63 protein-coding genes, 2 pseudogenes and 2 riboswitches (1 of these 67 running past the window's edge) are annotated in these 57,671 nt (G+C 35.0%); of the genes and pseudogenes, 17 read left to right on the top strand and 48 right to left on the bottom strand.

Annotated elements, in window-relative coordinates:
* The 8 genes from H9636_RS04720 to H9636_RS04685 all read right to left on the bottom strand — a co-directional run.
* A protein-coding gene (locus H9636_RS04720) for an amino acid ABC transporter ATP-binding protein (RefSeq protein WP_191706475.1) crosses the window boundary here: on the bottom strand, nucleotides 1-574 show its 5' portion. Its footprint begins 173 nt before the window's first position; the window shows 574 of its 747 coding nt (coding positions 1-574); it begins with the start codon at nucleotides 572-574; its stop codon lies beyond the left edge, outside the window.
* Between the two features lie 14 nt (nucleotides 575-588).
* On the bottom strand, nucleotides 589-1,230 hold the full coding sequence (locus tag H9636_RS04715) for an amino acid ABC transporter permease (protein ID WP_191706474.1): 642 nt from the start codon (nucleotides 1,228-1,230) through the stop codon (nucleotides 589-591).
* Between the two features lie 17 nt (nucleotides 1,231-1,247).
* A complete protein-coding gene (locus H9636_RS04710) occupies nucleotides 1,248-2,069 on the bottom strand; it encodes a substrate-binding periplasmic protein (RefSeq protein ID WP_191706473.1) in 822 nt (273 codons plus the stop codon).
* Between the two features lie 17 nt (nucleotides 2,070-2,086).
* Nucleotides 2,087-2,710, bottom strand: coding sequence for a TetR/AcrR family transcriptional regulator (locus H9636_RS04705; RefSeq protein ID WP_318240993.1), 624 nt, complete (start codon nucleotides 2,708-2,710; stop codon nucleotides 2,087-2,089).
* Nucleotides 2,711-3,078: 368 nt separating this feature from the next.
* Nucleotides 3,079-3,498: a DUF4367 domain-containing protein gene (locus H9636_RS04700; RefSeq protein WP_225230078.1), complete on the bottom strand. Its 420-nt coding sequence runs from the start codon at nucleotides 3,496-3,498 to the stop codon at nucleotides 3,079-3,081.
* A gap of 221 nt (nucleotides 3,499-3,719) precedes the next feature.
* Complete coding sequence (locus H9636_RS04695; protein WP_225230077.1) at nucleotides 3,720-4,226, bottom strand: hypothetical protein; 507 nt, start codon at nucleotides 4,224-4,226, stop codon at nucleotides 3,720-3,722.
* Nucleotides 4,227-4,521: 295 nt separating this feature from the next.
* On the bottom strand, nucleotides 4,522-5,019 hold the full coding sequence (locus H9636_RS04690) for a DUF402 domain-containing protein (protein ID WP_191706471.1): 498 nt from the start codon (nucleotides 5,017-5,019) through the stop codon (nucleotides 4,522-4,524).
* A gap of 230 nt (nucleotides 5,020-5,249) precedes the next feature.
* Nucleotides 5,250-5,792 (bottom strand): hypothetical protein, encoded by a 543-nt coding sequence (locus H9636_RS04685; protein ID WP_191706470.1) that lies wholly within the window; start codon nucleotides 5,790-5,792, stop codon nucleotides 5,250-5,252.
* Between the two features lie 145 nt (nucleotides 5,793-5,937).
* On the opposite strand from H9636_RS04685, the gene H9636_RS04680 reads away from it, so the two are divergent.
* From H9636_RS04680 to H9636_RS04665, 4 genes and pseudogenes are all read left to right on the top strand, one after another.
* Nucleotides 5,938-6,498 carry a helix-turn-helix domain-containing protein gene (locus H9636_RS04680; protein ID WP_191706469.1) on the top strand — a complete coding sequence of 187 codons (561 nt, stop codon included), beginning with the start codon at nucleotides 5,938-5,940 and terminating at the stop codon, nucleotides 6,496-6,498.
* Nucleotides 6,462-7,325, top strand: coding sequence for an IS3 family transposase (locus tag H9636_RS04675; protein WP_318240996.1), 864 nt, complete (start codon nucleotides 6,462-6,464; stop codon nucleotides 7,323-7,325). The genes H9636_RS04680 and H9636_RS04675 overlap by 37 nt, the downstream gene beginning before the upstream one ends.
* A 174-nt stretch (nucleotides 7,326-7,499) precedes the next feature.
* Nucleotides 7,500-7,820: a general stress protein gene (locus H9636_RS04670; RefSeq protein ID WP_191706468.1), complete on the top strand. Its 321-nt coding sequence runs from the start codon at nucleotides 7,500-7,502 to the stop codon at nucleotides 7,818-7,820.
* Nucleotides 7,821-8,231: 411 nt separating this feature from the next.
* Nucleotides 8,232-8,648: pseudogene (locus H9636_RS04665) on the top strand (DUF3888 domain-containing protein).
* Nucleotides 8,649-8,729: 81 nt separating this feature from the next.
* Here H9636_RS04665 and H9636_RS04660 read toward each other — a convergent pair.
* The 5 genes from H9636_RS04660 to blaOXA form a co-directional block, all read right to left on the bottom strand.
* On the bottom strand, nucleotides 8,730-9,167 hold the full coding sequence (locus H9636_RS04660; protein ID WP_191706467.1) for an NUDIX hydrolase: 438 nt from the start codon (nucleotides 9,165-9,167) through the stop codon (nucleotides 8,730-8,732).
* Between the two features lie 321 nt (nucleotides 9,168-9,488).
* Nucleotides 9,489-11,717, bottom strand: coding sequence for an MMPL family transporter (locus H9636_RS04655; RefSeq protein ID WP_191706466.1), 2,229 nt, complete (start codon nucleotides 11,715-11,717; stop codon nucleotides 9,489-9,491).
* A gap of 110 nt (nucleotides 11,718-11,827) precedes the next feature.
* Entirely contained in the window at nucleotides 11,828-12,481 is a 654-nt protein-coding gene (locus H9636_RS04650; protein WP_191706465.1) for a response regulator, read from the bottom strand.
* A gap of 3 nt (nucleotides 12,482-12,484) precedes the next feature.
* Nucleotides 12,485-13,693 (bottom strand): sensor histidine kinase, encoded by a 1,209-nt coding sequence (locus H9636_RS04645; RefSeq protein WP_191706464.1) that lies wholly within the window; start codon nucleotides 13,691-13,693, stop codon nucleotides 12,485-12,487.
* A 458-nt stretch (nucleotides 13,694-14,151) separates the two neighbouring features.
* Nucleotides 14,152-14,958, bottom strand: a complete 807-nt coding sequence (gene blaOXA / locus H9636_RS04640; protein ID WP_191706576.1) for a class D beta-lactamase — start codon at nucleotides 14,956-14,958, stop codon at nucleotides 14,152-14,154.
* Between the two features lie 152 nt (nucleotides 14,959-15,110).
* On the opposite strand from blaOXA, the gene H9636_RS04635 reads away from it, so the two are divergent.
* From H9636_RS04635 to H9636_RS04610, 6 genes are all read left to right on the top strand, one after another.
* On the top strand, nucleotides 15,111-16,478 hold the full coding sequence (locus H9636_RS04635) for an aminotransferase-like domain-containing protein (RefSeq protein ID WP_191706463.1): 1,368 nt from the start codon (nucleotides 15,111-15,113) through the stop codon (nucleotides 16,476-16,478).
* A gap of 553 nt (nucleotides 16,479-17,031) precedes the next feature.
* Entirely contained in the window at nucleotides 17,032-17,244 is a 213-nt protein-coding gene (locus tag H9636_RS04630) for a hypothetical protein (protein WP_122972998.1), read from the top strand.
* Nucleotides 17,245-17,335: 91 nt separating this feature from the next.
* On the top strand, nucleotides 17,336-17,545 hold the full coding sequence (locus H9636_RS04625) for a hypothetical protein (protein WP_191706462.1): 210 nt from the start codon (nucleotides 17,336-17,338) through the stop codon (nucleotides 17,543-17,545).
* Nucleotides 17,514-17,840 carry a hypothetical protein gene (locus H9636_RS04620; RefSeq protein ID WP_191706461.1) on the top strand — a complete coding sequence of 109 codons (327 nt, stop codon included), beginning with the start codon at nucleotides 17,514-17,516 and terminating at the stop codon, nucleotides 17,838-17,840. The genes H9636_RS04625 and H9636_RS04620 overlap by 32 nt, the downstream gene beginning before the upstream one ends.
* 808 nt (nucleotides 17,841-18,648) lie before the next feature.
* A complete protein-coding gene (locus H9636_RS04615; protein WP_404817738.1) occupies nucleotides 18,649-18,852 on the top strand; it encodes a hypothetical protein in 204 nt (67 codons plus the stop codon).
* A gap of 19 nt (nucleotides 18,853-18,871) precedes the next feature.
* A complete protein-coding gene (locus H9636_RS04610) occupies nucleotides 18,872-19,351 on the top strand; it encodes a DinB family protein (RefSeq protein ID WP_191706459.1) in 480 nt (159 codons plus the stop codon).
* Between the two features lie 34 nt (nucleotides 19,352-19,385).
* On the opposite strand, the gene H9636_RS04605 is transcribed toward H9636_RS04610, so the two are convergent.
* Entirely contained in the window at nucleotides 19,386-19,682 is a 297-nt protein-coding gene (locus tag H9636_RS04605) for a DUF5316 domain-containing protein (RefSeq protein ID WP_191706458.1), read from the bottom strand.
* A 147-nt stretch (nucleotides 19,683-19,829) separates the two neighbouring features.
* Between H9636_RS04605 and H9636_RS04600 the strand changes: the two genes are divergently transcribed.
* Entirely contained in the window at nucleotides 19,830-20,234 is a 405-nt protein-coding gene (locus H9636_RS04600) for a GNAT family N-acetyltransferase (RefSeq protein ID WP_225230074.1), read from the top strand.
* Nucleotides 20,235-20,313: 79 nt separating this feature from the next.
* Here the strand turns inward: H9636_RS04600 and H9636_RS04595 are convergent, their stop codons facing one another.
* The 19 genes from H9636_RS04595 to H9636_RS04505 all read right to left on the bottom strand — a co-directional run bounded on the left by H9636_RS04595 (nucleotide 20,314) and on the right by H9636_RS04505 (nucleotide 35,453).
* Nucleotides 20,314-20,892, bottom strand: coding sequence for a hypothetical protein (locus tag H9636_RS04595; RefSeq protein ID WP_191706457.1), 579 nt, complete (start codon nucleotides 20,890-20,892; stop codon nucleotides 20,314-20,316).
* A gap of 392 nt (nucleotides 20,893-21,284) precedes the next feature.
* Nucleotides 21,285-21,797 (bottom strand): cysteine hydrolase family protein, encoded by a 513-nt coding sequence (locus H9636_RS04590; protein ID WP_191706456.1) that lies wholly within the window; start codon nucleotides 21,795-21,797, stop codon nucleotides 21,285-21,287.
* Nucleotides 21,798-21,994: 197 nt separating this feature from the next.
* Nucleotides 21,995-22,549, bottom strand: coding sequence for a GNAT family N-acetyltransferase (locus H9636_RS04585; RefSeq protein WP_191706455.1), 555 nt, complete (start codon nucleotides 22,547-22,549; stop codon nucleotides 21,995-21,997).
* A 232-nt stretch (nucleotides 22,550-22,781) separates the two neighbouring features.
* Nucleotides 22,782-23,003, bottom strand: coding sequence for a hypothetical protein (locus H9636_RS04580; RefSeq protein ID WP_191706454.1), 222 nt, complete (start codon nucleotides 23,001-23,003; stop codon nucleotides 22,782-22,784).
* Between the two features lie 150 nt (nucleotides 23,004-23,153).
* Nucleotides 23,154-24,338, bottom strand: a complete 1,185-nt coding sequence (locus H9636_RS04575) for an MFS transporter (protein WP_191706453.1) — start codon at nucleotides 24,336-24,338, stop codon at nucleotides 23,154-23,156.
* Nucleotides 24,328-24,744, bottom strand: coding sequence for a MarR family winged helix-turn-helix transcriptional regulator (locus H9636_RS04570; protein ID WP_191706452.1), 417 nt, complete (start codon nucleotides 24,742-24,744; stop codon nucleotides 24,328-24,330). Before H9636_RS04570 ends, H9636_RS04575 begins: the two co-directional genes overlap by 11 nt.
* A 129-nt stretch (nucleotides 24,745-24,873) precedes the next feature.
* The gene (locus tag H9636_RS04565) at nucleotides 24,874-25,335 is read right to left on the bottom strand and encodes a GNAT family N-acetyltransferase (protein ID WP_191706451.1); all 462 of its coding nucleotides are present in this window, start codon (nucleotides 25,333-25,335) and stop codon (nucleotides 24,874-24,876) included.
* A gap of 94 nt (nucleotides 25,336-25,429) precedes the next feature.
* Nucleotides 25,430-25,888 (bottom strand): helix-hairpin-helix domain-containing protein, encoded by a 459-nt coding sequence (locus tag H9636_RS04560; RefSeq protein WP_191706450.1) that lies wholly within the window; start codon nucleotides 25,886-25,888, stop codon nucleotides 25,430-25,432.
* A 114-nt stretch (nucleotides 25,889-26,002) separates the two neighbouring features.
* Nucleotides 26,003-26,413 (bottom strand): hypothetical protein, encoded by a 411-nt coding sequence (locus H9636_RS04555; RefSeq protein ID WP_318240992.1) that lies wholly within the window; start codon nucleotides 26,411-26,413, stop codon nucleotides 26,003-26,005.
* Between the two features lie 5 nt (nucleotides 26,414-26,418).
* Nucleotides 26,419-26,625 carry a helix-turn-helix transcriptional regulator gene (locus H9636_RS04550; RefSeq protein ID WP_191706449.1) on the bottom strand — a complete coding sequence of 69 codons (207 nt, stop codon included), beginning with the start codon at nucleotides 26,623-26,625 and terminating at the stop codon, nucleotides 26,419-26,421.
* Between the two features lie 151 nt (nucleotides 26,626-26,776).
* Complete coding sequence (locus H9636_RS04545) at nucleotides 26,777-27,310, bottom strand: VUT family protein (RefSeq protein WP_191706448.1); 534 nt, start codon at nucleotides 27,308-27,310, stop codon at nucleotides 26,777-26,779.
* Between the two features lie 38 nt (nucleotides 27,311-27,348).
* Nucleotides 27,349-28,008: a 7-cyano-7-deazaguanine synthase QueC gene (gene queC, locus H9636_RS04540; protein ID WP_191706447.1), complete on the bottom strand. Its 660-nt coding sequence runs from the start codon at nucleotides 28,006-28,008 to the stop codon at nucleotides 27,349-27,351.
* 53 nt (nucleotides 28,009-28,061) lie between these two features.
* Nucleotides 28,062-28,105, bottom strand: a riboswitch (PreQ1 riboswitch).
* 11 nt (nucleotides 28,106-28,116) lie between these two features.
* Entirely contained in the window at nucleotides 28,117-28,617 is a 501-nt protein-coding gene (gene queF / locus H9636_RS04535) for a preQ(1) synthase (protein WP_191706446.1), read from the bottom strand.
* Nucleotides 28,618-28,734: 117 nt separating this feature from the next.
* Nucleotides 28,735-28,781: riboswitch (PreQ1 riboswitch) on the bottom strand.
* 54 nt (nucleotides 28,782-28,835) lie between these two features.
* Complete coding sequence (locus tag H9636_RS04530; protein WP_191706445.1) at nucleotides 28,836-29,801, bottom strand: nucleoside hydrolase; 966 nt, start codon at nucleotides 29,799-29,801, stop codon at nucleotides 28,836-28,838.
* A gap of 112 nt (nucleotides 29,802-29,913) precedes the next feature.
* A complete protein-coding gene (locus H9636_RS04525; RefSeq protein WP_191706444.1) occupies nucleotides 29,914-30,078 on the bottom strand; it encodes a hypothetical protein in 165 nt (54 codons plus the stop codon).
* A gap of 586 nt (nucleotides 30,079-30,664) precedes the next feature.
* The gene (locus H9636_RS04520; protein ID WP_191706443.1) at nucleotides 30,665-32,464 is read right to left on the bottom strand and encodes a PDDEXK-like family protein; all 1,800 of its coding nucleotides are present in this window, start codon (nucleotides 32,462-32,464) and stop codon (nucleotides 30,665-30,667) included.
* Between the two features lie 293 nt (nucleotides 32,465-32,757).
* Complete coding sequence (locus tag H9636_RS04515; protein WP_191706442.1) at nucleotides 32,758-34,074, bottom strand: ATP-binding protein; 1,317 nt, start codon at nucleotides 34,072-34,074, stop codon at nucleotides 32,758-32,760.
* 179 nt (nucleotides 34,075-34,253) lie between these two features.
* Nucleotides 34,254-34,472, bottom strand: coding sequence for a hypothetical protein (locus tag H9636_RS04510; protein ID WP_122973458.1), 219 nt, complete (start codon nucleotides 34,470-34,472; stop codon nucleotides 34,254-34,256).
* A 132-nt stretch (nucleotides 34,473-34,604) separates the two neighbouring features.
* Nucleotides 34,605-35,453 (bottom strand): ParA family protein, encoded by an 849-nt coding sequence (locus H9636_RS04505; protein WP_191706441.1) that lies wholly within the window; start codon nucleotides 35,451-35,453, stop codon nucleotides 34,605-34,607.
* Nucleotides 35,454-35,939: 486 nt separating this feature from the next.
* Between H9636_RS04505 and H9636_RS04500 the strand changes: the two genes are divergently transcribed.
* On the top strand, nucleotides 35,940-37,118 hold the full coding sequence (locus tag H9636_RS04500) for an FtsW/RodA/SpoVE family cell cycle protein (protein ID WP_122973460.1): 1,179 nt from the start codon (nucleotides 35,940-35,942) through the stop codon (nucleotides 37,116-37,118).
* 60 nt (nucleotides 37,119-37,178) lie between these two features.
* Here the strand turns inward: H9636_RS04500 and H9636_RS04495 are convergent, their stop codons facing one another.
* From H9636_RS04495 to H9636_RS04465, 7 genes are all read right to left on the bottom strand, one after another.
* On the bottom strand, nucleotides 37,179-37,736 hold the full coding sequence (locus H9636_RS04495) for an NUDIX hydrolase (protein ID WP_191706440.1): 558 nt from the start codon (nucleotides 37,734-37,736) through the stop codon (nucleotides 37,179-37,181).
* Between the two features lie 144 nt (nucleotides 37,737-37,880).
* Nucleotides 37,881-38,819: an ATP-grasp domain-containing protein gene (locus H9636_RS04490; protein WP_191706439.1), complete on the bottom strand. Its 939-nt coding sequence runs from the start codon at nucleotides 38,817-38,819 to the stop codon at nucleotides 37,881-37,883.
* 119 nt (nucleotides 38,820-38,938) lie between these two features.
* Entirely contained in the window at nucleotides 38,939-39,271 is a 333-nt protein-coding gene (locus H9636_RS04485; RefSeq protein ID WP_191706438.1) for a YrdB family protein, read from the bottom strand.
* 346 nt (nucleotides 39,272-39,617) lie between these two features.
* Nucleotides 39,618-40,973, bottom strand: coding sequence for an aspartate aminotransferase family protein (locus H9636_RS04480; protein WP_191706437.1), 1,356 nt, complete (start codon nucleotides 40,971-40,973; stop codon nucleotides 39,618-39,620).
* A 156-nt stretch (nucleotides 40,974-41,129) separates the two neighbouring features.
* Nucleotides 41,130-42,689, bottom strand: coding sequence for a PucR family transcriptional regulator (locus H9636_RS04475; protein WP_191706436.1), 1,560 nt, complete (start codon nucleotides 42,687-42,689; stop codon nucleotides 41,130-41,132).
* Between the two features lie 132 nt (nucleotides 42,690-42,821).
* A complete protein-coding gene (locus tag H9636_RS04470; RefSeq protein WP_191706435.1) occupies nucleotides 42,822-44,345 on the bottom strand; it encodes a CoA-acylating methylmalonate-semialdehyde dehydrogenase in 1,524 nt (507 codons plus the stop codon).
* Nucleotides 44,346-44,507: 162 nt separating this feature from the next.
* On the bottom strand, nucleotides 44,508-46,718 hold the full coding sequence (locus H9636_RS04465; RefSeq protein WP_191706434.1) for an MMPL family transporter: 2,211 nt from the start codon (nucleotides 46,716-46,718) through the stop codon (nucleotides 44,508-44,510).
* A gap of 351 nt (nucleotides 46,719-47,069) precedes the next feature.
* Here H9636_RS04465 and H9636_RS04460 point away from each other — a divergent pair, with 351 nt between their 5' ends.
* Both H9636_RS04460 and H9636_RS04455 read left to right on the top strand, forming a co-directional pair.
* Nucleotides 47,070-47,270, top strand: coding sequence for a helix-turn-helix transcriptional regulator (locus H9636_RS04460; protein WP_191706433.1), 201 nt, complete (start codon nucleotides 47,070-47,072; stop codon nucleotides 47,268-47,270).
* Entirely contained in the window at nucleotides 47,267-47,722 is a 456-nt protein-coding gene (locus H9636_RS04455; RefSeq protein WP_191706432.1) for a DUF3278 domain-containing protein, read from the top strand. Before H9636_RS04460 ends, H9636_RS04455 begins: the two co-directional genes overlap by 4 nt.
* A gap of 92 nt (nucleotides 47,723-47,814) precedes the next feature.
* Here H9636_RS04455 and H9636_RS04450 read toward each other — a convergent pair whose 3' ends face one another.
* Nucleotides 47,815-48,399: a nitroreductase family protein gene (locus H9636_RS04450; RefSeq protein ID WP_191706431.1), complete on the bottom strand. Its 585-nt coding sequence runs from the start codon at nucleotides 48,397-48,399 to the stop codon at nucleotides 47,815-47,817.
* 139 nt (nucleotides 48,400-48,538) lie between these two features.
* Nucleotides 48,539-49,066 carry an amidase domain-containing protein gene (locus H9636_RS04445; RefSeq protein ID WP_318240995.1) on the bottom strand — a complete coding sequence of 176 codons (528 nt, stop codon included), beginning with the start codon at nucleotides 49,064-49,066 and terminating at the stop codon, nucleotides 48,539-48,541.
* Nucleotides 49,067-49,361: 295 nt separating this feature from the next.
* Here H9636_RS04445 and H9636_RS04440 point away from each other — a divergent pair, with 295 nt between their 5' ends.
* Nucleotides 49,362-50,390 (top strand): DUF2804 domain-containing protein, encoded by a 1,029-nt coding sequence (locus tag H9636_RS04440; protein WP_191706430.1) that lies wholly within the window; start codon nucleotides 49,362-49,364, stop codon nucleotides 50,388-50,390.
* Nucleotides 50,391-50,452: 62 nt separating this feature from the next.
* Here H9636_RS04440 and H9636_RS04435 read toward each other — a convergent pair whose 3' ends face one another.
* Genes H9636_RS04435 through H9636_RS04410 form a run of 6 tightly spaced genes read right to left on the bottom strand, consistent with a single transcriptional unit; the run spans nucleotide 50,453 to nucleotide 56,523 of the window.
* The gene (locus H9636_RS04435; protein WP_191706429.1) at nucleotides 50,453-51,082 is read right to left on the bottom strand and encodes a malonate decarboxylase holo-ACP synthase; all 630 of its coding nucleotides are present in this window, start codon (nucleotides 51,080-51,082) and stop codon (nucleotides 50,453-50,455) included.
* Nucleotides 51,073-52,758, bottom strand: a complete 1,686-nt coding sequence (locus H9636_RS04430; RefSeq protein WP_191706428.1) for a biotin-independent malonate decarboxylase subunit beta — start codon at nucleotides 52,756-52,758, stop codon at nucleotides 51,073-51,075. Before H9636_RS04430 ends, H9636_RS04435 begins: the two co-directional genes overlap by 10 nt.
* Nucleotides 52,739-53,047 (bottom strand): malonate decarboxylase subunit delta, encoded by a 309-nt coding sequence (locus H9636_RS04425; RefSeq protein ID WP_191706427.1) that lies wholly within the window; start codon nucleotides 53,045-53,047, stop codon nucleotides 52,739-52,741. The genes H9636_RS04430 and H9636_RS04425 overlap by 20 nt, the downstream gene beginning before the upstream one ends.
* Nucleotides 53,048-53,063: 16 nt before the next feature.
* Nucleotides 53,064-53,909 carry a triphosphoribosyl-dephospho-CoA synthase gene (locus H9636_RS04420; RefSeq protein ID WP_191706426.1) on the bottom strand — a complete coding sequence of 282 codons (846 nt, stop codon included), beginning with the start codon at nucleotides 53,907-53,909 and terminating at the stop codon, nucleotides 53,064-53,066.
* Nucleotides 53,910-53,929: 20 nt separating this feature from the next.
* Nucleotides 53,930-55,588: a malonate decarboxylase subunit alpha gene (gene mdcA, locus H9636_RS04415; protein WP_191706425.1), complete on the bottom strand. Its 1,659-nt coding sequence runs from the start codon at nucleotides 55,586-55,588 to the stop codon at nucleotides 53,930-53,932.
* A 17-nt stretch (nucleotides 55,589-55,605) separates the two neighbouring features.
* Nucleotides 55,606-56,523 (bottom strand): ACP S-malonyltransferase, encoded by a 918-nt coding sequence (locus H9636_RS04410; RefSeq protein ID WP_191706424.1) that lies wholly within the window; start codon nucleotides 56,521-56,523, stop codon nucleotides 55,606-55,608.
* 292 nt (nucleotides 56,524-56,815) lie between these two features.
* On the opposite strand from H9636_RS04410, the gene madL reads away from it, so the two are divergent.
* Together madL and H9636_RS04400 are read left to right on the top strand one after the other, a co-directional pair.
* Nucleotides 56,816-57,217, top strand: a complete 402-nt coding sequence (gene madL / locus H9636_RS04405; RefSeq protein WP_191706423.1) for a malonate transporter subunit MadL — start codon at nucleotides 56,816-56,818, stop codon at nucleotides 57,215-57,217.
* Nucleotides 57,210-57,524: pseudogene (locus H9636_RS04400) on the top strand (malonate transporter subunit MadM); the annotation flags it as partial. The gene madL and the pseudogene H9636_RS04400, both read left to right, overlap by 8 nt.
* Nucleotides 57,525-57,671: the final 147 nt, after the last annotated feature.

The following is a 57,671-nucleotide window of genomic DNA, read 5'->3' as shown; positions in this document are numbered from 1 at the left end:
CATCTTCCGCCAAATCTCTCATAACTTTTAAAACTTCCCCAACTAGCTCTGGATCTAACGCCGATGTCGGTTCATCAAATAACATTAATTTTGGCTCCATAGCAAGGGCTCTTGCGATCGCAACCCGTTGTTGTTGACCACCTGAAAGCTGAGAAGGATAGGATTCCTCTTTCTCGGCAAGACCGACTTTTAATAATAAGTCGGAAGCAATGACATAGGCTTGCTCTTTATTCATTTTTTTCACAACGAGAAGTGCTTCCATGACATTTTCCACAACGGTTTTATGTGGGTATAAGTTAAATTGTTGAAATACCATCCCTGTTTCTTGGCGGATGGCGTGTATTTCTTTTTGTAAAACTTTTCTTTGGGCTTGTGGGTCAATGACATGTCCATTCACTTTGACTGTGCCGCCCGTTATCGCCTCTAAACCATTTATACATCTTAAAAACGTACTTTTTCCAGAACCACTAGGACCAATAACTGCTACGACTTGTTGTGATGGAATCGTTAAAGAAATGTCCTTTAGTACTTCGTTTTCTCCGAAGTTTTTTTGTAGATGTTTAATCTCAATCATGCGATGCGCCCCCTTTAGTAAACAGACAACCGTTTTTCAATTTTATGCAGTATAAATGTGAAGAACGTACTCATTATCCAATACATGACAGCAATTGCTAAATAAAATGGCATATACACATAATATTGAGATACTAACAGTTGGGCAGAACGCATTAATTCTGTCACTGCAATGCTTGAAACGAGTGATGTTTCTTTTAACATCCCGACAAAAGTGTTTCCTAATGGGGGAATTGCATATCGTACAGCTTGTGGAATCACGATACGGCGCATTGCTTGACGGTCAGTCATCCCCGTTGCAATCGCTGCTTCTATTTGCCCCTTTGGTACGGATTCAATCGCACCACGGAAAGCTTCTGAAACATAAGCACCAATATTTATACTTAACGCGATACATGCAGCTGTTAATGGTCCAAATTCAATACCGTAGTCTACTAAACCGTAGTAAACAATGAAAATTTGAACTAGTGGCGGTGTTCCACGGATAATTGAAACGTATACTCTTGCAATCATACGTAGAAAGCGATTGCCCTTCAGTCGGGCAACCGCGGTAATTAAACCAATTATTAAACCAAAGAACATTGACACCACTGTGATAAGTAAAGTATAGTATGCCCCTTTTAATAAAAAGGGGATATTTTCAATAACCAAATCCATTGTAGTGACCTACTTTCTTATTCTGCTGGAGGTGCTTCTTCAAACCATTTCATGAAAATTTCTTCGTACGTACCATCTTGTTTCATTTCTTCTAATGCTTTATTTAATGCTTCAACAAGTTCTGTATTTCCTTTTTTCACCGCAACAGCAGCTTGATCCGATTTAATCGGTTCCCCTACAGCTTTAATTGCATATCCGTTTTCTTCAATGACAGGTTTTAAAGCATAGACGTTGTTAATTGTTGCATCAATACGACCTGCATCTAAATCTTTTAAAGTGGTAATGACATCGTCATACGTATTAATTGTAAAATCTCCAACTTCAGGCATTAATTGTGTACGTAAATACGTTTCATCATTTGTACCTAGTCCAACACCGATCTTTTTCCCTTTAAAGTCTTCTTTTGATTGAATATCTGTATTAGATTCTTTTACAATCACTTTTACTTGGTTTGTAATATATGGTTCTGTAAAATCAATTTGTTTTTGACGTTCTTCCGTAATCGTTACTTGGCTCACTAATATATCAAATTTACCTTTTTGTAAACCTGGGATAAGACCTGAGAAATCTTGTGCGACAAACTCCGCTTCTACACCTAGGCGATTAGCTAATTCTTTAGCGATATCTACATCAAAGCCATCGTATTCTTTGTTCTCGTTCAGGTAATTATAAGGTGCATAAGTCCCCATAATCCCTACTGTAATTTTGCCATCTTGTTCGATTTGCTCAAGAGCATTTCCTTCTTCTTTTTTTGAATCTTTTGTTGTATCTGTTCCACATGCAGCAAGTATTAATGAAGTAACTGCTACAAGTGATAGTAACCATTTTGCCTTTTTCACGTTTTTTCCCTCCTGTTTTAGACACCGAAAATACCGAAAAACTCAAATTTAACGGTCTCTTCAATAATTTGTTGTAGTGAATGATGCTGTAATACTTGGCTTGATGAAGATGTTTTAAATAACCATCGCGATAAAACGCCTTCAAGGAGACTCATGACAAAAACAGCTTGCATTTCCGGATTGATGCGCTCGTTTGTCATATGCAATTCTTTTGCCCTTCTTATATTCTTTGCAAAAGCGGCTTCCATATCCGTTTTAATCGCATCAACTTTTGATTGTAATGTAGGCTGTGAATGAATCCCTTTTAGTATGATTTGCATTAAAAATGGATTTTCTTCAGCAAATTGAAATATATGTTCAAATATATTCATGGAAGAGACTACCGAATCTTGCACATCTACTTTCGTTGTACGGTATCCAATCTGGATTGCATTTAAAATTTGAACACGGCCAGCTTCTAACATCTCTAAACAAATAGCCTCTTTACTTTCAAAATGCCAATAAAAAGTCCCTTGTGATACTTCAGCCTTTGCTACTATGTCAGAAATTTTCGTATTCTCAAAGCCTTTTGTTGCAAATAATTCTAATGCAATCGCCAATAATTGTTGTTTTCTATCCTGCCTTCGCATTCGATCTTGCACCACTCCCACCTCCTAACTGACTCATCAGTTAATTAAATCCTACAAACTTGCTTGAGATTAGTCAAATGTTTTTACTTATATTTTTTCAAAAAATTTAATTTGCTAGAAAAATAGTGCATTTATATAAAAAGAAGCCATTTGAATAATTTCAAAATGACTTCTAATATAATTATTTTTCCTTTAGATATATTTTTCCCTTTTAAAAAGAGTTTAATTTGGTTACCCCATTGCAAGCGATCAAATTTTCATTCGCTATTATATCAAATGAAAATAAGCTGAATCCTAATGGGTTTTACTAATTAAATGGTCCTATTCATGAAGAAAGACCCTCTCCTTATTCAAGGAAAGCGTCCGATTGTGGAATAGTGTTATTTCATTGACCTTGCAATTTCTAACATTTGGTTCTTTGATAAACTGTAAGTCAGCATTTCTACAGAGGTACCATCTTGAGCCCATCTAAGTAATCCTCCAGTGTTGAGCTCTTCATCTTGATCTACTTTGCCACTATCACCCCATTCTGAAAAATATCCAATGCTTCCGTTTATATCAACTTGTTTACTATGTGGTGAACCATCATAAGGTACTCGAATTCCTTTTATCAAATCTATAGAGACCATCAACTTTGTGTCATTACTGTCCATGTAATGTAGACTTAGCCAAGGAGAAGTCTTGGTATCTAATGTCCAATCATCAGGAATCTTTGTGGGAGTTAAAACAGTAAAGTCAACATCTTTCTGTATTTCAGCTATAGTTTTACTATCGTGATTATACTGTATTTTCTTTGCCATAATTATAATTGGGTAACAGTTTAGCAGGATTAGCACAATTACTAGCCGCATCAAAAATACCAATTTTCTACCTCGACTCTATTTGGATTTTTAGGTATTAGTATTTCCTGATTTCACTAATTATTATATTACCCTTAATGAAAAAAGCACTCTTCCTTTTTCAAGAAAAGCGCACGGTTTTTGAATAACATTTAATTAGTAACCTGTGATTAGACACTACTTTATTTTTCTAATACTGTCTCTGCTGGGGTAAATGCTTCCCATTGATTATATTTCGTAGTGATTGATGAAATAAACCAATATTCTCTAAATGGTTCTAGATTCTTTTCCACGATTATAACCTTCTGCCAGCTACCAAAATGTGCATATGATGTCTCTAAATCGTATTTAACGGTATACTTCATTTTGGATTCGCTAAGCTTTTCTACTTTTGTAATACGTAAGTTGCTAACCCAAGGACTTGATTGACCAGTTACCCAGTGAGTTTGCTCAAATTTTTCCCTTGATTGTTTTTGGAGCGAAGGAGACAACATCGCATATTGAACAGAACCACTTCGATTATTTACCCCTAATATCCACAATTCAACGGCTTGTCTCGGTTCCACTACATGTAAACCATTCAAAAAAGACATTAACTGACTTTCTATAGGAGTGAGTTGTTTCGGTGCTGCTATTACAGAATGGTTATAAAGCAGCATTAGTGAAAATAATAGTATTATTAATCGCAATAAATTCACCTCAAAAATTTAACTTCTTAGAGGTATTATTCTACTGATATTAATATTAATTCCTTACCAACCGATTTAGCATTGAAAAAAAACCATAACTCTAAAAATTACTCCTCCAATTATTTCCTTTTTCAAGAATAAAGACGCATTTTCTTATTAAAGAAACGCGCCCGATTGTTGAACATCCTTTTTTAACTGCCCTTAAAGTAAAACTCAAACTTTCATTTGGTAATGAAATATTAAATCATATTTTATTCACGAATCTTATCTAATAAATAGTCTCGATGCTTCAAACTTAGATCAATGTATTAAAAGTACCTTCGTGTATTTGTTTCAACACTTGATTAAAAACTCGATAGGCAAAATCGTATTGTGATTTTGTAATCCAATTATTGTGTAGAGCCTCTTCTAATTCATCTTTATCTTTTTCAATGATTTCTCCAGTTGGTAATACAACAATATCTAAAAATAAGTCCATCATATAGGGTTCTCCATTCTCAACGCCATTTTCATATGTGATATCTATGTACCACTGAATAATTTCTCCATTTTCATTAAACATTGATGTAATAGCGAAATTTTCATTGAGTGGTAGTTGCTGTAACCATAAGTAATTGTTATCAACAATACATAGCTTTTTAATTAAATATTCAGTTATTAACGGTTCTTTTACTTCATTCATTTTTATAAGAGCAATAAATCCATTAAAATCTTTTTCATTTATCTGCTCTATAGAATAGTCGCGTTGTATAATTCTAGTCCAATCATTTCTATGTAAAAACCGCTTTTTCAAAAGATAATCGCTCCTCAATTAATGTTATTGGTAAATTATAACATATCAGTAAGTTTAATATATATTACATATCCGTAGAGTTTTGTACATTGCATAAAATAATGTTATTCAACAATTTGGCCCTATACATGAAGAAAGACACTCTCCTTAATTTCATGGAAAGCGCCCGATTGTTGAAGAGCTTTATTCAACTAAAGCCCCCGTTGGTTAAACAAGAGAGTTTTTTGACTTCAATTATCAGTAGAATTAGCTATCTGAACTAAAATTTCAGGAGTAATTTTTTTCGAGACTCTTTTATCTATACTGAACCTATATTGCAAGTTATCTTTTTCAAAAATCAAAAAAACTGCCCTTCCTGTATCCAACAAATATGCAGTGTTTCCACTCTTAAGTTTAAATTTGTTTATAACTTCTTTATCCAGTATCTCAATACTATCCTTTGGTGCTACACTTATTAGGAAATTATTCTCATTTGATTTCTCATTTATAAACTGCATTTCAAAAAGATCACCCTTGTTTCCTTCAATAGTGCGAGCAAATACGTGAGTATACACAATAGGAGGAACTCTTAATGGAAGCTGTAATTTCTCTTTATAATGGTGTTCATAATCTCTTAAAGCTTCCCCGACTGATTTATATCCAATTTCAAGATAACTTTCTTCAATAGTTTGAGGTTGGAAGTGAGAATTAGCATTTACCTTTCCAATATTGATTGCTCCACAAATTACGGTTGATATAAGAAAAAGTAGGAGTAACTTGTTCAGATAAATCACCCTTTATTTATTATTTGAATTATTTTAACCAAGTCTATTCGTACTATCCTTATTCAACTAAATGGCCCTTTAACGGAAAAAAGACCCTCTCCGGTACTGCACCCCAAAAGTTAGAGTGAAAAACTAACTTTTGGGGTGATTTTTTATGACTAAATATAATGAAGAATTTAAATTGATGGTGGTTCAAGATTATTTAAGTGGCTCACTAGGATATAGAATGATAGCGAAGAAATATGGTGTCGGTGCTTCACCATTAAGGAGATGGGTACGTGCATATCAAGAGTTTGGGCGTAGCGGCTTAACCGTTAAGAAAAAGAAGCAGTTTTATTCTGTTCAATTTAAATTAGATGTATTAAACTTTATGAAACGAACAGGTGCTTCCTATCAAGATACTGCGATTCACTTTAACTTAAATGATCCAACTTTAATTACTAGTTGGAATCGTCGATTCTTAAAAGAAGGGATAGAGGGCCTGCTAGAAAAATCAAAGGGGCGCCCGTCTATGTCTAGAAAACCAAAATCAACAGCGAAGAAACAAGAAAAAACAATGTCACGTGAGGAGCAGTTAGAACGTGAAAATGAACTGCTTCGTTTAGAGGTTGCCTATTTAAAAAAGTTGAAGGCTTTTCGAGAGAATCCGAATGCCCTCTTCGAAAAGTACAAGCAGTCATCGCCTTCGAACTTAAACAAGAAGGATTTCGATTAAAAGATGTCTTAAAACAAGTGGGTATTCCAGAAGCAACATATCATTATCAAATGAAACAAATGAAACAAGCAAATTCGAACGAAAAATGGGAAACATTGATTTTAGAGACCTTTGAAAAGCATGAAGGTCGATATGGCTACCGTCGTATTCATGCGGAATTAAGAGCGCAGGGGTACATAATTAATCATAAAAAAGTACAACGAATTATGAAAAAGCTAGGATTGAAATGTGTAAAATTTGTACGTAAATCACGCTATAAATCCTACAAAGGAACGGTTGGGAAAGTCGCTAAAAACCTTTTGAATCGTAGATTCAGTACGCCGTATGCCCTTCAAAAATTGGTAACAGATGTAACCGAATTTAAATGTACAAATGATGAAAAACTATATTTAAGCCCAATCATGGACTTATATAATAGTGAGATTATTGGGTTTAGCATGTCAAAACGACCGAGCCTTGATTTTGTGTTAGAGTCGCTTAAACAAGCACTTTCAATCATTCAGAAGCGTGCTGAATATCGGACAACAATTCATTCCGATCAAGGATGGCACTATCAACACAATGCGTGGGTAAAAACATTAAGCCAGAACAAGATTTTCCAAAGCATGTCTCGTAAAGCAACATGCGCAGACAATGCGGCCATGGAGAACTTCTTTAGCTTACTAAAACAGGAAATGTATTATGGGGAACAATTAATCTCTTATGAAGCATTACAAAAGAAAATAGAAAAGTATATCAATTATTATAATAACGATCGTATTAAACAAAAACTGGCCGGCATGAGTCCAGTAAACTACCGGAAACATGCCAGCCAATTAGCTGCATAATAAAAACTCTAACTTTATGGGGTCACTACCTCCTTATTCAAGGAAAGTGCCCGATTGTTGCAGATCAATAAGCATAATACCTCTCCACATATAGAAGGTGACTTTCTCCGTATGTTTAATTCATTTAATTTAGTGGAATAGAATGAATGTAGACATATATAGGAGGGATCAATAATGACAGTCAAATTGATTGTAGAAAACGTAGTACAGGCGAAACAAGAAGTGGAGAAATTAGAAGCGCAAGGATATCTTCGAGATAACATTTACATCTTTGCACATTATGAAGAACGTGAAGATGATATTAACGAAGCACTGGGGACAGATAAAGTTGGGATTGGCGAGCAAGGGTTCCTGACTTCTATGAAAAACCTGGTAAATTCCCGTGGAGATGAACTGCGCAATGAGTTAGCTTCCGTCGGATTAAGTGAATCGGAAGCTGCTCAACTCGAGAAGGAACTGGATACAGGTAAATTGGTCATAGTTGCCAATAAATAAAAACAAACCCGGGAATCAATCTCGGGTTTATTTTTCATTTTCAAGTCCTCCTCGTATTCCTTGGACTCTGTATTCCAGATAGCCATTCAAGCAAGTCAGCATAAAAAACCATCCTTCTTTATTGTCAATGATCTGCTCGAGGAAATTATCATCTTCTTTATTAAAAGTATTATTCAACAATCTGGCCCTTTTCATGAATAAAGACGCATTTCTTATTAAGTAAACGCGCCCGATAGTTGAAGAACGTTTTTCAACGATGCCTCTTTAATTGGATTATTAGAACAATAAAAATATAGGCTGATAGAATTTTTGGGTAGCAATTGCCTCTATAAATAAGGCTCATACTTTATTCGTAAAAGGTGATAATACAACTAAATCCTTTTTTATATAGAGAGGTGTATCGAAAGAAGAATGAAAAAGATGTTTTTAGTTTTTATACTACTATTACCTCTGATTACTTCTTTTTATTCAGCAACAATTGCATCAGATATACCATCAGAAGACTCTGAAGAGCTTAGATTACAGGATATGCTTATGAATATGCTAACGCCTTATATTGAAAATGATTTGCAAAACTTTTATACCCCAAATATTGTGGAGAATTTTTCACCCGCTGTCGCTCCTTGGAAAATTGAAGTTTTAGAAACAAAAAGAATTAATGGATTTCGCGGCTTCCACTTGCAAATTACATTTGAAATAGAACCTACTGACGGAGGACATTGAATACCAATAGGAAAAGACCGAATGACATATGAAATTTCTTCTGGAACTGAAGTTAAATTGATAAATCATACACACTTAAAAACATATAAATACACTCCAGACTGAAAAAATTTTTACATTCCTTAAGGAAAGTGCCCTTATTGTGGAATATCAATTATTCTTAATCCCTTTAGCTTGTTAAACACTTCATCGTTTGTTTATAATTTCTTTTACAGCCCAACAATGATGATCGTGTACAAGTAGCCTTGAAACACACTCAATATCAATCCACCGATTATAGTTGTCATCCTCAATAGGTTCCTGAATCTTTTCTAATATTTCTGCTAAGTAAAAATAACCTTCATTTAATAAAGGCTCATTTTTAGTTGATTGAAAATATCTCATTGCCGTACCTATAAAAGGACCTATCGATACTTTATATCCCGTTTCTTCTAACATTTCTCTTTGTAGACATTCTTCATAACTTTCACCTTCTACAATTCCACCACCAGGTAAAAAATAATGTCCTTTAGAATTTTGTACCGTTAAAACTTTATCTCTTGTATTGTTAAAAATAACAGCATATACACCTTTTCTTAATTGATAATCCATTCCTACTATTTTTTCTCCAAAAACCTTAAGCATTTTTTTACCTCAGCTATTTATATACTTGATAAAGAATCTCAATAATTGTTCTATAATGTATCACACATTATATTCCAAATATTAACATATATCGATTAAATATATGAACACTAACGGAAAAAGACCCCTTCCTTATTCAAGGAAAGCACCAGATTGTTGAATAATAAATTAGTACTTATACTTTTAATTGTTATATAAGGATTTTTCTCCTTTATAAATTCGCTCATTAAGTAAATTGTTAATAAAATAACCCGATATCTAAAATATCGGGTTTCTACTCCTTTCTCAGTTTTATGGTTATTTAGAAAGGTTCTAGCTTACTTATTCAGAAACTCTTTCTTCTTTGATTCGTGGTGATTTTTTCTTTTTATTTCTATTCTTACTTTCAGCAATCTCATTTTGTATTGATGTTCCTTCTACATCAATATTTGGAAGGACTTTGTCTAACCAGCTTGGTAAGTACCATGCTGCTTTCCCCATTAACGTCATTACCGCGGGTACGATTGCCATTCTCACGACAAACGCATCAAAAATAATCCCAAAGGTTAGTGCGAAGCCCATTGATTTAATGATTGGGTCCGGAGCAAGCATAAATCCAGTGAATACTGCGATCATAATAAGACCTGCAGCCGTCACTACTCCCCCGCTATCTTTTATCCCAGCAAGAATCGCTTTTTTGGCATCTTTGGAATGTGTAAATTCTTCACGCATTCTACTTACCAAGAAAACCTCATAATCCATTGCTAGACCAAATAAGATGCCTATGACGATAACAGGTAAAAAGGCCAAAACAGGGCTTGCAATTGGGAAACCAAATAGACTATAGAAGTTTCCATCTTGAATTACGAAAACAACAAATCCTAATGTCGCTAATAGTGATAGCAAGAAACCTAAAACAGCTTTTAATGGGACTAGGATCGATCTAAATACCAACACTAATAGAATAAACGCAAAACCTACAATAAGAGAAGCAAATAAAGGTACTGCATCATTCAACTTTTCAGATATATCAATGTTCACTGCAGTTGCACCAGTAACGTACAACTTTACTTGTTCTTTATTGTTGTCTGACAACTCTCTTATTGAGTGTACTATATCGTTTGTTTTAATATCATTCGGCCCAGTTTTTGGCGTTATTGAAATCATGAAAACATTTCCTGATTTACCCGGAATCGGCGGACTGACACTTTTTATATTCGGTAAATCACCTAATTCTTCTGTTACTTTATTAATCTTCGATTGAATATCTTCACCACTTTTATCTGCTTCAGCTAGGACTACTAATGAAGAATGATATCCTGGACCATATGCTTCACTTAGTAAATCATACGCTCTTCTTTCTGTTGTTTCATCTGACTTTGTTCCATTATCAGGTAATCCCAGTTGCATATGGAAGAATGGAATACTAACTACTACAAGAAAGAGTATCCCTAAAATCGTTACTGTCCAAGGTCGTTTAGTAACAAAATTCCCCCAAGCATTTGATTCTTTATCGTTCTTTTTGCTAGTGAATCTTGCTAAAAGTTTATTTTTTCTTGAAGGGCCAATTTTATGGCCAAATAACGCCAAAATTGCTGGTACAAAAATAACCGCTATTAAAATCGCGAACAATACACAAACTGCTGCAGAGATTCCCATCATTGTTAAAAATGGAATTTTTGCTACCCCTAAACCTAGCAATGCAATAATAACAGTTATTCCAGCAAATACAACCGCACTTCCGGCAGTTCCATTTGCAATTGCTATTGCTTCTTTCACACAATGCCCTTTTGCTAACTCTTGTCGGAATCTTGACATAATAAATAGAGCATAGTCAATTCCCACTGCTAGACCTAACATGGCAGCTAAAGCAAGAGCGAATGACGGGATATCAAAATAATTAGTTCCGATTAAAATAGATAAAATCCCTATTCCTAAACCTATGACTGCTGTAATAATCGGCATTCCAGCTGCCAAGAAGGATGTAAACGTAAGTGCAAGAATAACATAAGCAATTACTACCCCGATTACTTCTGATATCCCTCCAATTTCTAATTCAGAAAAGGCAACTGTCCCTGCCAACTCCGTTTGAATGCCTGCATCTCTTGTATCTTCAATACTCTCTAGAATGATTTCCTTTGATTTTTCTGTTACCTTAGATGCCGGTACATCATAAGTCACTACTGCATAACCAATATTTTTATTTTCATTGTAATTATCTAGTTCCGCAGGTGCAGCAACAGAGACAACGGATTTGTCCTCTTTAATTTTATCAATTATCTCATTAATGGCATCCACAACTTCACCAGACTCTAAAGTTTCGCCTTTAGGTGCTTTTAGTACTAGATTTACGGTACCAGGTGCGGGCTCATTTGATGACTGAAATTCTTTCTCTAGAATTTTACCTGCCTCAGCAGATTCTGTATCTGGAATAGACATCTCATCACTAAAAGCCGGACCCAAACTTAATGCAACAATCGCTATAATAATGAGGATACCTAAAGTTCCTCCAATAACTTTCTTGTTATGATTTACAACCCATCTTCCAAGTTTATATAAATACTTTGCCATACTTAACTCCTTTCGAAAGCTTCTTTATTTCCTTACGTTCTAATCATAAAGGAGTGAGCAAAATAAAAAATCGTACATACGGGTAAGTCCCCTATGTACGTTTGGGCAATTTATTTATCTAGTAAGCGGAATAAACCTTGATTGATTGCAATTGCAACTGCTTCTGCTCTAGAATTAACACCGAGTTTATTGTAAATATTGGTTAAGTGCGCTTTTACAGTACGTTCAGCAATTCCCATATCAAAAGCGATTTCCCTACTTTTAAAACCTTTTGCAACTGCCTGTAGGATGAATAGTTCTTTATCTGTTAAAGAAGCTGATTGCTGAGTATAACTATTCGATTTTTCTTGCTTGTATTTTAAAATTTTCTCCATGACATCAGGCTGTAAAAGAGTTTCACCTCTGATTGCGGATTCTAGCGTCCTAAACAGATTTTCCCTGCTTGTATCTTTCAATAAAAACCCTTTGGCTCCTAACTCTATTCCTTTCACCATCAAATCATTTTCATTGTAAGTAGTTAATATAATAACCGGAATCGTGATACTCAATTCGCTCATTGTTTTTAACGTTTCCAGTCCACTCATTACGGGCATATTCAAATCAAGCAAAATAATATCTGGCTTAGATTTATCAATCATATCCAATGCGACTTTACCATTATTGGCTTCACCTATCACTTGGAACGAGTCATTGGTCTCCAAAATTAATTTTAGCCCTTCTCTTACTACTAAATGATCATCTACAATCAGTACTTTGTATTTCAATGCTTATACCCCCTGATTTATAGGAACTGTTATGGCCAATTTCGTTCCTTCTCCTGGTATACTCTCTATTGCTATTTTGCCTCCAACTAACCTTACACGTTCTTGTAAGCCTATAAGACCATATTTCCCAGTTTGTTTCCCAATATTTTTGGTAGAGAATCCAATTCCGTTATCAGTGACTTCCATATATAACTGGCCATCCTTTGATTTAATCTTTATCCTTACCTGATCTGCCTGTGAATGCTTCATAATATTGTTCAGGGATTCACGGATTATATAAATACCATATTCCATTGATAAATTAGATAAAGAATAAACCTGATTGATGTCTTTTTCCACATGGACGCCTGTTATTTCTTCAAATTTCTTTATTTCCTCTAGCACGGCCCTATGGAATTCCGCCTCCTCCAACGCCCCTGTTCTCAAGTTATCAATAACAGTTCGGGCATCCTTCAATGTTTCTCTTGCCTGCTGCATTGAATTATGAATAATTTCATTCGATCTGGCGACATTTCCATTGTTGATATGGATACTAACAGCTTCTAATTGCATAATGAGACCAGCTAGACCTTGTGCTAATGTATCGTGTAAATCTCTGGCCATTCGCTGTCTTTCGTTTGACAAAGTAAGTTCCTCAACTTTTTGATAGGCTATCTCCAACTGCTGCAAATAAAACTCCATACGCTCTTTTGCACGAACTTGACGGTTGTAGCTAACCGTATAGACAATGACGATAAGCAAAATAACGAAGAAGATTGGAATAAAAATTGGAAGTTCACTTGCTCCGTAATTTATTACCATAGCAATACAATATAAGCCGTAAGATACTATAAAAAACAAAATCGCTTTTAATTTGCTATTTAGAATAATGATGCTTTGTGCTATTAATACCGGCAGTAAACCAATTAATACGACTGGAGACCCTTTTGGTAATATAAAAGCAGAGATAAACAACATGCTCGCCTGTACAAAAAAGTAGTACCAACTCTTACCCAATCTAGAGGAACTTTGGGAAAAGTATAACACTGTGTGGACCGCTAAAATTAAACTGAAGATTAAACTAGATATAAATGTAGGTTGTTGAATATTTTGCAGGATTAATGCTCCTATATAAACTAAAAGAATCCAGAAAATATTAGAGAACTGCGAAAATATTATTCCTTCATTTGACTCGTGATCGAGCGTTTTAGATAATGGATTGAATTTCTCCAAATCCTTTCACCACCTTACTACTAGTTTATACTACACCATTACATTAGTTTATTAACTGTCCTTTCGTACAGGCCCAAAAGGGCAATTAGTCTAGTGCTTTCACTAGGTTTCGTTTAACTATAAGCGTAAGAACACCGCGAAGGATGCATCTTAGTTAAAACCAAGTTTCCTTTTCTCTGCATAAGTACTTATTCAACAATATGGCCTTTTAACTGAAAAAGACCCTTCCCTTATTCAAAGAAAGCGCCCTATTGAACATATGATAATCGTTATCTTTATATAAAGAAGAAACCCACTCCAATATATAGCTTATATTTATGTTTCTTATTATTAAATACTCCTATTGAGAAAAATAAAAAACCTTGGTATAGCATAGGGTTATGCTATATCAAGGTTATATTTTAGTGTCATAATATCTTATATTTCTATGACAAATATAATTATAAATTGTGACAGCATTATTTATAACTCACAATAATACCCATTTCTTTTAATGTTTCCATCGTGATTTGTTTTGCTACCGTTCCGGAGCCATCTAGGTTAACAGCAAACACCCATGTTTCTTTCTCCGTTTCAATAAAGCCGACATACCATCCTAATCCCATATCTGAAAGTCTCGTTCCCGTTTTACCGTGGAGCGTATATTCATCCTGTTCGTCTTGGATCATGATTCTTTTGACAGTTTTTTGGTTCTTTTCCGTAAAAGGAAGATCTTCTTCTACTAAGCTTTCTATAAATTCTACTTGTTCTATTGCTGAAATTTCCAATGTACTGTCGAGCCAAAATTCGTCGATTCCACCAGATATATCTCTATTTCCATACCCTATTTGATTCACAAACTTTTCCATGTTCGTTACCCCGATATCCAGCGCCATATCTTGATAAAACCAAATAGCGGATTCCCTTATAGCGGAGGCTAGGGTGTGATCCCGATTCCAACTTTCAAATTCTCTTATCACTCCATCCCATCTTTTCACTTCATACTCATCTCTTACTGCGCCTGTCTCCAAACCGATTAACGAATTCGGCACTTTAAAAGTCGATTCGGGTGTGAATCGTTCTTCACTTCTCTCACAGTTATAGACATACATCTGATTATTTTTTAAATTTTTCAAAACCATTGTGCCATCTCTTCCATCAAATAATTGTTCAATATGCAGTTCCTTTGTTTTTTTACCTTCCGCGCCTGGAGTTGAAGAAAAAGTAGTAAAAGCAAGGACGATTGCGAGTATACACAACCCTATGAAACTAGAAACCTTTTTCATTGAACCTTTCTTTACCTTGTCCATTTGAATAACCTCCTTATTTTAGAAGTTTTTGGAACTTCCATCCTTTATACTAAAGAGGTAAATTCATTTCCGGTAGATAGTAAAAACGCCATCTGTACCCATACAAAATAAGGGGTGGAAATTTAAATATGGACACGAAATATCAAGAAATTATGAATGAAATTCATGCACAAATTGCTGACGGCCGCCTTCAACCCGGAGGGAAATTACCGTCTATCCGAGCCCTTTCAGAGGCCTTTAAATGTAGTAAAAATACAATTATTAAAGCTTATAATGAATTGGAAAAGCAACATAAAATTTATGCTGTTCCAAAAAGCGGTTATTATCTCGTCGGCAGTCGTCATTTAGATTCCGAAGCAGAGGAAATGATTGATTTTGTTTCTGCCGGTCCTGACAAATGGCATATGCCCTACCGTGATTATCAACATTGTATGAATCAGGCAATCGAATTGTATAAAGAAGACATGTTTCAATACGCCGAGCCCCTAGGTTTATCTATTTTAAGATCCCAATTATCGAAGCAATTGCAAGCGCTTCAAGTATTCGCTCCAGCAGAAAGAATTTGTGTCGTTTCCGGTTCCCAGCAAGCCCTTGATATTTTAGTAGCCCTTCCCTTTCCTAATGGCAAAGAGGAAATCTGTATCGAGCAGCCTACCCATTTCAGTATGATTGAGTCAATTTCATCAAGAAGGCTGAATGCAGTTGGGATTGAAATAACAAAAGAAGGCATCGACTTGAAACAATTAGAAAAAATCTTTAAAGAACGGCCTATTAAATTCTTTTATACTGTTTCCAGATTTCATAATCCTACCGGCTATAGTTATACAAATAAAGAAAAGAAAAAGATCGTTGAATTGGCCCAAAAATATGATGTATTCATTATCGAGGATGATTATATGGGAGATCTTGATACACGGAAAAAAGCGGATCCGATGTTTGCCTACGTTCCTTCTGGCAGAGTCATTTATACGAAAAGTTTTTCAAAAGTACTTTTACCTGGCTTAAGACTTGGGGCTGCTGTTTTACCTGAGTCGCTTATTGAGCTTTTTTCGAAAGCAAAGTTTGCTGCCGATGTCCACTCTCCTGTTTTAACGCAAGGTGCCTTGGAAATTTATTTGCAAAGCGGGATGTATAATGCCCATATACAAAATTTAAGAACAATTTATAAGAAAAAAGGCGAGATGTTAAAAAGGGCTTTCCTTACTTATTTGCCTGAAGGAGTAACCTTCACCGGTGCCGAATCTGGATTTTACTCTTCGATTCAATTGCCCTATCCATTGAAGGCATCCCATCTCGTAAATTCTTTAAAAAAGAAAAACGTTCTTGTTCAAGATGCGACAGGCATGTACCTACCTCCATATAAAAAAGAAAACGTCATCCGTTTGAGCGTCTCTCAAGTAGAAAACAGGAAAATCGAGGAAGGGATTCGAATCATTGGAGAAGAAATTAATCATCTGGTAAGGAAAAACACTAGCTATTTTGGAGGTATAAATTAGTTAAGCATTAGAGGACACGGAATATAGAAAATCTATAGTAAACCAACTATATTTTATCGCATCTAAAGGCAGAAGAACTTTTTTCAAATTTAATGAATTAATGGATATTCACCATTTGGATTGAATATAACTAAATATCCAATACGTATACTAAGTAATTACTATTATTAATTAAGCTGTTCTACTGTATCTCTAAGGTTTCAATAAGTTCCTTTAAGAATTTTATATCAAATAAGGGGTTGTCCATTTTATCCAAAAGTTGTAAGTTAAAGTTACCACACTTTTCTTTATAAGATTATATAGGAATAATAAAAGGATGGAAGAAAATCATTTATACAATATGTTGAAGTCGCTTTGAAATTATAAATATGACAGCGTATTCCCAGAATTACCAAAATGATTAAGTATTAAACAAGCGTTTGAAAGAAAAAGATGAATTAAAATGGAAAAAGGAATTATTACTTGTTTATAGTAAAATGTATTTTTAATAGAGAAGAAATAGTTAGATTACTTGTGTAAGAATTATAGTTAAGTAATATTCGGAGGTAAATTTATGAATACAAATTATATTGTAGGTACTTTATTCTTTTTAACTGGTAGTTTTATGTTATTTATGCATAGATTGGTAAGTCTAGCTGTTCATCATTTAGGCAATTTTGTGAATGATACTATTCATTTAAGCAACCTTTTATACATACCATCTATTTTATTTATTATAATAGGTTTGATTTTAATATATATAGGATTAAAAAGAGTTAAAAAGTAATATTTTACAAAAATAACCAAAAATAATTGGTAAATTTATACAAAAATTGTTATCCTAGAAATTGTAAAATATCAACATTGGAGGTATTTTTGTGAAAAAATTATTTTTGGTTTTTAGTTGTTTAATAATGGTCTTTGGTTTCAGTATTACTTCAAGCCAAGAAGCTAAGGCTTTAAGTGGTAATGAGCCAACTTACACTTATTGGATGCAATCTTCTTCTTTAATTAAAACTACATACGGTTCTTGGGTTACTAGAACTGCATATACGCATGGTCCTGCTACAAAGACATATTCCCTATGAAACTTCAACATCTTGGAGTGTGGAGAGCTATGCTGAGCTTAGTTATAATGAAATTAAAAGTGGTTTGAAATCTAGCTTTACTAGTACAAAGAAGATAACTGATTCTATGTCATGTAGTATTCCAAAAAATAAAAAAGGTGCTTATCAAACAAGAGATGTTTACAATCATTATAAAGTAAAATTGCAGGAATGGATAAGTGTTGATGGACGTAAATCGAAAACAGGGAAAACTAAAACTGTTACTATAAAGAAAAAAGTAGGATTAGAAGACAGATGTAATCTTATAAATAAATAATAAAAAAGAGTAGCAAATTGCTACTCTTTTAGTTTATAGCTTTCCACACTTTTTTATCGAAGTAGATTGTTTTATAAAGTTAGCTAATTAATGTGTTTTGAAAAATTGAGTTACCTACTTTGAAAAGGTAAATTATTCTATAAATCCTCCTGAAAATTTTTAATAATTACTAAACATATGTAAAATAGTAAAAGTTGGGACTCACTCAATTGATCATTAAATACGTTAAAAAATGTTTAAATAAAGATAGTAAGTAATATACACCTACCACGATCAACAGCTTGTAGGTATGGGTAAAATGCCCAATTTTAATAATCCACCATAATTCAACTGCTGTGTAAATTTCATTAAATAACTTTAAACTACTGTCATGTGTAACAAATAATATTTCATAGAATATATAATCGCTCAATTTATCTCCTATTACCTTTTGTGCTAGTCCCCCTCTTATTTGGAGAATCAAGAATCTTTTTGCTTTTGATGCGGTTTTGTTGGTCCTTTAACTTTGGCACATGGATTGGTCATACATTTAGGAGGTATAAATTTGAACTATTTAAAAATGCGAGCAAAGCATTTTACTTACATATTATTTGGATGGATTATAGGTTTTATAATTTCCTATTTTCTATTTTCGAATTTAAATCCTACCATTCTATTTAGACTCTTTTTCTTTTATTGCCTTGGTGAAGTAGGTTATTTCTTCTTCTGGAAATATAAGCAGAGGACCGTAGAAGATTAAAAGGGTTGGTAAACAACTGTCATATTTCGAAGGTAATATCCGTATCTTCTTAATAAGGAGATGGGTACATTGGTCAATCTATTAGAAAATTTGTTTGATATTTCAATTTCAATTCTATTTTTAAGTACCATTGTTTATTTGTTGCAATTAAAGAAAGCCAAACGTACAAGAAAACTCACTTCAACAGAACACTTTATGTATATTCTCATACGACTTGCCTATTTTACTGCGGCAGTAAGTTATACCCTTCTTTTATTAGATAAACATTATTAAATCTATTGGAGGATACGGAATGAATAAAGAGCTTTTGTTAAAAGAGCTACATTTTTTAAAAGATAATATGAGTCATTATATTTTGATGTACGAGGAAGATTTAGCTGATTGGACTCCCCATAATAATTTGAGAAGTCTTTTCTCACTAGTGAATCATATTTCCGGTATTCCGATGATGACTGCGGCTATTCTGGAACAACTACCAGATGAATGTATTTTCCCATTGGACGAGCCCTTTATGGTTCAACATATTGATACCCCTGGCTTATATCATTTCTTTCTAAATGGATTCAAAAAGTTAGAAACGTTCGTTAACGCCATTCCAAATGATGAATTCAATACGAAGCTAATTCGCCATCCCTTTGGAGAAAAAGTGACTCCAGCTAAAGTTACATTCGATGCCATCACCCACCTGTACCATCATCGTGGGCAATTACACAATTACTTAAAGGAACTTGGTCACTCGATTTCAACTGATACGCTATTTATCAATTCATAGAAAAATCCCTACTTGTTAAAAGTAAGGATTTTTCTTATCCGTTATTCAATAAAAAGGAAAAAACGATAGACACAATAAAATTAGGGATAGCAAGTAAAAGTGAGTTAGTAAACATTTTATATCGGCTCTTCCGATCTTCTTCCGATTCAGTGGCGTAATTTGCCCTAATTCGATCTCCGCTTACAAGTGTTCCCGAAAAAATCAGTGTAGCAACTAAAAAAACGACACCGATACTACTAGTAATAACAGGAATCATATGAATATCCCAAAATACCAAAGATACAATGATGCCTACTAATGAAAAGATAAAACCAATAGATACATATTTCATTTACTACCTCCTTTAGTTATTATACGTTACAACTTTCTATACGTTTCAATAACGGAAGTAAATAGTTTCGAATTGAAATATTAGTAGATTATCGACTTTCTTTTGGTCCCCCGAAAATATTACTGAGAAAAATTGGAGGTACTTTCCTTGGAAAAGATAAGTTATTCTATACATCCCCCTGAAAATTTTAAAGAACTACTAAACATATATGAAATGTTAGGTTGGAACTCACTCAATTTATCAGTAGATGAGTTAGAAAAAATGTGTAAACAAAGTTGGTACGCAATGTACGCTTATCATGATCAACAACTAGTAGGTATGGGGCGAGTGATTTCCGATGGAGTTATTACCGCAATGATATGTGGAGTATGTGTCATGCCCAACTATCAGTCTAAAGGAATTGGTAAAGAAATCATGAATCGTATCATTAGCCATTGTGAGCAAAATAAGGTCATTCCTCAACTCATGTGTGTTGAAAATTTAGAGACTTATTATGAAACTTTAGGTTTTAAAAAATTCGCTATTGGAATGACAAAAAATATCAATCGATAGATAGATATTTTTTAAAAGCTCCTCTTTACTCAAATCCTCCTCCCTTCTTTTTATTGAAAGGAGGATTCTTTTGAATGATTTAATCAAAACACGCTCTTAATTTTAAGGCTAATTCTTCCTGTTTAAATATCACCTCGTTTAGGGATATAACAGCAAAATAAGAAAAAATTTTATTCTGAACGAATAAACAATCATCGTAAATTAAACTAATATGTAAATTCTTTTTAGGTGTCCTTTTACTTTCCTTTAGAAAATTCGCCAATTCTAAATAAACAGGATGAACCAGCTCATCCACAGATCTCTCAATAGCAAAGTGCCCTACATTACTAATCCACCACACCTCGAATGCTGTGATAATTTCATCAAATAACGTTAAACTACTATCATTGGTAACGAATAATCTCTCATAAAACAAATATTTCTCCTTATGAAAAATATTTAAATCGTGTACTTTGTCTTTAAGAATTTGTTGAAAAACATCATCCCATAGTTCTTTAAATCGCTTCTCAAAATCTTCTTTAAACGGGACCGTTGTAGATAAGTATGGATACTTTAGATGCTCTCCCTTACGATGTTGATTGAGATAGATATTTTGCAAGTAAATTAAAAAATTTAATGAATGGCTTTCATCTAAACTCATTACGAATGAATTGTCCATTCAATCGTCCCCCTTCATGATTCCAGCATGTTTAGTACGTGAGTGATATTTTATAAATTCTATAAGAAAGATTGATTACCTTTATTTATAATCTTCTAATTTTATTCTCTTATAAAGTAATTAAATTTGAAAAGTATTAAACTACTAATTGGAAATTGATGATAAAATGTAGATGTAGTACTTTCTTGGCCTTTTATGCTCGTAAGTAGCGTTACTTTCATACCGATTGGGTACTATTTTTGGGAAGCAAATAATGCATTTAAATATATTGGGTTTATCCCTATTTTCTTATTGGTGTTGACTATATTCTTATGGATTTTCAAATCATTAAAAAAGGAGAAGCTATAGCTACTCCTTTTCCCTATCTCAATTTACTATTCGTGTTTTAGCAGCTAAGATTCATCTTCTATCCATTCTAAAAATCGATGGTTCCATATATTTTCATAAAAATGGATTGTCTTTTCTGCAGACATAAACGGGTTATCCAAAGTAGAAGTTGCTTTTTGGACCATATAGTTTTTATATCCTAATCCATGGGCAAATTTAATGGTAGCATCCATACAGTATTCTGTTTGGGCACCGCAAAATTCAATACGTTGAACAGCTAATTCGTCTAACAGATTCTTTAAATTCGTTTTGTAAAAAGAATTGGCATGGGTTTTCCTTACAAAAAAATCTTCCTCTTCAACGTTTAAGCTAGAATTTATAGCCCAAAGTTCTTCCCCAGGTACTAATTCCTCATCACAGTGTTGAACAAAAATAATCGGTTTATGTAATTTTCTATATAAGGCAATTCTTTTATTTACTATAGTCAGTAAATTTTGCAACTCAAATAAATGATCTCCGCTGTAACATACGCCATTTTGTAAATCAATGACGATTAAAACATCTGCACTCGTTACCATAATTTTACCTCTTTCATTTTCCAATATGTGATTGATTCTATCATTTGTAATTGTAAAATACACTTCTCTTTGCAAAATAAGCCCTTTAAAAAGAATAAAAGATGATATGAAAAATAACATTTCCAATCATCTTTTAAATCTTGATTCAAATTGGAGAAGAACTTCTTAGTTTGGTTTTCTGCTTTTTTTCAAGATTTTCATGATTTCCCCCATTCGTATTTCAAAATACTATAAAGGAATGAATCTCTCCAACCATCTTTCATTTTTAAGTTTTCACGAATTCTACCTTCCTTTGTCATGCCAACCTTTTCTAATACTTTATATGAGCCAATATTTCTTGGATCACAAGTAGCATATATTCGGTGGAGGTTGAATTGCTCAAAGCCAAAGTCAATCAAAAGCATTGCTGCTTCTGTTGCTATCCCTCTTCCCCAGTAATCCGGATTCACCACATAGCCGATTTCTCCCGTTTTATTAGTAGAATCACGAAGATTTAACTCTCCAGCACCAACCATTTTTTGATCACTTTTATTGATAATGGCAAAGACATATCTTTTCCGTGGATTTTTTGAAGCATCGGCTATCACTTCATTCACAAACGCTTTCGATTCCTCTAAAGTATTTGGTCCCCAAGGTTGGTAGCGACAAACCATTTCTTGTGATGCGTATTTATGAACATTTACCCAATCACTTTCAACCATTTCCCTTAAATAAAGCCGTTCTGTTGCTAAAATTTTTGTAACAACCTCCATCTCATCCCCTCCACTTTTAATAAGTCCCTTTGTGATCAATCTATTTATCCATAATTTCAACAAAAAGTAGTTGAATCCTTCTTGAAACGATGGAGATTTTAAAAAGGTAGAAGGTTAATATAAAAAAAGAGTTAAACCTATCAAAAGATGGTTAACTCTTTTTTTAATCTCAAAGTTTAAACAACCTTAGTTGTTTTGACAATGTTTCGCCTTTTCCTTCAATTCCAAGACGTTATTGTAAATGAACTGGTAAAATGCAAGTTATTTTTTCTATATCTTCTAGCGTCATTTCTTTTTGATTCGTAATGCCAGAAACTTCTTCACCAATCATAGCTAATTCAAAGTGGGAATCGTTACAAATCGTTTCAGCTATTGTTATATGAAAGTCTCGACGTTCTTTCCAAAACCCGTTGAAAAAATCAAGATTTTGTATCGCAATTAATGCTTGATTCAACCTTTTATTATCTTCAATAGGGTGAAATTCGATTGAAAGTTCATAATATCCCCCAATCCAATAATTCTTCGCAATTCAAAATTTCACCTCCATTTTCGTAGCCCTTATGAGTTCTAATACGCTGTTATTAGATTTTTGGTAAGCAACATCTTAAATATATTGTTTCGCTTTTCTTCCATGTAAAACATAGTAAAGCGGAATACAAATAATAATGACCGGTACCATCCACAGAAACATCGTACGGAAACCTAACAATGGTACGAAAATGCCAAGTAAATAAGGGCCGAAACCTAAACCTAAATCATAAAAAATATAATAGGTCGACGTCGCAAAACCGAAACGGTGCTGCTCAGTAACTTTTACGGCGATCGTTTGAGCAATCGAGTTAAAATTACCAAAGCCAAGTCCAATGAATGCCGCAGCGAATAGTAACACAGTTGAACTATGGGCTGTACTAAATAAATACATACCTAACGCAAAAATAATTAAAGCCGGGTAAACAACGATATTTGGTCCCTTTTTATCCATCAGCTTTCCGGTAATCGGTCTTGTCACAATCGTTGCGATGGCATAAACAATAAAGAATACACTTGCAGCCGTAACTAATTCAATTTCTTCTGCATAAGGCGATATGTAGGACATGACACCTGAATAGGCAAAACCAATGAGTAACGCAACGAAGGAAATCGGAATTGATTTCGGTTCCATCACTTTTGATATAAAGGATTGTTTGCTTTCACTTTGTTGTTCGTTTTTCTTTGAGACAAACGTAATTTCTATTTTTATAAAAGCAAGCATTACAATCATACAAAGGGATAGAAAGACATTGAATCCAAATATAATCGTATTTCCATGTTCAAATTTCATTAAGAGTAAACCGATAAATGGACCAATTGCTGTCGCTAAGATGGCACTTAAACTGTAATAGCCAATCCCTTCCCCTTTTCGATTGGCTGGTAAAATATAAGCAATAATTGTTCCTGCAGCAGACCCAATAATTCCAACAAAAACCCCTTGAATAAAACGTACGACTAATAAAAAGGCAATATGTATTTCAATAAAATAAAAACATGATGTTATAAAGAAACCAATTACGCCTATTATTAAAATTTTGGACGGTCCTGTTTTTTCGATAAGTCTTCCTGTCATTAGCCGTCCTACCAATGCACCTATAACATAAATACTCGATACAAGACCAGCCATACTAGTCGATGCATCGTATGTTTTTATCGTGTAACTACCAATCGTTACAATTAACAAATAAAACATTAATACCGCTAAAAAGTTTATAAGTGCAACGGATATAAAGTTTTTCGTCCATATTTTATCCTTCATAGTGTTTCAAACGCTCCTCTAAAATCATAAGCTGTTCCGTCCATTCATTGACCATTTCCTTTGACAAAGGCTCTGTTACAAATGATTGGAGTTCCATTACTTTTTCTTCTACTTTTCTACAAAGGATCTGCCCTTCAACTGTTAAAGACAAATATTTTTGTCGTTTATCTTGACCACTTGTGAACTTAATTAGCCCTTGTTCATTTAATTTACTTACTAACGTTGATACGGTTGGTTTTTCAACCGACCATTCTTTCACAATATCCATACTTGTACATCCTTCATGTTTATACACATGTTGTAAAACTAGCCATTGTACTGGCGTAATCCCGTTTAAAGAACATATTTCTTGCAGTCGGTTCACGTACAATTTATTAAAGCGGTAGATTGTAGAAAACAGATTCATAAAAACCTCCAAAGTAGTTAGTATCCCTAACTAACTGTATACTATAAATGATTTCATGTAAATACTAATCGATTTCTATTCCATTAAAAAAAGGACGTTCCACTTTGGGTAACGTCCCTACTTGCACCATTAAAGTTTCATTTTCATTCCTTCGTGGGTTGCCTCAAATCCAAGTTTTTCGTAAAATCTCAGTGCATCAGGTCTTTTTTTATCAGTTGTTAATTGAAGTAGATGACAACCTCGTTCCTTTGCCCTTTCAATGGCCCATTTGAATAACTCCGTCCCAAGACCTTTACCTCGCATAGAAGAGGCTGTTCGAACCCCCTCAATCGTAGCTCGCCACCCACCTTGATATGTTAAATATGGAGTAAAGGTAATTTGTAGTACACCTACCACGTCATCTCCTATACAAGCTACTACTAACTCATTGTTTGGGTCTGCCGATATCGCTTGAAAAGCTTCTATATAACTTACTGGCAGCGGCTGTTCATATCGTTCCCGCTGACTTCCCAACACATCATCTGCAAGCATTTGAACAATTTGATCTAAATCTGTTTCTTCAGCTATTCTAAAATCTAATTCATTTATCATCACACTCAAACCCCTTTCTCTATCAATTAAGTTCAACAAACATGGGGGTAATCCTTCTTACGTAGGTTAATCGTGTTTTCATTATCCTTTCTCCCTATTCATACCAAGCCGTTTCAGGTCGATCATCTGGATACCCATAAACTTTCCGATACTTTTTTCTTTCCTTTGTAAATTCAAACCATTGCTTGTTACTATTCGGGTTATTGGCGAAATGAATGACACACCGTATTTGATCTTCTACACAACTATCCGTCCAAACGCCCATTTTCTTCTCTAATTCATTAAACAATATCGCACCGTCTTTTTCCTGTATCTCTTGTAAAGAAAAAATATGTAAATGGTTAACGAGCTTTTCAGCAAGTTCATATCCAATGGATGGAACTCGTTGAAAATCTGCAAGTGCTTTTATTTTCTTCGCTTCGTCTAACGACATTTCCAGTATTTCTACTATTTGATTTGTACTTAGTGTATGTATATCTCCTAATTTCACTTTTGCTTTTCGAAGTTTGCCTTTGTCTTCAACAGTTAACGGTAACTTTGGATTGGAACTCAAAAAACCCCTCCTTCTATCCATTGTTAGTAAGTATAATTCGACAAAAGTTTAATTACCCTACTACTTGAGTGAGTAAGAGACGAATACCCAATGGACCTATCCCTCTTTACTTCCTCAAACTCTTTTAACAATAAATGCCCCCGCAATCGTCATTAAAAACACTCCGCCTAGACATAAAATCAACAGTCCCGTTTCGATTGTTTTTACTCCCATTGCATACGCAATTAATAGAGCAGCCCCACTGCCTATTAAAATAAAATATAGCGCCCCCAAAAAATACTTTTGGAGATTTTTTAAAGTTCGTTCATCGATTTCAGGCACATTTCCCCTTCTTTTCTGACTCCATTTAGAAATCATCAAAAATACCATTAACCCTCCTATAACTCCAATGATAATTGGCAACATTAATTCAACAGGATAATTACCCGTTTCTTTTCCAATGATATATATACCTAAAAAACCGCCTATTATCATACATAGAACAATCACAGTCCATAACAAATACTGTAACCTCTTAACGCTCACCAACTTCACTCCTTTTCCTCTAAGTAAAATAATTGTTCAAAAGGAACATCCAAATATTTAGCTAATTTTAGAGCCAATTCCAGACTTGGATTATACTTATTTTTCTCAATGGCATTAATCGTTTGACGAGTAATTTGCAAATCTTCCGCCATTTGAATTTGCGTAATTTTTTTGGCTAACCGAACTTCTTTAATATGATTAATTACTTTCACAAAACTTTTCACCCCATATTAAATGTAAAGATATCTTTACATTTAATATAAATAAAAATGGACAATATGTAAAGATATCTTTACATATTGTCCTATAAAAAAACTGGCGGAAACTTTTTGAAGCTACACCAGTTTTTTAGAAAACGATTTATTAAGCAAAACTGTTACTTTTCTTTCCATGCACTTGGCTTAAAATTATAGCACCAATCATTTGGATGACGGTTTTCACGATAATTTGACCGATAATAGCAGCTGGTACAGCTTCCCATGGTAACATACCTGCGCCAAGAGGGCTTAAACCAATGATGACAAACACTGCAGAATCTAGTAATCCTCCTACTAGACCACTATAGAAAACGCGCCAAGCGATAGGTAATTTCAATCGAGTATAAATTTCCGTATCGGCCGTTTCAGCTAAAATAAAGGAAATAGCTGATGCTGCTACGATCATTAATGTATCTCCTAGTAAGGAGGAAACAATTGCTGACAAAACTAATGCTGTAAAAATAAATAAATACGTTTTTTTCCGACCGTATTTATTTTGTACTAAATCCCGGAAAATGAACGTCGCTCCAACAAACAACGTCCCCATCGGAACGATAAACATTCCAAATTGCAATGGTGCAAAGGCAGCCGTCACCACATTGGCAACGACAATTGATAATAAATAAAATATGATTCTCATTTTACTACTCCTTAAATTTCAATTAAAAACTTGGTCTTTTAAGACTCTACCTTCGAGTTTAAGTACTCATCTAAACCTCTTTTACGCAACTTACAAGCTGGACATTCCCCACAACCGTCCGCCTTTATTCCGTTATAACAAGTGAGTGTTTTTTCGCGGACAAATTCAAGGGCACCGAGCTGATCTGCCAATTCCCACGTTTGCGCTTTATTAAGCCACATTAACGGTGTTTCAATGACGAAAGTATCATCCATTGATAAATTTAACGTAACGTTTAGCGACTTAATAAAAATATCCCGGCAATCGGGATAGCCGCTAAAATCTGTTTCACAAACGCCTGTAACAATATGTTTCGCCCCTATTTGTTTTGCCAACACCCCAGCAAAGGATAGAAACAACAAATTACGCCCAGGCACAAAGGTTGATGGTAATTCCCCATTTTCACCATCTTGCACTGGGATATTTCCCCTTGTTAAAGCGTTCGGTGCTAACTGATTCAATAGCGACATATCTAACATGTGATGAGCAATCCCTAATTCTTTCGTTATTTCCTTTGCACAGTCAATTTCAAGCCGATGCCTTTGACCGTAATCAAAGGTTACAGCTACCACTTCTTCATAGCGTTCTTTTGCCCAAAACAAACAAGTCGTACTATCTTGTCCTCCACTAAATACAACAACGGCTTTTCCTTGCTTCATGTGAAAAAAACTCCTTTATTAATGAAAAAACAGCATTCTAAGAAAAATGCTGTTTTTCCTTAGTTTTTTATAGAGGGTCGCTAATAACCTCTTTATTTAATTTCATTCTTAACGATTATCAATTTTTTCAGGATTTAAATCATGGTTCATTAAACGATGATGAGCCATCTCTTCATATTTCGTTCCTGGTTTCCCGTAGTTACACCAAGGGTCAATCGAAATTCCTCCCCGTGGCGTAAATTTACCCCATACTTCAATGTAACGAGGATCTAGTAATTTGATTAAATCGTTCATGATAATGTTGACACAGTCTTCATGGAAATCACCATGGTTTCTAAAACTAAATAAGTACAATTTTAACGATTTACTTTCTACAATCTTTTTATCTGGAATGTAAGAAATATACATCGTTGCAAAGTCCGGTTGATGCGTTAATGGGCATAAACTCGTAAACTCCGGACAATTAAATTTCACGAAATAATCCCGATTGGAATGAAGATTATCTACCGCTTCTAATACTTCCGGTGCATAATCAAATGAATATTGTGTATTTTGGTTTCCTAGTAATGTTAAATCTTTTAAACCTTCTTCGTGGTTACGGCCAGACATAAAAAATCCTCCTTGCAAATGTTTCCCAACAGTTAACAAGGAGAAGTTCATAATCTATAAAACTCTTATAAAAACATAAAAGCCATGTCCAGTTATGGACATGGCATCATTCGTCATGTTTCCATAGTTTTTTATAGAGGGTATCAGCTATGAACCTCTCCCGTTCGCCGGGCATTCTATTCATTGAATAGAATAAAGGATGAAGGGGCATTGGTCAATTAAAATTTTGTGAGGCGTTCCGAAATATTTTCCACAGCCTTCATAAATTCTTCAACAAACTTCTCCCGTTCAACGTTATGTAGCACGTGGACATTCGGCTCTTTTTTTGTACGATTATAATAATCGACGACAGTAGCACCTACTGCTTTCCCTTCTAGCTCCACCTCTACATAGTGGTCGGTTCCTTCAAACAAGTGAGGTTGCAATAAATACATCAATGGTACTACATCATGGAAATGAACAACTTGATCATAATTTTCTGCATGGAATGGTGTTTTTTCAATTTGGTCAAGATAAAATGTCACCATTTGATGCAGTTTTTGAGTAAACTCTGTACCAAACTCTTGTAATTTTTTTATTTCTTCCTTTGTAATATAGGCTTTGTGAGTTACATCTAAACCACTCATCACAACGGGAATTCCTGAATTGAACACAATTTGTACAGCATGGGGATCAACGAATGCATTAAACTCCGCCGTTGGTGTCACATTGCCCCCAACTGCTGCACCACCCATCCATGTGATTCGTTCAATTTTCGGTTTTACTTCAGGATGGGCAACAAGTAATGCAGCAACATTCGTTAAGGGACCCGTTGCAGCGATTGTAATTTTTTCATTACTATTTAAAATGGTCTCCAACATCGCTGTCACTGCTGGACGATGGCTTACTGGCAACGGCGGTGTTAGGAATTGGACATTGCCAAAACCATTTTCCCCGTGAATATCTTCTGCTAATTCCAATTCCCGGAGAAAAGGACTTTCCAAACCACGGGCAACTTCTACATTCGCTCCGATATAACTTAAAAAGACTCGTGCATTATGATTTGACTTCCCTTGGGAGATATTCCCTGAGCTTGTCGTTACTAAGCGAATATCTAGCGCATGATTATTTGCAAAGGCAAATGTTAACATCATTGCATCATCAATTCCTGGATCTGTATCAATGATGATAGGTATTTTAGACATGAAAAATCCCCTTTTCTTTACTTCATAATAATATTCTCTACTATCAAGTATACTCGAAAAGGAAATAAAAGGAATATATCATGTAAAAAACTTGAACTAATGGGGCTTTAACCTACACTTCTCTTAATAAAGAATCAATTTTACTACTTGATGAATTTTTAACTTTATTTACATTTTCCTTTGCTTCTACAGGTGTGTCATCACCGTTATCTGTACAAGCTACAACAAAAAGAACTATACAAATTAAACTGATAATTATATTCAAACGTTTTCGCATCGCTCTACCTTCTTTTCATTTATTTTCCGCTTATTATTTTCAATATGTAAGAAAGTATGCGTTAAAATCTTTGCCAAATAGAATTGAAAAGGCATTAGGAGTAGTGAAATTACAGTTTATTTTTATCCTTTTATTCAATGGAGATCTTTCCATATTCTATAAAATACAACCTTATACCCTTTAAAATGCGAACATATGTGCTATAATAAAGGTGTGATAGTAAACAAATAAGGTTGATTGGCGGAACTCCCTTTACAGAGAGGCGGTGATGCCTTGTCCATTTCTGAAACATTAATGTTTTCCGTGGCCTTCGCCACTTTAATTGTGACTGTGATTACAGTAAATCAAAAAAAATAACCTACCTGAGCTCATGCTCAATGTAGGTTATAAACTCCGAACTGGTTGCCAATCCCTTAGGACTAGCTATTACAGTGGACTGCTTGATGTTGCAGCATCAAGTAGTCTTTTTTACTCTGTTCTTCTAACACCTTCATTATACCAAAATTTCGTTGTATTGAACATATTGATACACATTTTAAAAGTTTCATATAGGAACTAAAAATAAAAAGCATTTAAGACCGAAACATTATTCAAAGTTACTATAGAATTCGTTATAAATATGCTGGATTTTATTTAAAGTCTCTTGTAACTCGTGATGGTTATACAAAGTTTGGAAAACTTGTAAAAGTTCTGACTCACCTAGCCCTTTTATAGCTACTGATTGGGAAAAGATGCGATTAAATTTTGCTTCTGGAGAAAGTCCCTTTTTACTAAAAACAATTCCCTGTTCTTTCATTTGTTCCATTAATACAACCCGTTGATTTGCCTCGATTGGTCCAACTTCTAATGTAAAATAAATAGAATCCTCATTGATATTGAACCAAAATAGAAATGGTCCGTTATACCACCACCACTTTTCCCTTGTCTCCCCTAACCTTTCTTTAAAGGAATCGAAAAGAGGCATGATGAAAGAAAGGTATTTAGTTGATGCCCGGTAATCGGTTTCAGGTATATTCATTAATACCATCCATTTTCTAAATGCCCTTTGTACCTTTACTTTAATATCTTGTGCCGTTTGTTTCTCCACAGATGTTTTCGGTTCTACCACTTCTACCTCATCATTGTTTAAAATTGTTGCGACTTGATTTCTTACTTGCTTAAACTCAGATGAATTATATAAATCAAGCATTCCTTGTGTTAACTCTGCCATATCATCCCACTTATTTATGTCAATTTTTTGAGTAAAGAAGCGGGTATATCGAGCTTTTTCCAATTTGGAACTTTCTTTAATCGATATACCGAATTGCTCTAACTTTTCTAAAAGAGATCGTCTTTCGGTGTATTCAATTGGTCCCATTTCAGCAATAATACTCAACCGACTATCTTTTGCTTGTTCAAACCATACAACTAACCCTTTTCCTAACCAATAGTTTGGGTCTTTCATATGGACATAACTTATCCCTTCCCATTCTGGCGGTAGTAAATGGGGACTAGTTGGCTGGGAACGATACAACACTTCTTTATCAAACTGCTGGTTAATAAATTCATCAAAACTGTAGGATAAAATATTTTGCCCATGTTTATATATATATTGAATCGTATTTTTATATTTCATCATAAATTCAAAATAAAAGCCGGATTCAAATTGTAATTGTTTGTGTAAGCTGACCGTTTCTTCAAAAAGTACATTGATCGTTTGTTTATGATTTCGATAAATATCAATGGCTTGTACTATTTGATCTTGATTTGGATAAAATTTTTCTTTTAAAATTTGATTATAATCTACAATAAATTGATAAACATTGTTGTTTAGTCGATCTTTATATAGCATTAAAATCGTATGTAAAATTACTTCAATTTTCTCGTAGGTTAAAATGAAATAATTGGAATTCGAAGGTTCTTCTCCATTAAGGGTTAAGTAAATGGGAATAATCGTAAAATTTCCAAATGTACGGCGAGTAAACTCTAAATAATCATTCAATTGATTCACTGATTCCGAGGAATAAAATTTATTTTCAATAATAAAAACGGTTTTCAACTGCTGGTTCACAATAAGTAAATCAATATAACGATTTTTATCCGTTTTTACTTCCCGATAAACATGGCTGTCGACTAATGAATGATTAAGGATATCCCCAACTTTTTGAAATTGTATATTTCCGCTATTTTCATCCATTAATAAAAGATGTTCCATTACTTTACGTAAAAAGTAATCACTTAAATTATGATTTTCCTTTGGATTTAATAGCCAGGCCAATATATTAGAATGGCGAATTTCATGATTTTCCAATTTTAATATTTTTAAAGTATTAAAGGAATTTACTTGTTGATTCAGTTGTTGAAAGTTTGTATCATTTTCTAGGTCAATTAAATCTCGTATTTCCACTCTAAATTTTCTCCTATCTGCCTACTATTATATTAGGAAGTTTTTCTTTGACTACTCCATTACTTTCTAATATTTTTTAACAAAAATTGTCTTTGAAGATATTTTTATTGTAATAAGCAAAAGAATAATGTCAATGACACTTCTTTTTCTATTCAAGGTGAAAATAATAGATATTCCAAATTTCAAAAAGAATTCAATCGAAATAGAATAATTCAATATAGATAGGCCCTAAACTTTTTATTTGAACCTTCTTTTATGGTCATTTATTCTATTTCGATTGTATATCTCTAACGTTATTTCAGAGGAATTTTTACCCTGGCAATCGTTTCATATTCATTTGTTGAATAAAGCGCAATGTTTCCATTATATTTCTCTACTACTTCTTTCACGATAAACAAACCTTGACCTCTTGTTTTCCCTTTTTCCGCATGTTTTGTAGAAAAGCCCTGTTTAAAAATTTCTTCACATTCGGGAACTTTTGGTCCAGTATTTTTAATTTCAAATATATAATGGCAATCCGTTGCTTCACAACGAACCTGTATTTGACGAAGCTCTTCAGGCAATTCGTTCGTTGCATCCATAGCATTATCAATTAAGTTCGATAAGATTTTAATCATATCCGTTGATTTAATTCGATCAAAAGGATTCGGGTCAACGGAAATCGCCATGTTAATTTGGTGATTATTCGCTGCTAGTTTTTTCGTTTGTAATAGAATCGCTAATCCAGGATGTTCAATGGATGCATCAACAGATACCGATTTAATTAGTTGGACTTCATTTACAAGGGAATTTACATATTGTTGGGCTTTGTCGGTAGCCCCAATAATTAAAAGACCATGTATGACTTGGAGATGATTTGTCATGTCATGTCTTAACGAAGAAACGGAGGTAATCAACGTTTTAATTTCCTCTTGGTATGTGTCTTCGGTATATTCTACTTCCATTAAAACGGCCTTCTGATACCATTTTTGGATGAAATAAAAACAAATAACCATGATGAAAATAAATAGCGCATTAAAAATAAAAATGACTAAGTTATTTTCCAAAACGCTTGTTTTTACTTCATTTATTGCCTCTGCACTAATATCGATACCAACATAACCAAGCACTTCATCGGATTCATCTATAATAGGTGCGGCAACCGTTAAATACGTTCCATATTGGGAATCTTTAATCATACTTGTGATAAATGGTTTCTCTTCATAATAAACCATCTTTATCTGTTTTTTTGGAACGTTGGTTGGCCTTCCAATTTGAAAGGATTTCTGTTTATCAGCAGGTAAACCAGCAATCATTGTTTTCATCATTGTTGGGCTTTCTACTTGTATCGTATAAACAAATAGAGCCCCTATTTTGTTTCGAATGTTACTTAAATCATTATTAATTTTCCAATAATACTCGTTCTTTTCCGGACTCTCTAGAAACTTTTTATATGTTTCAATATCAAATTGTTCAGAAATGGTTTTAGCCGTTTCTAAATTTTGATTCGTTATGGCCTCTTCCACTGTACTTCTTATATTTACATTTGTCGTATAGACACTAAATGATGTAAATAATAAAACTAATAAAGATGATAGGGCTAAAATAATTTTTATATTTGCTTTTTTCATTACTATAGGTACTTCCTTAAATTTATTTCGTTCCGTTTTTTCTTATACTATCATAGTAATATAGTAGGATTAATTTTTAAACAAATATGGAAAATATTTTTTCATAAACCAACTAAAAGGGACTAAAGAAAAACTTTAGTCCCTAATATCGCCGGTTTCCGACAGCGCCAAATAACACTTTAATTCCAGGCAGTGCGTTCACTGTGTAATTGTCTTTTTGACCTTTTTTCTAAGGCGTTGTTCGAATGAGTTTGCTCTAAATTTGCACCTACATGAATTTCAGAGGCAAACTCTTCTCTGTTTTTGGATCGGTCATTTCGATTCATCGAACTCTGTTCCGTTCCACAAACATTCCCTTGACAATTGGACCTAGTATTATTCATTTCTTGATTTGGCATTGCTATCCTCCCCGTTGATATGTTTTGAAAAGGAAGTGGGCTTTCAAAAAAGCTTTCACTTTTCTTGAGTAGTTTGTCCATCTGCTGCTGGATTATTTTAAGAAATAAAAGCCAAAATAAAAGGAAAGCATTTCACCCTTCATACCTTTCGATTATTTCCTTTGCCAAATGATAGAATGCATGGAATGTACTCTCTTCTCCCCATTTTTGTTTAAATGTTGCATAGGATACATAGTAATCCGCTGCCTTTGCCATTTGATTTGTTTCTTTAAATACTTTACTAAATACATGGATATTTTGATTTTTCAACTGCTCTAAAGTAACTCTATGTACTTTTGAATTTTCCTTAAATTTTGTAATGACAATGCCCAAATGTTCCATTTTCATATCCATATTATCCGCAAATTCATCTACACGATTGATTACTTGAGATATGCCATATGTAGAAAGTACGTCAGGGACGGTAGGAATAATATAACTATTAGACATCCGAATGCCATTTAATGTAATGAGACCAAGATTTGGAGGACAGTCGATTAAAATATAATCATAGTCATACTTAATGGGACGGATGGCATTTTTTAAAATTTCAATTGGATTATTTGTATAAAATGGACCCGTTGGCATTTTAGCCAATACATCTTGAATCCCAATCAAATCTAGACTTGATGGAAGAAGATCAATGTTTTGGACTGAATGAATATTGGATACATTTTTTTGCAATGTTTTTTCAAAAACAAATTTCTTATCGTCCGGTTCTAAAGCTTCTTCGAACAACGCCGCTAACGTATACCTATCTTTATTTAATTCCATCCAACATTGTTCGCCGATTAGCATAATTGTTGCGTGAGTTTGGGGGTCGAGATCAACGATTAACACTTTCTTCTTAAACTCCGATGCGAGCATCTCTGCGAGTCCTACAGTGGTCGTTGTCTTTCCAACGCCACCTTTAAGATGAATGGTTGATATGACGATAGCCATCCGTCCACCCCTTTCTCTCTTTTAAATTAAAGTATGTACAACTACTACTTTTCATTAACAAATCTTAGGATTTACAAATTATACCCATTTAAGTTATAAAGAGACATTTCTCGGGAAATAATTTCAAAAATCCTTTATAAATGGTCGAAATATGTAATATTTTCATGATTCAAATAGCAAGAAAGCTTTTGTGGATAAGTGCAAAAGACTCGAACAATGGTCTGTTAACGCCCATTTAACTTTGGGGATAAAAGCGTTTCATGTGGATGACTAGAATAACTTTGGGGATGAATAGAGGATTTTTCACTTTATTTTATTATTTTTGTGGATAATTTATAATTCGTACAATCCATTTAAGGAAAAATCACCTTTCGCACAACAAACACCTCTTCTTAAAAAAATGGTGAAACATTTTGTATTTTATTGACGTTTCAAATATATGTCTATTTAGTAAATCGAAACCAATAAAAGCAGGAGTAATCGAATATGATAAACAAATATTTAGATAAACAAGTTATTCTATATTTAGCGTTGTTCGGTATTATTAGTTGTTTTTTCATATACTCAAGTAATGCATCCTTTTCCCAATACCCAGGATCTTTTGTCCTGAAACAAATCATATTCTACTGTATTGGTTTTGTTTTAATGGTCGCTATTGCTATATTGGATTTAGAACAGCTAAAAAAAATTGCATGGTTATTTTATTTTTTTATCGTTCTTTTATTAATCGGTTTAATTTTTGCACCTGAGAGCATTGCAAAGCCAATTAATGGCGCAAAGGCTTGGTACAAAATTATGTTTATCGGCACTTTACAACCTTCTGAATTTTTAAAGTTTGGATTTTTATTAGTCATCGCTAAAACGATGGAAAACCATCAAAAAAAATTAGCAAAACACTCTATCGTTACGGATAGTTATTTACTTGCTAAAATTGCAGCTATTGTTATCCCTCCTATGGTTATCGTTTATAAACAACCGGATACAGGCATGTTAATGCTATATTTAGCACTTATTATTCCGATGATATACTTTTCAACAATTAACAGAAAAATATTAATTACATTTGCTGCTATTCCTGTCACTGTTGTCGTTACATTAATGGTTCTATACTTTAAATTTAATGATTTCTTCATGAAACATATAATGAGTCAACTTTCATCCCATCAAATTTCAAGGATCAACGGATGGCTATTCCCCTACGAATATGAAGATTCTTCTCTACAAGCAAGACAAGGAATGTTAGCCATTGGATCAGGCGAAATTACTGGGAAAGGTTTTTTGAATAACAATGTATACATACCAGAAAAACATACAGATTTTATTTTTGCTGCTATCGCTGAAGAAGTAGGTTTTATTGGATGTACTTTTATCATCTTTTTGTATTTTTTATTACTTTACCGCCTCATTATCATCATTATGAATACGAATGATCCATTTGCCTATACGATAGGAGCGGGAATTATCGGTTTATTCACCTTTCAAATTTTCCAAAATATTAGTATGACAATGGGGATATTACCGATTACCGGTGTTACTTTACCTTTCTTAAGTTATGGTGGAAGTTCCTTACTATCGAATTTTATGTTAATCGGCGTCATTCTCTCCTTTAAAAAAACGTACCATAACTATGTTTTCTCTTCTAAAGAGAAAGAAATAAATTATTAACTTTTCGCTATCAAAATTAAAAGGTAGCATCTCTTTAAGAGAAGCTACCTTTTATCACATTTAGTAACCTTTGAGTTTATCATTTAATTTTTGATAGACGACTTTCATATCTGGTTCCGTGGAAACTTCAATCGCTTTATTTAGTTCAAACCAACCGATATCACTATTTTCATCCGGTTTAATAAAGGTTTCATCCTGTTCATCTGCTTCTAATAAATACGTTACATTTAAATGAACGTGGGTAGCAACATGTTTTCCCTTTTTCATATGGGCTGGTACCCCTAATATTTCGATAGAATAAAACTCATTGGAAACAGGTTGGACGTTGGTAAGTCCTGTTTCCTCCATTGCTTCTTTTAATGCTACATGCAATAAATCTGCTTCCCCATCCGCATGCCCACCAACCCATGACCAAGATTGATAAATATTATGATAGACCATCAATACTTTTGTACGCTCTTTATTCACTAGCCATGCAGAAGCTGTAAAATGGGCAAATTCATTTTCCCGTGTGAGTAAGTTATCAAAGGTATCCAAATATCGTAACATCAATTCTTGATCCTTCGCTTCTTGTTCATTATACGGACGGTATTGTTCCAATTGTTGTCTTAAAGTCATTTGAATAGGCTCCTCATTTTTCGTTAAGAATTTATCCCTTTTATTTTAAAGTGATTTAACTTCCCTTACTACCTACATTTCGCTTTCTACTAAAAACATCCCCTTCAAAGCAAGAGCCTTTAACAGGAGATGTCTTTTCAGCTATTATATATTTTCTAACTCTCTACCTAATAATTTCGCTAATTCAAGCATGGCGAATTTCTGAGCTTCCTCTTCCGCATCGGAATTGTAGTTTGTATTTGTGTTCACATCGTAAGTATAGACAGTACCTTCTTCATCTACGATAAATTCAATACCGGCTACATCAATACCGTTTCCTTTTAAGAACTGTTGATATTTTTCGATGAGTTCTGTCCGAGGATTATCTACAATTTTAAACTTCATTTGATCTTTTGGCTCTTCTCCAACCGGACAGAATAAGTCTCCAATTTGACAAGCATCGGCAGGACATAATTCGAAACCTTCTGAAGTATCAACTCGTACAGAGTAGACATACTCCCCACCAACAAATTCCACACGCGTTATATGCTGATTTGGAGATTTTACATATTGTTGAACGAGAGTAATCCCATCGACGGGTTCTTCAAATGCTGGACTATCTAAATACTCTTGTAATGCTTCTAAAGAATAGAATAATTGAACACCCAGCCCTTTACCTGCACGGTTATGTTTTGTAATAAACGGCAGTGTATTTAATGATTTTGCAGCTTCTATAATTTGATTTTTCCCTACAGCTGCTACTGTTTTTGGAACTCGGATGCCGTACTTTTCTAATTGGGTATATTGTTTTACTTTGCTCAATTCTAAACGAAGGGCGTTACTGCCATTTAGCACTCTTTTACCATAAAACTCTAACCAATCAATCACTGCACCTGTCAATTCAGGAGCAAAACGATGATTACGAGTATGGGAAGAAGCACTCATCCGATTATAAAAAACGCCTTCAGGTGGTGCTTCAGTTAAATTAACAATTCCTTGATCTAAATGCCAAGTTTCATAAGGTAAATTCAACTCTTCTAATCTTTTTGTTAAATGACGAGTCCAGTCATCGTTTTCATGAATTACATAAATTTTTTTCGTCATGATGAAACTCCTTTGTTGTTATGTAGTTTATTTTTCTCCTTTTATTTTAACTCTATTTATAATTCTTTGCCTATCTCATCTTTGGATAACTTTAAAAATTGGGCATATTTAGAAAGCTCTTAAATTTCCTTTATCTTAACAGCAATCGATAAATGGAAAATGACAACAACAGCAAAAATAATTGCTTCAATTGTTCCGTTCATAATCCACAACATACCAACAGCTATAAACATTATCATCATTTTCCCGATTAGTAATTCAGGCATTTGAAGTCTACGCTGAGCTTTCGGTGCAAAAAACTTCCCCCAAACAACCATTAATGTGAATGGGAAAACGATGGCGAATCCACTCTTCCATAATTGTTCTTGAAATAAGTAGTAACCAAATCGCGCATAAATTACGATGCATATTACTTCTACTGTAAATGCAATTAGCCCATTGAAGACTTTCACCTTCCCAGCTCCTTTTATACAATATATATGAGATAATCGTTTCGTTTTAAATTGCTTTAAAAGTTGTCTTTTTTTCCTCTAACATATTAAATCTATCAAACTATAGAAGATTGATATCAAATAAAAAATTCGACAAAATGACAATTAACTAATGTAACACTACCTTTTATATAGGGTAAAATCAACGATTCCATTCATTTGTTTCATTCCGCAAAATAAAACATTTCTCGGGAAATAATTTCATTATTCTACTTCAAAACTGTTTTTTTGTATGGAAATCACTATTTCCAATTAAAAATGAAATACAAAAAAGCAGAATGAAATATATCATTCCGCTTTTCCTTAATTAGGTTACCTGATAAATTGCTTCTACTAAAGTATTAATGACAACCTGTATATCTTCATCTGAAATATTCAATGGTGGCGATAAGAGAAGAACATTATTAAATCCAGCTACCGTAGTACCGTTTTTGCCAATGATTACACCTTTCTCCTTACAGGTTGCAATCACTTTATTAATCAATTGAACTTCAAGGGGATCCTTCGTTTCTTTATCTTTTACTAATTCAATCCCAATCAATAACCCTTTACCCCGTACATCCCCAACGAACGGATGGCTACTTAATCGTGCTTGTAATGTCTCTAGCAATTCCGTTCCTTTTGTTGCAGAACGCTCGAACAGTTTTTCCTTCTCCATGATTTCCAAGTTTTTCAATGCCAATGCACAAGCTGCCGGGTTTCCACCAAAAGTGTTCACATGGCGGAAGAAATCGTAGTCTCCAATATTTGTGAATGCCTCATATATTTCCCGTTTTACTGCAGTCGCCGATAACGGCAAGTAGGCACTTGTAAGTCCCTTTGCCATTGTAATAATATCCGGCTTTACGCCATAATTCATATATCCAAAGGGCTTTCCAGTACGGCCAAAACCACAAATCACTTCATCTACAATCATTAATGCACCATGTTTTTTACAAGTTGCTTCAATTCCTTTTAAATAACCTTCCGGGGGAATAAGAGCTCCACCTCCGGTAATAATCGGTTCCAAAATCATTGCTGCTATCGTATCGCTATGTTCCCATGTCATCACCCGATCCACTTCTTTTACGCTCGGAATACTGAAAATATCTGTATATTCGTCTTCATTATTTCGATAGGAGTCCGGTGGTGATACATGAAGAAATCCGGGAGCTAGCGGCTCATATTTATATTTCCGTTCTGCTTGGCCAGTTGCTGCTAAAGCACCCATTGAATTACCATGATAGGCTCGGTAGCGGGAAAGAATTTTAAATCGAGAAGCGTTACCTTGTTGTTGATGGTATTGTCGGGCAATTTTAAAGGCTGTTTCGTTTGCCTCTGAACCGCTATTCGAAAAGAAAATGACATAATCTCCGCCAAGAAGTTCATTTAACTTTTCTGCTAGTTTAATAGCAGGAACATGCCCTTGAGAAAGTGGCGTATAGGCGTTCGAAACCATTTGGTCATACGCAGCCTTGGCCAATTCTTCCCGTCCATACCCGACATTGACACAAAATAAGCCTGCCATTGCATCAATATATACCTTTCCATCCACATCGGTGATACGGGCACCTTTCGACTTCTCCACAACTAACGTTCCATTCGGATTATACGGTTTCATCGAATGCCAAACATACTTCTCATCCTTTTCTAGTAATTCTTTTCCTAGATTCGTATCTAACATCCATGCCCCACTCCTATCTTGCGAACATTAATACTCCAACCTATTAATGCTCCTTTTTACAAATATTATGAAGAAGAAAGAAGACTTTTTCATGTAACAAAATGTAAAATAAAACGATGGAAATCGAACAGTAAGTAAAATGTTTAGAATTGAATTTTATTTTCTATTGATAAACTTCCGTGCAAAGAGCATCCATTCTAATGCAAGTCGATTTTCCCCTTTCATAAAATCTTTCCCTATTAAACTTTCAATTTTTCGCAATCGATGGTATAACGTTTGTCTCACGATATATAATCTTTTTGCCGTCTCTTGTTTAGAACCATTTGACTGCATATATACTTCAAGGGTCTCCACTAACTGCCCATTATGCTTTTCATCAAAATCAATTAACGGTTGAAGCAATTCTTCCATCATTTCTTTTAAATTCGTATGCTTTTGCATTTGATAAATAAGATGGAAGACGTATAATTCATCATAAAAGTGAGAGGCCGTTTCAACATGTCGAATAATATATAACGTATCCTGGGCACTTTTAAAACTTTCATGGACCTTCGTTAAGTCCTTTACAACCTTACCTACTGCCATCTCTTGTCCTTCGATTAAATTTGATGTTTCAAATTTCACTAAACAGTCTTCTAATCGCCCTTTCATCGATTCGGTATCTTGACGATTTAATAAAATAAAAACGAAATCATTCTTTCTTTCAATGACAAAAGAAAGAAAGCCTTTTTTATCAAAAACCGTATGGCAATTTAATTTAAAATAGGTCCGATCTAATTGTTGATTTTTTTCATTTCGAGGAAGGGAAAGAATGAGGACAGTACTTTCCGTTTTTCTAAAGCTTGGCCATTCCGCTAATAAAAATTGTATAATTTCCGATTCGGAATGGGCTCCCTCCAACCATTCCTCCAACCATTTAGCATCCTCTTTTCTTTTCCTTTCGTCCACATATAAATCCCGTAGTAATAGTTGAGCTAAAGCTGTTATCGTTCGATCTAAAATAAGCAGTTCAAACTCCGTTATTTCTTTCTCTTCGCTATATAAGGTCAATTCCCCATAAGTATGCTCGAATAAATAAATCGGTTTTGTTAAAAATTGAGTAACATGATTAGGATTGGATTTCTTTTGTAGGAGAGCCTCCCTTTGTTTTTTAGCCATATTCGGATAAAAAATCGGATCTTTCCCTTCTATTTCGTAAATCGTTTGAATTTTCAAATATTCATATAATGGTTTTAGCAACTGTTCACTGTTTTGCGCATGTAAAGTTTCTTTATGGAGTAATTGGGAGTAGTTTTCTAATTTGGCGATCATCGAATATTGGTGGTTAATGATAAGGGTATGTAAATCTTGGGTTATTTCAACAAACGGCACTTCTTCATGAAAGACAATGATGGGAAAATGATAGTCGTCAGCTAATTGAATAATTGCTTCCGGAACTTTTTGAATATATGCTCCATACTCAATACAAAGTCCGGCGCAATTAGCTTCAATGAGCCCTTCAACAAATTGAAAAAAATCTTCTTGTTGATGTTGGAAACTAACCCCGGTTGTTAATATGAGCTCGTGTCCTTTTAACAGTTTTTGAACATTTGACACTTCAAGGACATGTACCCATTTAATCGTATTGTGGAGTCCACCACTTCCTGCAATAACTTCTGCTTGGTGAAAGTGTTTATTGTCTAAAATATCACGAACTAGTAAAGAATAATAACTCAATTGGCACACACCTCTCTTGTTAGAAAAGGAAGTTATTTATATTATAATTGAAATTTTCTGACAAAAGTAGTAGTGACTTTTCATTCAAAAAATAAAAACATGATCTTCTCTACGGAAGACCATGCTCAAAATTTATTTTGTTGAATTGCTAGGAAACGCGAAAGTTGTGGACGTTTCGTCATCTCCATTTAACCACTTTTCTGATATTGTTTTACTTTTTGTAAAGAAGCGAGCTTGATCAGGGCCAAACATAAAACCTTCACCAAACTTAGAACGTTTCCACCCGCCGAAATTGTAATATCCAACTGGGATGGGAATCGGTACATTTACTCCAACCATCCCTACTTCAATTTCTTCCTGGAATTTCCGAGCCGCCGCACCATTATTCGTAAAAATCGTCACACCATTGCCTAGTTCATGTTCATTAATTAAATCAATTGCTTCTTGTAAAGATTCGACTCGTACGACGATGCGGGCAGGTCCAAATACTTCTTGTTGGAAAATTTCCATGGAAGGTGTGATTTCATCTAATAACGTTGGTCCTAAATAAAAGCCTTTTGATGTTTGGCTAATAGCTGGATTTCTCCCATCTACGACTACCTTTGCCCCCGCTTCAACACTTCGATCAATATAACCGATAACCGTCTCCTTAGCTTGTTGGGTAATAACAGGACCAAAATCGACTTCATCCTCTGTATAAGGACCTACTTTTAAGTTTTCAATCTTTTCCTTTAAAATGGCAACGAACTGCTCTGCCGTTTCTTCCCCTACTACCATTGCACCTGAAATAGCCATACAACGTTGAGATGCTGCACCGTATGCAGCGCCAATAAAGGCATTTGCTGTTTTTTCTAAATCGGCATCAGGCATAACAATCATAAAGTTTTTTCCACCACCAAAAGCTGCAACCCGCTTATTGTAACTTGTACCGGTTTGATAAATATACTCTGCAACAGGTGTGGACCCAACAAAGGAAACGGCTTGAACAGTTGGATTTACTAACAGTTCATCCACTGCCTCTTTATCGCCATTTATGACCGTCCAAATACCATCTGGGAGTCCCGCTTTTTTCCATAACTCCGAGAAAAATAGTGCAGACATCGGCACCTTTTCGGAAGGCTTTAAAATAACAGCGTTTCCTACCGCAACCGCCATACTTGTTTGGGCGAACGGAACCATAACAGGAAAGTTGAAAGGTGAAATAGCCGCCACAACCCCTAAAGGAGACTTTGTTGAATAAGCATTAATATTTCCACCTACGTTAACGGAATACTCTCCCTTTAAAAGATGGGGAGCATTAATCGCCAAATCTACCGATTCCAACCCGCGGGTAATCTCACCCTTGGCGTCCTCCTTTGTTTTACCACTTTCTGTACAAATCACTTGAATTAGTTCTTCTTCGTTTTCCTTCACTAACTGGCGAAACTTCATGACAATTTCTGCCCGTTTCCCGCTGGAAGTATTTCTCCATCCGGGGAATGCATTTTTTGCCACTTCAATGGCGTTTTGCACCTCTTCTTTTGCTGCAAGAGGAACTTGTGCAATGACTTCCCCCGTGGAAGGATTAAATACGTTAGAGAAACGACCACTTTTACCTGCTACTAACTCACCGTTAATAAAATGATGTAATTCCTTTACTTTTTGTTCAACTGTCATCCCATACACCCCTAACTAAAAGATTATGAATCTCCCTATCGGATTCATCGTATAACGATGATTGCATCCCCTTAAATTACTTTTAATTTACATGAAATATTCATCGAGTGTAATGGACAATTAGTAAATATCCATTGCATTGTGTTGGACAAAGTGTAATCGTTAATCTTGCCTTTTAAATAATTTGCCCGGCCAGAAAGCCCAACGCCCTAATACGATTGTAATTGCGGGCACTAATAGAGGTCGAACAATAAATGTATCGATTAAAACACCAATTGCGGTAATTATTCCAAACTGAACTAAAAGTTGAATAGGTAACGTCGTTAATACGGCAAATGTACCCGCTAAGATTAATCCCGCAGAAGTAATCACTGAACCTGTTTTGGTAACTCCGTTTTTGACTGATTCATTAATGCTTTGGGTTTTACGATTTTTCCAAACTTCCGAAATCATAAAGATGTTGTAATCCTCGCCAAGGGCAATTAAAAATACAAAGGAATATAACGGCAACGCGCTTGCAATGGATTCAGCCCCGAAGAAAGTTGTTAGTACTAACCAACCTAAACCTAGAGCAGCAAAGAATGATATTAATACGGTTCCTACTAAATAAATCGTTGCTGGAACAGAACGTAAATACAGTAGTAATAAAATCGCTATTATGATGACCATGACTGGTTGAATGATGGATTCATCCCGTTCTTGGACGTTTTTTGTGTCTACTTGTGCTGCTGTTTCTCCACCAATCCAAAAACTTTTATTCGCTTGTTCAATACCAGCTTCCTCCAACATGGTTTCGATGTCGGATTTTAAATCCGGTATTAAATCCATTGCTTCTGTTGAATATGGATTTTCATTTAAATCCGCTTCATAAAGTTGAATCGTTGAATCCTTTTCCCCAACAATTGGCTCACTTACTACATCAATATAGGGAAGTGATGCAATTTGATCTGTTAAACGAACTTCTTCCCCCTTTGTATCGACGATGATTTGAACAGGTGCTAACTCACCAGGTGAAAAATTTTCTGCAATCAATGTGAATCCTTCCCGAGAAGGCATATCCTCCGGGAACGACGATAATAAATCATAATTATATTTAATTTGAGTAGAGGTAATCGCTAGACCACCTAACACAATACCAGTGACAATAATAACGAACCACGGTTTCTTCGTTACATAATCACCGACTTTCGCCATAAACAGATGTTTAGATTTTGGTTCTTTATAAGGTTTCTTTTTTAATTCAGCCCGTTTGCGCTCCATTCCCTCTGTACGTGGAACAAACGGGAAAAAGGCTATACGTCCGAATATAGATAAAATAGCTGGCAATACGGTTAAAGCTGCAATTCCCATAACGAGAATCGCAAAACTAAATGGCACTGCGAAACGTTGGAACGCTCCATAATTCGCTAATCCGAGGGTAGCTAAACCAATGAAAACCGTTAAAGCACTCATCATAATCGCTCCGCCTGACTCTTTCATCGCAAGACGTAATGCTTCAAACTTATTTTCAACAACAAGTAGCTTTTCACGGTATCTTGTTATTAAAAATAAACAGTAATCTGTTCCGGCACCAAATAGTAAAACAGTCATAATCGATACCGCTTGCGCATCTTTATCGATCCATCCATTATCTGCAAACCAACCTAATAAAGGGCTAATCGCTCCATAGGCGATCACTACGACAATAAGCGGTGTAATCGCCAACAACGGTGAACGATAAATGACAATTAGTAATACTAAAATTAAAATGACTGTCGCAATTAATAGTTTAACGTCGGCTTGCATAAATAAATTCGTCGCATCAACTGAAATACCCGCTGGACCAGAGAAACGGGCATGTAAACCAGCTTCTTCTAGATTTGTCTCATATGGATTTCCCCCAAATGTTTCTTCCGTCAGTTCTTCAATTTTTTGTAAGCTTTCTTTCATCGTATCCGTATTCACTGTCTCATCAAAGAAAATCGGCGTAACAATGGTTGAACCGTTACTTGAAACACTTCCTAATAATGCCTCTGTCGGCAAATCTGCAAGAGGTGGAAGGGTTGTTTGATCATTTATAGGACGTTCCTTTAACTGCTTATATAGCTCTTGAATCGATTGTAGATCCCTATTTTCGAGTCCATCCTCTTTATACCATACAATTAATAATGGAATACCGGCATCTGAAGGAAATTGTTCTTCGATAAGAGCACTTGCCTGCTCACTCATAACCTCTTTCGGCAAGTCACTTCCACCGTAGTTCTCGATACTGTTAATCTGTGGTAAAGTCATTGATAATATAGCTACGACTGCTATCCAGAGTAGAACTGTTATCCAACGTGAACGTTTGTTTCCGACAATTCCTCCCCATTTTTCTAATGGATGTTTTGACATCGTTTCGTCCCCCTTTTCTCATTTGTGTTCAAAGTCATTGAATAAAATTCATGGATGGTAATTCCAACATATCGCCATTCTTATCAAAACATATTTTTAATAGGAAAATCTCCTTTCAAATAAGAGCTTATGCTAATTATCAATTGTATAAAAGCCTTTGTTTAAGCATTCATGTTATTGGGATTGAAATAAATTATAATATTAATTAGTTTTACCTATTAAGGTGATATCTAGAAAAGCGATTAAAAACTAGTTTGATTTATCTGGAAATTCATTGACATCCTGGCCTAGTGAATGTAATATATAAATTGCATATGTAAACTATATCTGTCATTCGGTAAGGTGGGAATAATGAGGAATAATGTGAAAATAACCCGGATTAAAGCCGCTATTACGCAGGAGCAATTAGCAAAAAGAGTCGGTGTAACAAGACAAACAATTGGTCTTATTGAAAAGGGCGAATATAATCCAAGTCTTCAGTTGTGTGTTGCAATAGCCAAGGAATTGAATAAAACGTTAGATGAATTATTTTGGGAGGTCGATACAGAATGAAATCTTGGATATCCTTCTTATTACCAAATGACGAATATAAAGAGAAAAAGATGTTATATTTTTTCTCGGAGGGCGCGGTAATCCTTTTTCTTTCACTTATTGTAATGATGATTTGTAACAAGTATTTTCATCTTGACGTAGAAATTGCCTTATTAGTAGCCATTGCTATCTTCCTCTTTTATGTATCAGGAAGATATATCGTATCAGGCATCGAATATACAGATATTTCAACAGAGAGGGCTTATAAAAAAGAATTAAAAGTTATCTCCATTAGAACAATTGGATTTGTCGTTATTTATCTGGTATGCTATTTGATTTTCATTAACTTACCTAAAAATTTTAACGAATGGTTTGAAATATTAAGTTTATTAATAGGTGTTAGTATAATTTGGTTTTTATCTAGTTATATTTCTTTAAAACGTTCATATAAGAAAAATAAACAACTACTATAAGTCTATACAAAAAACACTAGGGAACATATTTTCCCTAGTGTTTTACTAATACATACAAACTAACTTTTTATCAACATTTAATAGAAGGGATCTTACTTCTTCTCCCCTTGACCGAAAATCGTTACAATTTGGTCTGATTTTTTTCGTTCAGCTGCTTTTGGTAATTCATCAAAATAACCTAGTTGTAACATAGAAATTATTCTTTCACCTGGCTGCACACCTAAAGCGGTACGGAAATCCGGAGCATCTAAGAAATCCGGTGTTTTCCAACAAGAGCCAATTCCATAATCCCATGCTAGTAATTGAATGTTTTGAATAAACGTACTAGCAGCAGCATAATCTTCTAAACGTTGTTTTTGACGTACATCTTCAGGAACAATGACAAACACAAAGGCTCCTGCTAATGTGAATTTTTGCATTTGCTTTTCTAACGATTCCTCTGATAACTCTTTCCATTTCGGAATGGCTGTATCCCGTAAAAGCTTATGCATTTCAAAAATCTCTTCTCCACATGCAACAACTAATCGCCATGGTTCTCTATTTTTATGGTTAGGTGCCCATACTGCGTCGTCAATAATATTCATTAAGTCTTCCCGATCCACCGGTTGACCGTTGAACCTTTTAATTGACCGTCTTCCAATAATTGCTTCACGCACTGTTAACGATTGTTGGTTCATATACTTCTCTCCTTAAATTAACTTAACTCTAACCTTTTTAAATTCATCTTCAATAAACCTTACCATATAATTTTCCGTTTTAAAATATACTTCCCTTTTTTTACAATTCTCAATAGATTGTTATTATTGCAAATCATTTTTAATAAAACACATCATCAATTTTAAAGAAATAATATTTTGTGTTTGGCGTGTAGGCGTAAGAATTGGAATAATCATAATGGCGATCGGCACTATCAACCGTATGGGCATGAATATACGGTACTCCATCTACCATACTCGTCACTATCGTTGTATGATCAATTACTCCGTTTCCTTGAAAGTCATAACAAATGACATCACCGATTTCCAGTTCCGATGGGGATTGGACACGTTTGGCGGTTAATCCTGATTTAGCATTTTCTAAATACAAACGCATACTATGGGAAACGGACCAGCTATAACTCCATGTCTCATTGGCATAATATCCATTACCACTCCCACTTCTCCAACCATCTGTGATCCACCAGCCTTTTCCTCGATTAGGTGCACCCGACATCGGGGCCCCTCCAGCCCGTAAACATTGGGAAACAAAGTTTGTGCAATCCACTGAAAAAGCTGGATAATTGGGGTTTTTTCGATTCCACCATGTTCTCGCATACTGAACAGCCGCATGACGATTATAATAAATTGGAATAGCTTAACCTCCTTTTTTACCATTCTATGCATCTCTTTGTTCATTTTTCATACCAATTTCATTTCCCTTCAACAAAGCTGTCATTTTGTTACAAATTAATATTAATTTAGTGTCCTTAAACTAAATCAGTCTACATTTTGCTACAATAAAAGGAAAGCAATTCTAGACTCTATTTATTAAAAATATTACAAATGCTTAGCAAATGATATATTTCGCATTGAAATATCATATTTTACTTCCAATAGAAATAGAAAGAGATCCTAGATAATTGAGTGAGAGGATGTTGGCATTGACGCAGCACGCTGAAAGAGAAATTATTGAACTTACACGGCTATGTGATAGAAAAGGCAACTTAAATCCGGAAGCTATCGGTTTTGCTCGTAAACCTATCATCGATTGCAACTTATCTGGTCACTACTTGAGGAAGAAAAAATGGAATTATTGGTGCGTCTATGGTGAGGAAATTTTATTTTCCGTAACAATTTGCCATTTTGATTATGCAGCTACTTGTTTCATCTACTTTTTAGAATATGAAACTCAACGATTCTTTGAAAAAACGATTACCATTCCGCTTGGCATAGGAACGAAACTTAAAATGCCATCCAGAGTGTTCGAGCCTATCCGTTTTGCCAATAGTGAAGTCCATATCAACATTACGTTCTTTCAAAACCAAACATTTTTAAAAGTCACTTCTGAAAACTTTGATAACGAAACGTTACATGCGGAATTAACGATTTATCATCCTAAAGAAGACGAAACATTAAATGTTGTCATCCCATGGAACCGACAAACTTTCCAATTTACCGCAAAACATCACACATTACCAACTGCAGGATTTGTGAAAATTGGCGAACGGAATTATCCATTTGTTGAAGAGGATTGCTTTGCTGTACTTGATTTTGGTAGAGGTATTTGGCCAAGGGAAGCATTGTGGAATTGGGGTATGGCATCCCAACGAGTTCGAAATCAACGGGTTGGCTTAAACTTTGGAGGAAAATGGACGGACGGCACGGGAATGACTGAAAATGCAGTTTTTGTAGATGGAAAAATGACAAAGATTCATGAAGATGTTTTGTTTAACTATGACCGGGAAAATTTTATGAAACCTTGGTATATTACAACAAAGTTTTCCGACCAGGTGATTTTAACTTTCCATCCTTTTTTTGAACGGGTTGCCAAAACGGATGTAAAATTAGTAAAATCCGAAGTCCATCAACTGGTTGGCTACTATAATGGGCAAGTTACGTTGGAAGATGGTAGTACCCTCGTCATACAACAAATGCTCGGCTGTATCGAAGAACATGTAGCTAAATGGTAATTTCAACTTCATAATGGAAATGTCCCAATCGTCTTTTATCGTAAACGGTTGGGACATTTGTTTTAAATTTGAAGAATTTTTAGTTTACTATCTTTTATCCGACATAATTGGGGACCGAAAGCAGTTCGAACAATAAACCCGTGGTCTTTATGATTCAAATAATCTTTTAATAAAAAGGCACCTACATTTGGAACTTCCACTTGTATGTCAATCGGTCTCGAGAAGCCGCTTAAACATTTACCAACCTCTTCAAGTAACGGCTCTTCTAAAGATTCTATATAAATCAAAAGATCAATATCACTACTTATTGAAGTTACGTTAATAGAGGTAGCTAATTCGAAACCAATACTTCCCGTAGGTCCCCATATGAAATTAAACTGTTGAAATTGATCTCGTATTCTTTTTAAGATAGGATAATAGAATTTATTGTCGAATTTATCTATACGCTCTACTAATGCATTAGGTGTAATAATTTCAACGATATGATTTTCATGAATAAATGTCCCAAATCGCTGTTCTCTACTGTTTCCGCGCAACCCAATAGGAATTATTTGATTGCTAATCGGCATTCTTCGTACGACACCATAGTTTGCTGCCGATTGAGCATCGTAAACCCAGTCCGGTATAGTTGAAATTGTTTCTAATTGATCAAGGTTGTTGAACTTAACAATATCATGGACCTTTATTTCCATTGTTGCTCAATCATTTCCCTTACCTTTATTGAGGCTACTCGACCAGAAGCTACAGCAATTTCTGTTTTTAAACGATTCGATAAATCCCTTACAGTATCTTTTTGAATATCTTCATAAGCTTTATAAATTGAATCGATTAATAACTCCACATGCTCCGATGAAGGATTGTCAGCATTAATCCCTTCTATTAAGTTATATAGGGCACCTAGCTTTTTAAATGATTCAATATCATACGCCATAGATGGAACATCTTTTGCGGCTAAATCTAATTCCTCAACTGTTCGTTGTGTAATAATCGCAGCGGATTTTTTAGACATTACATGAACGTTTACCCCTTCATCATGTAAAGCAATTAATCGATTAGCCTGCATGCCGTGGGAGAGAAATGCACCAGATATAGCCTTCCCAACAATGGCTGCAACAATTGGATGACCAACTAATCTAGCTGAGGCATAAGCATCTACCGCCGCTGAACAAGATAAATAAATTCCAAATAATTCTTCATGATAGCCAAAAGCTTGACTTGGCACATCGACTACCGGAATAATTAGACGTTTATCTTCTAAATGGGCATCTTCCTTCATTGCTTCTCGAACATATTTTGCAATGGCCCATCCTTCTAATAAGCCCACTTCGCCGTTCCTTGCACGATAAAATGAATTTTCAGGATTTGGAACAACTGCAATGACCCGGGCCTTCAATCCTTTAATCTCCGCATCTGCTACTAATACAGAAGGAATTTCACTAATCGATTGCTTGCCTCCTGTTAATAATTCGAACCACTTTCTACCTCGACTATTGACGATTTCGGATGGGGTAGATACTCTATTCGTATTTTTAAGGGTTGCGTCTTTAAAAAGTTGCTTTGCTTGCTCTGGAGAAATTTTTTCTTCAACATTTAAAGATTTAAATATAGTTAAGAAATGGTCGACCTGTTGTGTTCGCTGTTTTAATTCGATGTCTCCATTCCAAACATTTAAAATGGCATTTTTAAAATTCACCACATCGTCTTCTACAACGATATCCGCAAGACCAACTTCGTTACGCATTGCCCCACCAATCATTTTCCAAATCAATTGTTTATTTCTTGAATCCAGCTCACGAATACCAGCTTCTTGCTCTACTACTTCAGGTCCGTTCATGCCTAAACGACCTTCTCGAGTCATGATTAATGCGCTACATAAACCTGCAGTTAAAGACATTCCGCCGAAGGATCCGATTTTCCCAGGAATAATACCTACTACTGGAACATATTCTCTCAGTTCAACAATTGCCGCACTAATTTCCGCAATAGACAATAACCCATAATTTGCTTCTTGAAGACGTACTCCACCTGTATCATAAATGATGACCGGATAAATCGTATGACCATTTTTACACTCTTTTAATACCTTTTCTAAAGTACCGGCTAATTTCGCTCCAGATACTTCACCAATTCCGCCACCTTGGAAATTTCCTTCTATTGAAATGATAACAGTTGGCTTTCCATTTAAAGTCCCTTTTACAATAATCATTCCGTCATCATATTGGGGAACGATATTTTGTGCAGTGAGATGGGGGGATTCCATTCGATCGAAAGGTCCTAATATTTCATAGGCACTTCCTTTATCTAATAGCTGAAATGCTCTTTCCCGCGCTAAACTTTCTACTAAACTTTCAGTTATCATTTGTGTCATTTAAACTCACCTCCACTGCTTGGGCTAATCGAATCGTAACAACGCCTGGTGTAGCACCAAAATCATTTATCGTAATGATGGCCGCAATATTATGCTGACTTACAAATCGTTCAATAACCTTTTTCCATGTATCTTGGAACCCTGTAATACCTGTACGAATTTCTACTACAGTTTCATTATTCTCACTTGGTTGGACTAATACTTCTAAATCTCCTGATCCTACAACTCCAACGTGCGCAGGTCTTTTAATTGGTTTTGAAGCTGGAAAGGAATACACTAATTTTTCCACTAAAAATCACTCCCCTTTAATTTATCGTTACGTAAACTTCCTCTGTAGAAAAAGTAAGCTGACTAATTTTATATAAATAAATTGTTGCAGCTAATAAATCTGCGCTTCCCCCTGGTGATAAGTTACGCTCTTTAAATTGCTCGTTCATTCTTCGAAGTTCATGAAAGTCACCGGTATTTAAAATACGTCGTGCAAACTGCTTTGCGTATTGTAAACCTTCAAGTCCTCCGCGGTGCAATAAACAAGTATCATCTAAATTAGCCATTAATGCTAAAAAGGCATAAAGTTTCGCTGTATTCTCATCAAATGTATTTAATGTTGCTTTAAATACGGGTAAGCTAAATTTCCGAATGTGAGGAAAGGCTTGCTGTGCCTCTGCCTTTGCCCCGTGTACACCGTATTTCTGAATTGCCTTTATACCATTTGTTACTTGGTGGGGTATAAAACGATCTTCATACTGGGCAATTTCTCCTGCGGTATAACACAATGCAATTTCATCGAATTGTCCTTTATGAATAGCGGCTGCTGCAGTAAGCAATCCTAGGGACCAAATCGCACCTTTATGGGTGTTCACACCCTTTGTCACTTGGAACATTCGCCTTTCACCCTCGCGACCAATCTCACCAATTTTTTCTCGCAAAAATTGAGACGGCCCTTCGTTATAGGCAACCATTGCCATATTGTAAAATGTCGTGTGCAAACTTTTAGCCGAGTCCACCATCAATGAATACGTTAAATCATTATGGGAACCTTGATCAATCATATCCACAAGACCAGGTTTTGGAGTAAGCGACACTTCTTCAATTAATGATTCAACTGCTAAATCCGCTAACATTGTTGATAAATCATGAGGATTTTGCATACTCCTCGCCTCCTCTTTTTTTACCAGCTTCTAAATTTTGCTGGAGGTGTATATAAACCACCGGACCATTGAACAAGTTCATCAATATTTTTAGCAGCAAGTAAGGAACGTTTCGCATCGGAACGACGTATCCCTAAATCTTCTGGCATAGCAATCAATCCTTGTTGACGTAAACGTTCAACTGTTTTCGGATTGCTTTCCATACCGATTGGTGTAACACCTGCAACAGAAGCAATCATTTCTCTTCTTTCAGATATGCTGTCGGATTTATAAAGGTAAGCAATCCCTTCTTCTGTTACAACATGGGTGACATCCTCCCCATAAATCATGACAGGTGCTACAGCTAATTTCGCCTGATCCTTCACACTAATGGCATCAAGAGATTCAACGAAAACTGGTTTATTTGCTTCTTGGAATGTCTCTGCCACTTGAACAACCAATTTTTTACCACGAGCTAATGGATCATCGGAAGTCATCATGTTATACCAAGCTTCAGTGGAATGGCGTCGACCTCCCGGATCATGACCCATATTTGGCGCTCCACCATAGCCAGCAACACGACCTTTTGTTACAGTAGATGAATTTCCTAAACCATCCATTTGCAAAGTAGATCCGATAAATAAATCAACGGCATATTGACCAGCTAACTGGGCTAACGTACGATTTGAACGAAGACTTCCATCTTTCCCAGTAAAGAAAATGTCCCTTCTTGCTTCCACATACTTTTCCATTCCTAGTTCACCGCCGAAGCAATGAACGCTTTCCACCCAACCGGACTCAATCGCAGGTATTAACGTAGGATGAGGATTTAACACCCAGTTCGTACAGATCTTCCCTTTAAGCCCTAGTGATGCTGCATAAGTTGGTAATAGCAACTCAATGGCTGCTGTATTAAAACCAATTCCGTGGTTTAATGACTTCACTCCGTGTTTTTCATAGATTCCACGAATCACCATCATTGCTTGTAAAATTTGAATATCCGTTATATGGCGTGGATCCCTTGTAAAAAGAGGCTCAAGCTCATACGGTTTATCTGCAACTACGATAAAATCAACCCATGAACTTGGTATATCTACCCGGGGTAATTCGTCTACTATTTCATTTACTTGAGCGATGACAATGCCATCTCTAAAAGCTGCTGCTTCCACTAATGTTGGGGTTTCTTCTGTATTCGGACCAGTATAAAGATTGCCGTGTCGATCGGCTTTATCTGCTGCAACTAAAGCAACGGAAGGAATTAAATCAATAAATAATCGACCATATAATTCGATGTAAGTATGCAAATCTCCCAATTCTATTTTTCCGTCTTCAATCATTTGGGCGATTCGTAAACTTTGTGGTCCAGCGTAAGAGAAATCTATTTTTCTAGCAATTCCTTCTTCAAAAATGTCTAAATGTTCAGGTCTCGAAATGCTGGACATAATCATATGCAAATCATGAACTTTTCTTGGATCCACTTGAACAAGGGATTGGGATAAAAAAGAGGCTTGTTTTTGGTTATTCCCCTCAAGTACAACCCGATCCCCAGGTCGAATTAATAATTCCAATGCATCGACGATACGATTAGTAGGAATAATTACTCCATCTACTAAACCCTTTACACTTTCCAGTCTTTCCTTTTTTGCTTCCAACCTCGTTGTCCATGATCTTTTTTCTTTCGGTATATTTGTCATAACCATTTTCCACACCCCTATTTTTAGTTTGACATGACATAAAAACAATCTTCGATGTCATTTTTTGTAATAGCCATCGTTCGAACATCTGAAAATGCTTGGTTTGCTAATTTACTTAATACATCACCTGGTGGCATTTCAATAAATAACCGAGTACCAGTTTCATAAAGTAAATTGACGGCATCATGCCACCTTACTGGATAACAAATACTTTTTGCTAAATCTTCTTTCACCGCATCTGCTTGCCTTAATAACCGGGAATTGACGTTACTCGATATTGGGATTTTTGGCCTTTTTAAATCGAGCTTATTTAATTCAACCAATAGTTCTTCACTTACATTTTTAAATAAAGGACAGTGGGAAGGCGTTGAGACATTTAGTAAGTGGGCAGATATCGCTCCATGTTTTTTCACATATTCCAAAACCCTCTCCAATCCCTTCAAAGAACCAGATAAGGTGATTTGAGTTGGTGAATTACGATTTGAAACATATACTGGCTCATCCACATTAAAAAGTTGCGTAACAATTTCTAGTAACCGGTCTTCATCTAACCCTAATACAACGGCCATTCCAAATCCTTTGTCACATGTTCGTTCCATCAACTCACCACGCAACGATACTAATTTAAGGGCTTCTTCAAAGGTGAGTACACCGGATGCAACGGCTGCACCAAAAGCACCGACAGAATGCCCTGCAACAAAGGATGGGGTTAAGCCATTTTTTTCAAAAACTTTATACGTACTAACAGATGCAATTAATAAACATTGTTGCACCGCCTTCGTTGTTGAAAGCGCTTTATCATTATGCAGTGATTCAATGGGTAAATGTAATAAATCACTACTTTCTTCTAAAATCTGTTTTACGACCGGATCATGAGGTAAATCATTTAACATTCCCACATATTGTGATCCTTGGCCAGGAAAGAGAAACGCACTTTTCAAATAATCCCTCCTCTCCTAAAAGACTCTTCTATTTTTCATCGAGCTACCATTTGAGCTCCATCTTTGTCTCAACGTCTTAAAAACCAATCAAATTTTCTTTAGACGGTCGACTGTATACATAAATAATAAAACAATAGATTTTAAATTTCAATCGTAATTTCCCGTTTTTTCTGCTTTGGGAAAAATTTTAGTTGATTTATATTTTTCGATAAATTATGATGTTCACAGAATACAGTCGACTGAATATTTCCGAACTTAAAAGTTTACTACATGGTAAAGGGGTGTCCGAAATATGGTGATTTATGGTGTTGCTATTCTAGCCGGATGTTTTTTAGTTGGCACAATCGTTGGGGAATTTATAGGGGCTATAATGGGAGTTGATTCAAATGTCGGTGGCGTCGGAATCGCCATGCTGCTTTTAATTATCATCGTCGATAAGCTTGTAAAAACGGGGAAAATTAGTAAACCTTCACTAGATGGCTTAAGTTTTTGGAATCAAATGTATATTCCAGTCGTTGTTGCAATGGCAGCAAGTCAAAATGTAATCGGTGCTTTAACTGGTGGACCTTTAGCTATTTTAGCCGGAATTACAGTTGTTTTAGTTAGTTGGGCATTTGTCCCCATTCTAAGTGGAAACAAAAAAGAAGAAGCTGCTTTTAGTAATACGGTTATAAGGGGTGAAGCGGATGCTTGATATGATGAAAGGCGTCTTTACCGATAACGGATTTGTTACTGCATTTCTTGTGATTGGAGTCACAATGTGGCTTGGCTATTTTCTTTCCAATAAATTAACTAAAGGTAAAATTCATGGTTCCGCAATTGCCATTGTTCTTGGACTAGTTTTAGCCTATATTGGCGGAGTTGTAACAGAAGGCTCGAAAGGTCTTGCAGATATTAGTTTTCTAGCAGGAGTAGGGTTCTTAGGGGGAAGTATGCTACGAGATTTTGCCATTGTGGCTACTTCTTTTGGAGCAAATTTTGATGAAATTAAAAAAGCCGGTTTTAGTAAAATGTACCCTATAAGAAAGACACTTGAAAAAAGGTCTCTCTTATAGGGTACTTTTATTTATAATGAAATAAAATAAATGGTTGATGGAGCGGAAGAACATGTCGAAAAAGTTATTTACAGATCAAGAACAGAAATTACT

This window comes from Ureibacillus galli, from assembly GCF_014836845.1.
Classification (GTDB): domain Bacteria; phylum Bacillota; class Bacilli; order Bacillales_A; family Planococcaceae; genus Ureibacillus; species Ureibacillus galli.
The sequence above is the reverse complement of the archived record's forward strand: the minus strand, read 5'-3'. Positions and strand labels throughout refer to the sequence as shown.

What these genes read in the sequence shown, in the direction of transcription:
- H9636_RS04620 (WP_191706461.1), top strand. Translation starts at nt 17,514, where the DNA reads ATGGTCCTGCTACAAAGACATATTCCCTATGAAACTTCAACATCTTGG.
- H9636_RS04715 (WP_191706474.1), bottom strand. Translation starts at nt 1,230, where the DNA reads ATGGATTTGGTTATTGAAAATATCCCCTTTTTATTAAAAGGGGCATAC.
- H9636_RS04465 (WP_191706434.1), bottom strand. Translation starts at nt 46,718, where the DNA reads ATGTCAAAACATCCATTAGAAAAATGGGGAGGAATTGTCGGAAACAAA.
- H9636_RS04470 (WP_191706435.1), bottom strand. Translation starts at nt 44,345, where the DNA reads ATGACAGTTGAACAAAAAGTAAAGGAATTACATCATTTTATTAACGGT.
- H9636_RS04655 (WP_191706466.1), bottom strand. Translation starts at nt 11,717, where the DNA reads ATGGCAAAGTATTTATATAAACTTGGAAGATGGGTTGTAAATCATAAC.
- H9636_RS04585 (WP_191706455.1), bottom strand. Translation starts at nt 22,549, where the DNA reads ATGGAGGTTGTTACAAAAATTTTAGCAACAGAACGGCTTTATTTAAGG.
- madL (WP_191706423.1), top strand. Translation starts at nt 56,816, where the DNA reads ATGGTGATTTATGGTGTTGCTATTCTAGCCGGATGTTTTTTAGTTGGC.
- H9636_RS04510 (WP_122973458.1), bottom strand. Translation starts at nt 34,472, where the DNA reads ATGCCAAATCAAGAAATGAATAATACTAGGTCCAATTGTCAAGGGAAT.
- H9636_RS04495 (WP_191706440.1), bottom strand. Translation starts at nt 37,736, where the DNA reads ATGACTTTAAGACAACAATTGGAACAATACCGTCCGTATAATGAACAA.
- H9636_RS04455 (WP_191706432.1), top strand. Translation starts at nt 47,267, where the DNA reads ATGAAATCTTGGATATCCTTCTTATTACCAAATGACGAATATAAAGAG.
- H9636_RS04435 (WP_191706429.1), bottom strand. Translation starts at nt 51,082, where the DNA reads ATGGAAATAAAGGTCCATGATATTGTTAAGTTCAACAACCTTGATCAA.
- H9636_RS04595 (WP_191706457.1), bottom strand. Translation starts at nt 20,892, where the DNA reads ATGGACAATTCATTCGTAATGAGTTTAGATGAAAGCCATTCATTAAAT.
- H9636_RS04525 (WP_191706444.1), bottom strand. Translation starts at nt 30,078, where the DNA reads ATGCGAAAACGTTTGAATATAATTATCAGTTTAATTTGTATAGTTCTT.
- H9636_RS04570 (WP_191706452.1), bottom strand. Translation starts at nt 24,744, where the DNA reads ATGAATCTGTTTTCTACAATCTACCGCTTTAATAAATTGTACGTGAAC.
- H9636_RS04680 (WP_191706469.1), top strand. Translation starts at nt 5,938, where the DNA reads ATGACTAAATATAATGAAGAATTTAAATTGATGGTGGTTCAAGATTAT.
- H9636_RS04565 (WP_191706451.1), bottom strand. Translation starts at nt 25,335, where the DNA reads ATGATAAATGAATTAGATTTTAGAATAGCTGAAGAAACAGATTTAGAT.
- H9636_RS04505 (WP_191706441.1), bottom strand. Translation starts at nt 35,453, where the DNA reads ATGGCTATCGTCATATCAACCATTCATCTTAAAGGTGGCGTTGGAAAG.
- H9636_RS04575 (WP_191706453.1), bottom strand. Translation starts at nt 24,338, where the DNA reads ATGAAGGATAAAATATGGACGAAAAACTTTATATCCGTTGCACTTATA.
- H9636_RS04670 (WP_191706468.1), top strand. Translation starts at nt 7,500, where the DNA reads ATGACAGTCAAATTGATTGTAGAAAACGTAGTACAGGCGAAACAAGAA.
- H9636_RS04460 (WP_191706433.1), top strand. Translation starts at nt 47,070, where the DNA reads ATGAGGAATAATGTGAAAATAACCCGGATTAAAGCCGCTATTACGCAG.
- H9636_RS04515 (WP_191706442.1), bottom strand. Translation starts at nt 34,074, where the DNA reads ATGAAAAAAGCAAATATAAAAATTATTTTAGCCCTATCATCTTTATTA.
- H9636_RS04605 (WP_191706458.1), bottom strand. Translation starts at nt 19,682, where the DNA reads ATGAAATATGTATCTATTGGTTTTATCTTTTCATTAGTAGGCATCATT.
- H9636_RS04590 (WP_191706456.1), bottom strand. Translation starts at nt 21,797, where the DNA reads ATGGTAACGAGTGCAGATGTTTTAATCGTCATTGATTTACAAAATGGC.
- queF (WP_191706446.1), bottom strand. Translation starts at nt 28,617, where the DNA reads ATGTCTGGCCGTAACCACGAAGAAGGTTTAAAAGATTTAACATTACTA.
- H9636_RS04545 (WP_191706448.1), bottom strand. Translation starts at nt 27,310, where the DNA reads ATGAGAATCATATTTTATTTATTATCAATTGTCGTTGCCAATGTGGTG.
- H9636_RS04450 (WP_191706431.1), bottom strand. Translation starts at nt 48,399, where the DNA reads ATGAACCAACAATCGTTAACAGTGCGTGAAGCAATTATTGGAAGACGG.
- H9636_RS04430 (WP_191706428.1), bottom strand. Translation starts at nt 52,758, where the DNA reads ATGACACAAATGATAACTGAAAGTTTAGTAGAAAGTTTAGCGCGGGAA.
- H9636_RS04530 (WP_191706445.1), bottom strand. Translation starts at nt 29,801, where the DNA reads ATGTCTAAAATACCTATCATCATTGATACAGATCCAGGAATTGATGAT.
- mdcA (WP_191706425.1), bottom strand. Translation starts at nt 55,588, where the DNA reads ATGGTTATGACAAATATACCGAAAGAAAAAAGATCATGGACAACGAGG.
- H9636_RS04490 (WP_191706439.1), bottom strand. Translation starts at nt 38,819, where the DNA reads ATGACGAAAAAAATTTATGTAATTCATGAAAACGATGACTGGACTCGT.
- H9636_RS04480 (WP_191706437.1), bottom strand. Translation starts at nt 40,973, where the DNA reads ATGTTAGATACGAATCTAGGAAAAGAATTACTAGAAAAGGATGAGAAG.
- H9636_RS04660 (WP_191706467.1), bottom strand. Translation starts at nt 9,167, where the DNA reads ATGCTTAAGGTTTTTGGAGAAAAAATAGTAGGAATGGATTATCAATTA.
- H9636_RS04500 (WP_122973460.1), top strand. Translation starts at nt 35,940, where the DNA reads ATGATAAACAAATATTTAGATAAACAAGTTATTCTATATTTAGCGTTG.
- H9636_RS04635 (WP_191706463.1), top strand. Translation starts at nt 15,111, where the DNA reads ATGGACACGAAATATCAAGAAATTATGAATGAAATTCATGCACAAATT.
- queC (WP_191706447.1), bottom strand. Translation starts at nt 28,008, where the DNA reads ATGAAGCAAGGAAAAGCCGTTGTTGTATTTAGTGGAGGACAAGATAGT.
- H9636_RS04700 (WP_225230078.1), bottom strand. Translation starts at nt 3,498, where the DNA reads ATGGCAAAGAAAATACAGTATAATCACGATAGTAAAACTATAGCTGAA.
- blaOXA (WP_191706576.1), bottom strand. Translation starts at nt 14,958, where the DNA reads ATGAAAAAGGTTTCTAGTTTCATAGGGTTGTGTATACTCGCAATCGTC.
- H9636_RS04630 (WP_122972998.1), top strand. Translation starts at nt 17,032, where the DNA reads ATGAATACAAATTATATTGTAGGTACTTTATTCTTTTTAACTGGTAGT.
- H9636_RS04420 (WP_191706426.1), bottom strand. Translation starts at nt 53,909, where the DNA reads ATGCAAAATCCTCATGATTTATCAACAATGTTAGCGGATTTAGCAGTT.
- H9636_RS04610 (WP_191706459.1), top strand. Translation starts at nt 18,872, where the DNA reads ATGAATAAAGAGCTTTTGTTAAAAGAGCTACATTTTTTAAAAGATAAT.